This is a genomic window from Maribacter sp. Hel_I_7 (assembly GCF_000688315.1).
Classification (GTDB): domain Bacteria; phylum Bacteroidota; class Bacteroidia; order Flavobacteriales; family Flavobacteriaceae; genus Maribacter; species Maribacter stanieri.
The window spans coordinates 749,729-807,399 of the sequence record NZ_JHZW01000003.1 but is presented as its reverse complement, the minus strand read 5'-3'; the positions used below and the strand labels follow the sequence as shown (position 1 = coordinate 807,399).

The following is a 57,671-nucleotide window of genomic DNA, read 5'->3' as shown; positions in this document are numbered from 1 at the left end:
GTAATGGAGTATGATAATCTTCATATGGTCTTAGGGCAAGGAAACTTTGTATTAAGTGTTAGTGAAGGAAAATTTGGAAAAGGAGACCATACGGCATATTATGATTTGTTCAGACTAGAAAACGGATTAATAGTTGAGCACTGGGATGTGATAGCTACTATTCCTGCAAAATCTGATTGGAAGAATACAAATGGTAAATTTTAATTAACACTTACTTTATAAAGTAATAATAAAATAAACGATGAAAAATTATAAATATAATACGCTGTTTTTTGTTTTAACAATAGCAGCTATTTCGTTAGCATCATGTAGTAATGATGACGACAATCTTGACATTACGGCAAATTCAGTAATTGAAACAGGTACCGGTGTTGCTATAAAAAACACATTTCAAGGAGGAGTCGGACCAGCTTTTACTGATGGTGCTGAAGTTCCAATTGAAGTATTTTTTCCAGATGCGGACCCAACTGCATTATCCGCAACTGCCACAATTGAAGATGATGTAGAATTTCCATCTTATTTACTAGGACTGTATGACGTTGATATTGATGAAAATAGTATTAATTTTCAAATGACTGCACAAACAGGAGATGCCACATATGGTGGTTTTTTTAGAACAATTGAAGCAGGATCTTTTGACCGATACTATTTAACTTTTGACGAACCTCACAACGTAAAAAGTTTTACTTCTAGCGATGCTGCTGTAAATCTTAGAATTGATTCTGATAATGTTTTGGTGGTTCAAATTGGTGAAGGATTCGTATTTCAGCCAGGAGCTTCTTTTTCAATTACTGTAAGTGAAAAAGAGCCTATAACTCCTCAAGTTTTAAATGGCGAGACGGTTCATGTTAGAAACACGTTTCAGGGAACAGAAATAACGGATGGTATTGAAGAAAAGATAGAAGACCTTTTTGGCGCTCCAGCAGAATCACTAGAAGCTTCTACTACCATTGTAGAAGGTGTAGAATTCCCATCTTATTTATTAGGGTTGTATGATATTGATATTGACGGTAATAGTATTGAATATACCCTAGTTGCACAAGCAGATGATGCTAACTACGGTCCTCTTTTTAGAACTATTGAAGCAGGATCTTTTGATCGTTATTATTTAACTTTTGATGTAGATCATAATGTAAAAAGCTTTACCTCCAGTGATGCCGCAGTAAATCTTAGAATTGATTCTGATAACGTTTTAGTAGTAGAAATTGGAGAAGGATTTGTGTTTCAACCAGGAGCATCGTTCACAATCAATCTAGAGTAATTAATATACTGTAATAAAGATTAATTATGTATACCAAAAGACTCTTGAATCAAAAATTGTTTCGAGAGTTTTTTGAATTATACTGATTGGGAGCTATCCAGTTCCATTGATAATTAAATATCAAAAAATAATGTAGTTCTAAAAATAAAATTTAATTGATTTAATAAAAAAAATATGATTGTCCTACATCAAGAAAACATAAAAGCAACTTTAATCGAACTTTATAATGATGCTAAAAACGATAAAACTAGAATTATAAAAGGTTTGGTCAAGAGTATAATTAGACCAATGCAGCCTGAAGATTTTAAACATGCCTATCTTTCTATAACAGAAGAACAAGGATTGTTTTTAGTAGATTTAATAAAGAAAAATAAGCTTAAGAATATTGTAGAATTCGGAACATCATTTGGTATCTCTACCTTATTTTTAGCGCAAGGTGCCTTAGAAACGAAAGGCAGAATTATTACCGCCGAGTTAATTGCTTCAAAGGCTGAAAAGGCTATGGAGAATTTTAAGAAAGCGGAAGTATCCAATATCATCGATGTAAGAATTGGTGATGCCATGCAAACTTTACAAAATCATAAAGAGCCTATAGATTTATTGTTTTTAGATGGCTGGAAAGATTTATATCAACCCCTATTTAATATGCTAGAGTCAAACTTTCATACCAATACCATAATTTATGTTGATAATGCCAACATGAGTGAATCTCGTGCATTTTTAAAGGAAGTTGGTGAAAATGATAAGTATACGCTAGAAAGTATATTTGATGGTAAAGTAGTATTAATAAGAATTAAATAATAAGTTTATGAGTCAAGTAGCAAATTGCCCAACTTGTGGTAGCAAATCGAAAATAAAAGAGGTTGACGGTCAAAAGGTTTATACAGCGGTACAAGATGAAGAAGCCTTTAATAAAATAGTTCAATTAAAGAAAGCTATGGAAAAGTTCAAAGCAAAATCTGAAGCTTTGGAAAAAGAATTGAATGAATTAAAAGCTTCTTTATAATATGGCATTTTTAAAGAAAAATTATGGTTGGATGATTGTTGCTATTTTGGCAATACTTCCATTATTCATTTTAAGCAATATGTTTAAAATTGATATTACTAATGGCTTCCATTTATCATTGGTAGCTAACGGTGGTAAAGAAGGTTTGTCTACCCTAGAAATGTTATACCATATTACAGGTGAATTTGCTATTCGATGGATGACTGCTGTACTTACCTGTACTCCATTTTTCATACTATTCGGTGTCACCAATCTATTTGTTAGGCAAGCAATGGGTATTGCTACTGCAGTATGGAGTTTATTACACTTTATAATATTTATTTGGGCAGAAGGCTTTTTAGAGACGTTTACCCAAGTAAATTACGTAGCAGGTTTTATAGCTGTTTTAATTCTAATTCCATTGTTATTCACTTCTAATAGAAAATGGATGAAAAAGCTAAAAGCCACATGGAAAAAGCTTCAGAGTTGGGCATATGCCGCCATTGTACTTAGTCTTTTACATGTTGCCATATTAGAAAAAACTTGGATCATATATGCCGTAATTGTGGGGTTAGGTTTTATCATTAGAATACCCGTTATAAAAGATAAATTCATCAATAGAAGAAAAAACAAAGCTACTGTAGCTTAAGATAAATATTAAATCAAATGAAAATAGCAGTAACATCAGCCAGTGGAAAATTAGGTGCATCTATTGTAAAACACTTAATTAACTTAATAGGAAAAGAGAATGTAATAGGGATTGCTAGAACTGTAGAAAAGGCAACCTATTTAGGGGTAGAAATTAGAAAAGGAGATTATAATAGTCGTGAAGATTTTAATTCCGCTTTACAAGGCGTAGATGCCGTTCTTTTAGTTTCTGGAATGGACGAGCCTCAAAAAAGAATCCAACAACATAGAAATGTAATTGAAGCTGCAAAACAAAATGGCGTTAAAAAAATAGTATATACTAGCATAGTTGGTGATGAAGATAAGAATGCTTTTAGCCCTATAGTACAAAGCAATAGACAAACAGAAAAAGACGTCCAAGCATCTGGACTGCAATGGGTAATTGGTAGAAACGGAATCTATATTGAGCCAGATTTGGAGTATTTGGATACGTATATTAAAGAAGGCAGAATAGAGAACTGTGCCGGACAAGGAAAATGTACCTACACTAGTAGAGAAGAATTAGGATACGCCTACGCCAAATTATTAATAGAAGATAAGCACAATGGTCAAGTATACAACTTGGTTGGTGAACCTGTAACGCAAAGCGAGTTGGCAGAAAATATCAATAAGGTATATGGCACTAATCTTATCTACAATTCGGTAACGGTCGACAATTATGCTGCAGATAGAAAAGCTGCTTTAGGAGATTTCATGGGTACCGTTATTGCGGGTATATATGAAGGGATAAAAGCTGGAGCAAACGATTTGCCGTCCGACTATGAAAAAGCAACGGGCAGGGCTCCTAAATCTCTTTTCGAGATGATTTCTGAGTTTAAGGCTATTGAAAAAGAATAACAATATAAAGACTTGCTTTTCGGTGTAATCAAAATCAAAAAATGTTCTTTTGTTTTCAATCAATATGTTCATTTCAGGGTTATATTTATCTTCAAATTAAATTTCATATTTAAAAGCAATAATGAGAATAGCTGTCTTTAGTACAAAATCTTACGATCAAGAGTATTTTGAAAAATACAATAAAGAGTACAACTACTCTTTTTCATATTACGAAACGGCTTTAAATCCTGATACTGCTAAACTATCTGCAGACTGTGATGTGGTTTGTGTATTTGTAAATGATATAGTAGATGAGAATACAATTAAAATTCTTTCTAAAAATGGAATTAAATTAATTGCATTACGCTGTGCCGGCTATAATAATGTAGACTTAGATGCTGCCGCAAAGGAAAATATAAAAGTGGTAAGAGTACCTGCATATTCTCCAGAAGCAGTTGCCGAACATGCTTTGGCTTTAATTTTAACTTTAAATAGAAAAACACACAAAGCTTATAATCGAGTAAGAGAAGGTAATTTTTCGCTTAAAAATCTCATAGGTTTCAATTTAAGCAATAAAACTATTGGAGTCATTGGAACTGGTAAAATTGGGGAAACCTTCTGTAAGATTTTAAATGGATTCGGTTGTAAGATTATCGCATATGATATTGCAGAGAATGAAAATGTAACAGCACTTGGTGTGGAATATATGTCATTGGAAAAGGTTTTTGAACAATCAGATGTGCTATCGCTTCATTGCCCACTAAACAAGCATACCAAACATCTGGTAAATAAAACTTCAATAGAAACCATGAAAGACGGAGTTATGATTATTAATACCAGTCGCGGGGCATTGATTAAAACGGAAGATGCCATAGAAGGTCTTAAGAATAAGAAAATTGGATATTTAGGTATTGATGTGTATGAACAGGAAGAAAACCTGTTTTTTGAAGATTTGTCCGAAATCATTATAGAAGATGATATGATTTTAAGACTGTTAAGCTTCCCAAATGTTTTGATTACCTCTCATCAGGCATATTTTACTAAAGAAGCTATGGATCAAATTACCATTACCACGTTAGAGAATATTACCGCTTTTGACCAGAGTAAAGCATTAAAAAATGAGGTGAAACAATAATTAATTTATAATGGAAATTCACTTACACTAGGAGGAGAATATAGGATATGCCAAGAATAAGTAAGGATTAAGGCTCCTTAATTTCTTCTTATGATGACTACGGAGTACAAGAATAACAATTAACAGTAGTTTTTATAAATACTGTTTTACATCAAATTATAAGCAAATCATCGAGATATTAAATTCTTGATTATTTATTCATTACTTAAAGTAAACGAAATGGGTTTAGTTGAAACCATAATAAAGAAAGTACTTGAAAAAGGAATTATCCTTACAAAAACAAAAATATCAGATTCAGTCTATAAAATACGCATTCAGAGTGATGGCATTGCTGATTATGATTTTGTGCCTGGGCATTTTTTAAGGGTAGGCGTAGGAATCGATCAAGATGAAATTTCTTTAAAAGACAAAGTAAGAAGTTATAGCGTGTGGGATATTAATAAAGAAAATAGTACCATAGATATTGCCATCGCAACTCATAGTAATGGTATAGGGGCTAAATGGGTAGAAACTTGTAATCCCAATGACACGGTATATTTTAAGTGGAAAAAAGGGAAATTTCTTGCTGATGACTCCGCTGATAGTTATTTAATGATCGGCGATCTATCGGCACTTTCACATCTATATATTATTAATCGAAATCTATCGGATAATAAACAAATAGAGAGCATTATCTACAGTGAGAATATGGATGATTTTTTTCCAGATGTAAATGGTGCTAATCCGTTTGATTTTAATGTGATGAGTGAAAATCCATCCGTAGAGATCATCCAAAAATTGAATAGTATAATTCCCGAAATGAAAGGCGAGACAATCGTATACATTGCCGGTGATAGTAGGGTTTGTGTTACATTAACCAATTATTTCAGAAAGGAGTTGAATTGGAGTGCAAAACAAATAAAAACAAAACCATTCTGGAATCCCGATAAAAAGGGGTTGGAATAATTGTTAACTTACGGTGAATATTTGCCGTATACATGAAAGTAAAAGTCTGCCTAATTCAAGATAGTCCCGTTTTTTTTGACAAGGAAAAAACTATTCAAAAAATAGAAAGTCTTGTAAAAACCCATGCAAGGCAAGGTTGTGAATTAATTGTATTCCCAGAATCCTTTATTCCTGGGTATCCAAGAGGGTTCTCTTTTGGTGCTGTTGTTGGTAGCAGAACAGAAGAAGGTAGAAAAATCTATACCGAATATCACAAAAATAGTCTCGATTTAGAAGGTGAAGAACTCCAAAGATTAGTAAAACTTGCGAAGACGGAGAAAGTGTATTTAGTTGTTGGTATCACAGAAAAACAATCTAATAATGGCAGTTTATTCTGCTCAATGCTTTACATATCCCCTACTGACGGCTTTATGGGTGTTCACCGAAAAATAAAACCTACAGGCAGTGAGCGTATCATTTGGAGTGAAGACGATGGTAAGTCCCTAGTGAGTTTCGATACTAAAATTGGTAAGCTGGGCGGACTCATTTGCTGGGAGAATTATATGCCGTTGGCTAGAATGTCCATGTACCAAAAAGGTGTGGAAATCTATATTGCTCCTACTGCGGACTCAAGAGAAGAATGGACATCTATCATGAAACATATTGCTTTAGAAGGCAGGTGTTTTGTTTTAGGTTGCAATCAGTATTATACCAAATCTATGTATCCAGAGAAATATCAGCATTTGGTAGAAAATGAACCGGAAAATCTTTGTCGTGGCGGCAGTGTTATTGTTTCTCCATTGGGTAAAGTTATTGCAGGACCATTGTTTGATGAAGCAGGAGCTTTAATAGCAGAAATAGATTTAGATGAAATAGTACATGCAAAGTTAGATTTTGATGTCATTGGTCATTATTCTCGTAACGATATTTTTGAGTTTAAAGCCAACAATCAGCCAGATATAAAAATTGAAAAGAAAACTTTATAATCACATTGATAACTACATAAAATGAAAGCTTTTACTAAAAGAACCTATGGCGGACCGAAAGTACTTCAACTAGAAGAAGTTGAGATGCCTACAGTAAAAGACCATAGTATTTTGGTGAAGGTTATGGCGAACTCCGCTAATCCTGCTGATTGGCATATTCTTCGTGGGAAACCTTTTTTTGCTCGGTTATCTTTCGGCTTGTTCAAACCTAAGGAACCTATATTGGGGTCAGATTTTGCAGGTATAATCAAGGAAATAGGTAACGGTGTAAAAGACTTTAAAGTTGGGGATCACGTGTTTGGAGAAATGTTGGGCGGTGGTGCTTTTGCAGAATATGCTTGTGTACCAACAGAGGTATGTGCCAAAATACCTGAACATATAGATTTCCCTATTATGGCTAGTATTCCCGTTGCCGGACTAACAGCGTACCAAGCACTAATTACACATGGAAGAATAAAGGCAGGAGAATCGGTTTTAATCAATGGAGCTTCTGGTGGTGTAGGTCATTTTGCAGTGCAATTGGCAAAAGCATATGGAGCAAAAGTTACAGCAGTTTGTTCCTTAAGAAATACAGACTTTGTAAAATCGCTGGGAGCAGATAAAATCATTGCATATGATAAAACCAATATCCATCAGCATAAAGATAATTACGACTTGGTAATTGACACCCACGGTAACCTCACGCATTCAGATTACAAAAGAATGGGTAAAAGAGGTGTAATGGTCGGTTTTACTACTATGAAACATATGTTTTCTGTTTTAATGAGTAATGCAATTAGCAAATTTCCGTTGACTCAATTTACCGCACAAGCCAATTCAGACGACCTAAATATCTTGGCTTCCTTAGTACAAGAAGGTAAAATTAAAGTCCATTTAGAAAACACATATCCGTATACTAAAATTCCTGAAGCTATCACTTTTATTGAGCAAATGCGCACAAGAGGAAAAGTAGCTATGGTTTGGGAAATTAAATAGAATTAAACTAAACCAAAAACGACTTCAACACGCATAATGTACGACTTCCAAAAAAAGTAAATTAATTAGTTGTGTTCCATTTAAGTCAATTTCATTTTACAATAACTTATTTTATATATCGTTTAATGTGAGCTTACATTAAACCTAATACTATAATAATGAGTAAAATACTATTGTCCTGTTTATTTTTAATTGCCTTTAATATTCAAGCCCAAAAGTTACCTGAAGATGCTTTAGATAGTAATACCGTTTTCATTTTTCATCCTCAAGCCTCTATTGATAATAGCGAGGAAACCTTAGAACGGTTTAAAGAAAATATAATTGAGAAAGGATTTAATCTGGTTGGAAATTATTTACATACTAATAGTCAAATATCCTTGAAGGAAATTGAATTTGATATCCGAAATAAAGATGTAAAATATATTTTTCTGTTAACATATCATCATTTCAAAGGACCGGATTACGACTTATTCTATTTTGAAAATGATTCAAATAAAAACCCAGACATTTTAAATCCTAAAAAAGAGATTTTAAATTTAAAACCAGGATTCATTAATTCTTCATCGGATTATAGAGGTACGATTATAAAAAAATTAGAGAAAGAAGTAGTAAAATTAAAGTCTAATTATGAAGGTATAGATTCCAAAACTTATGATACTGAACTGGTGAATAAACTAAGTTTAACTCAAGAAGAGTCAAGCTATCTTCTTGAATTAAATAATATAAATACAATTATTGACGGAATCTCATTTAAAGAAGAGAATCATAGAATACCAGACGATTTAGAAACTAGTAAACTTGCCGTTGTAGGTGCAATCAAAGAGGAATACCATGCTCCTAAAATTTTGAATTTATATCTAAAATCCGCTATTAAAAAATATCCCTTTGAGTATACATATTTTAAGAACTACGATAGTTATAAAGCTGCTGGTGGAGATGAGAAATATGATTACAAACTCCAAATGACAAAAGGCAGTGCTTCTTTTATGAGTTCATCTAAATCTAAATTTACAGGAACAGAAACTTATAGAAAAAATATGGGTAATGACAATGTTAGCCCCTCGTTTAGTTCTGGAGGGTCTAATTATGAAAAGGATTTATTTACAATTGTTCTTAGAAAAAATAATACTAATGATAGATTTATAGTTTCAGAAAAAGATTTTGTGGGTAGAGCTATTAAAAATTTCATTAGTCAATTGAAGTAATCTATTTCTTCACAGTTGTTTACATGGAGTGAATTCTAATAATATATCAACTTTAATAAATTATATTATAAATATTTAATATTCGCTAATTTATTTAAACTATTCATAACTTATCCCCCTATATAATAAGAAAAATGAATAAAAATACAATCACATTAGTAGCTTCTCTTTTAGTGTTAGGTCTGTCATTTAATAGCTGTAAGAACACTAATAAAAAAGTAGATTCTGCAACTGAGAACGGTTCTGTTGAAGAACAAATGGATAAAACGGTTTATGCCAGCGATGTCATTCCCTTTTTTGATAATTGGAAGTTGATATTGGGTGATGGTACCAACGCAGGAATTGCCAATAATTTTGAGAACAAAGACTTCTTTTATACTGTAAATGAAGGTGGTGAGAATTGGGTGGTTTTTAAAGCTCCGAATGGAGGTGATACCCACGGTACATCTAATAATACGAGGACAGAATTAGCCCAGACTAAAAAATGGTTCCCAAAAACAGCAGATGATAAATTTACCGCTACTTTAAAAGTTATGAATGTATCTGCTACGGGCGATGCTCGCGTTGCAGCGACACATGCCGTTGTGGTTGGTCAAATTCATAGTGCAGATGCCTTTGAGAATGAGCCATTGAAAATATTCTACAAAAAATATCCAGGGCAGACAAAAGGTTCTGTGTTTTGGCATTACGAAATTAATACGGCTGGCGAGGATAATGCCAAAAGATGGGATTACTCTAGTGCTGTTTGGGGTAATGATTTTTCGGTTGTCGGTACTGGTGAAAACACTTATCCGGCGGAGCCTGAAGACGGTATTGCTTTAGGTGAAGAATTCAGCTATGAAGTTGTTGTAAAAGACGGAATCATGAGCTTGAAGTTTATGAGTGACGGACATGAGACCAAAACGTTTACAAAAAACTTATTGGAATCTGAATATGCTACGAAAGCTAGTATTCCAGAGCAAACCAGAAAATTATTTTTCCCTATTGGTCAAGATGGTGTAGAACGTAAAGAAGCGTACACTGGCGAAGGTTGTTTTTTTAAGCTGGGAGCTTACAACCAAACAAATGGTAAATCTCCAGAAATAAATAAAAACTGGTGCTCAGGTGCAGAAACCCATGGTGGAGATATTCAAAAACAATATGCAGATGGTAACTATGCAGAAGTTTGGTTTAAAACCGCGAGCATATCGGTTAGTGATGCAGCCGTATCTAACGAAGGCTATTTCACGAAAAATGATTAATTCAGTCACAAAACAGAAGCATTTTTTTACATGTTAACTATTTAAGGAGCTATAATTTCAAATTGTAGCTTCTCAATAGTACTTCTAAATTCGGTTCGGTTATTAGTTATAGTAAGTCCGCCAATTAGATAATATTCGTTGTTATAGGTAACTAATTGAGCATCTCTGCAACTTTCGTAAAAAGGGGTGTTCATAGTACCAAAGGTATCCGTAATTGTATTATAGTAATGAAAATTCAACGTTGAAGGGTCTCTTGTAATATTTCCATTAGCATCACCAGTGGGGACTCCTCCTAATCCAAAAATGATATAATCACCAAATTGGCAAGCAACACCTTCGTCTAAATAGTTTTCGGTTTCTAATACATTTATGGTTTCAAAAACCGTGTAATCTTCATTGAATTTAGATATTTCCATATCCTCCCAATCATTCAAATGAGCTACATATCGCGTGTCGTTTATTATAAATGCATTTTCAGATATGGGATACCAGCCGGCATTATTATCAAAAGTTGAGTGTTCCATTAATTCATTAGTTAAAAGATCATACTTGTAGATGATTTCCGCTCGGTTTATTTGGTCTAAGACATAAACAGCATTTTCAGCTTCTACGTAATACCCTTGTATAGAATATATTAAATCTGATAAAGGAAATGATTTAATGACCTCCCAATCATTTAATTCAAAATCAAATACAAAAAGTCCTTTCCTAATTAATCGATACCATTTTCCATCACGTATAAAATTTAAACCGATATCAAAAGTTGTCTTTGGAGTATCTGTATCTGTGGTTAATAGACTCCAAGTTTTTGATCCAATATCAAAAGCATAGGTCTCATCTTCAACTGTAGCATAAATTTTATCATCATATACAAAGCTCGTATTAAATTGAGATACAGGCATATCTGCAACAAACTCTGCATTTACAAAATCTAAGGTTTCTACAGGTGCAATCTCTTCAGGGATTGCTTCAACTGGAGCAGTTACAGTGGCATCATCACTAGATGAACACGCCATTGAGATTATCGCTAAAATGAAACAAACACTCTTTCCTATATTTTTCATACTAAATGCTATTCTAACTAGTCCGAATTTACGTGAACCATTCTGAAGAAGCTAACGGAATATCAATGGCTTTATTTTACTTGAATTTATTACACAACGTTAATAACTTATCACAATGGTAACAAGATATTGTTTTCTATTTTTTTGAAATTATCGAACTTAGTTGATTCAGTTTAAAATAAATCAACCAACATAAATTTAATTATTACAATGAGCAGTTTTGCCTCCGTATTAAACCAAATTAGAACCAAGAGCCCACTAGTTCATAATATTACCAATTACGTGGTAATGAACAACACAGCAAATGCATTGTTAGCCGTTGGCGCATCACCCGTAATGGCGCATGCTCTTGAAGAGGTTGAGGATATTGTAACCATTTCTTCCTCTCTTGTTATTAATATGGGAACGTTAAGCGAGAAATGGGTAAAAAGTATGCTCTTGGCTGCAGAGCAAGCAAAGAAAACTAATACGCCATTTGTATTTGATCCAGTTGGCGTAGGTGCATCTGCATATAGAACAGAAGTTGCCCAAATGATTATGAAAGCTGCCACGCCAAATGTAATTCGTGGTAATGCTTCTGAGATTATGGCATTGGCAAAATTGACCAATTCTACAAAAGGTGTAGATAGTACAATGGATACTCAAGATGCTATTGAAGGCGCTACACTTTTGGCTAAGAAATACAATAACACCGTTGTTGTTAGTGGTGAAACCGATTACATCATAACCGGAGATACCGTTAGTAAAATAGAAAATGGCAACCCTATGATGGCAAAAATTACAGGTATGGGCTGTACGGCAACCGCAATGGTAGGTGCATGTTTAGGTGTGGAAGAAAATGCGCATTTGGCAGCTACTGCGGCAATGGCAATTATGGGCGTAGCAGGAGATTTAGCAAATGAAAAATCTTCAGGCCCTGGTAGTTTTCAGATGAACTTTATTGATTGTTTATATGAAATTACTCCAGATGTTTTAGCAGCTAAAGTGAAAACAAATGCCTAAAGTAGACTACGCTTTAATGTATGTTACCGATGACAGCATAAAAGATGATAATAGCTTTTTCCATATTCTGGAAGCCAGCTTAAAAGGCGGAGCTACTATTATTCAGTTACGGGAGAAAACGTGCGATACACAGACTTTTTACCAGCGTGCAGTACGATGTAAAGAAATCTGTGAGAAATATAATGCTCCATTACTAATTAATGATCGATTGGATATTGCTTTGGCTATAGATGCAGACGGTGTACATATTGGTCAGACAGATATGCCTTATGCCGTTGCACGTAGATTATTAGGTAATAGTAAGATTATTGGACTATCGGTAAGTAATAAAGAACAAGCCGAGCAGCCTAATGCTCAGGCAGCAGATTATATTGGCATCTCCCCTATTTTTTCTACGAATACAAAAACAATCGATTTAGCAAAACCACTAGGTATTGCCGGATTGAAAGAAATACGCCAATTATATGCAAAACCAATTGTTTGTATTGGCGGAATTAACAAAAACAACACAAGAGATTTGATGGATCATGGAGCAGACGGAATCGCCATAGTATCGGCAATTTCTAAGGCAGATAATCCTGAAGAAGCATCAAGAGAACTTAAAAATATATTATGCAAGACTGGTACCAACTAGCAAGAGAAAAAACGGATCATATTCTGGAAGCCATCAAAGAACAACCCTTTATTACAGAGTTGATGAACGGTTCGCTCCCATCCGATGTTTTTCAGTTTTATATCAATCAAGATGCGATGTATCTGGCGGAATATAAAAAGGTATTGGCAACTGTGGGTATCAAATGCGAGCATGTAGACGATACCCAGTTTTTTCTAGATTCTGCTACAGGGATAATCAATGTTGAGAATGCCCTACATCAAATTTTTCTAAAAGATAATCAGTTAGCACATGAGCCCTCTCCTACTTGCGAACTGTATACAAGTTACTTAAGTCGTATCGTAACAAATCATTCGGTAGAAGAAGCATTGGCAGCTGTACTACCTTGTTTTACCATTTACAAAGAAATTGGAGATTATATATTAGAAAATCAGTCGAACAAAAATGATAATCGATATCAAGATTGGATTGATACTTACGGTGGCGAGGCGTTTGCTGCTTCGGTTAGCCAAGCTATAGCGATTACTAATACATACGCTGCAAATGCATCTGATGATGTATTGCAAAAGATGGAAGAAGCGTTCGTAAAAGCATCAAAATTAGAGTGGATGTTTTGGGATAGCGCCTATAATAAAGAAGCATGGAAGATATAAAAACACCTTACAACAGTGTCTTGTCTATTGCCGGTAGCGATTCTGGTGGTTGTGCAGGTATACAAGCAGATATTAAAAGTATTAGTGCCTGTGGTGCCTACGCGGCTACGGTAATTACAGCAACTACGGCACAGAATACAAAAGGCGTTACCGATATTCACGCCATACCCATTTCACATATCGAAAAACAATTAGATGCCGTACTTAGCGATATTCAATTCGGAGCGGTTAAAATTGGCATGCTGCATTCTTGTGAAGTGATAAAAGTAGTTCAGGTTAAATTAGGTGAATATGGACTTAATAACATAGTTCTAGATCCTGTGATGGTCACCACATCCGGACATAAATTAATTACCGATGATGCCATTACTTGTTTAAAGAATTTATTACCAAAAGTAAGTTTGATCACTCCTAATATTCCAGAAGCAGAACTGTTGATTGACAAAGCTATCACTCAAGATAATATGCAAGTCATGGCAAAGAGCATCGGAGAACAGTTTCAAACTTCTGTATTGTTAAAAGGCGGACATATAAATGACTATACCATCATAATGACCGATGTATTTTATGATAATAACACAGGAAAAGTAAGCATTATAACAAACCCAAGAGTGCATACAGACAATACTCACGGTACGGGTTGTAGCCTTTCTTCAAGCATTGCCGCTTATTTAAGTTTAGGAGAACCTATGCTTAGTGCTATTACAAAAGGTTGCAACTATGTCAATAAGGCAATTGTAGCTGGCAAACATAAAACCTTAGGTCAAGGCAACGGACCTATTAATCATTTTGGGTTATAATTAAATGAAAAACCCTTGCCTAAAAATAGCATTGTACCTGTTTACGATTTCAATTGTAATCGCTATTGTTTTAGACGCACGTAAAGTCTTGAATTATAAAATAGGCTCTGGTTATTTTATAGTACTATTTGTATTCATAATGTTATTGAACGTTTTCTCTTCCTATTCATTTTCCAATTTCATTAAACAATTAATTGTTGAAAGAAAGATATCGCAAAGTGTATTTATAATTTCTTATGTTTCATTATGTGGAATCTATTATGTTATGATAAAATCCATAGATTACTTTCTTAGTACAGTACATTATTTTACATTCTTTCTGTTCATGCTATTTTTAGGTATACTGCTATTTTCTATTCTGAGATTGTTTTTAGATATAATTACAATTACCTTGAAAAGTAAGAAGTGAACGTATCTCAAATAAATAGTTGCCAGTATTACAAACATCCAAAAGGTAAATTGCAATTAGATTTAATGAAAACAAGTTTAAATACGATATCAGGGAATTGAGCTATTAAATTTCCACAGAACAAAAACTAATGTCAAAAACACCCTTAAAAATTATCACCTGCCTACTTGTAATAGGGTTTAACTTAATAGCTTGTAATGCTCCTGCGGATATATCAGGAAGATTAGAAGGTATAGAAAAGGAAGACATAAAAGTTTATTTAATTGAACCTGAAACGTTACAACAGGTTGCAGCTTCTTACTTAGGGAAAGTCATAGATTCTGCTATAGTAGAAACTGATGGTAGCTTTGAGTTCCGCAACGTACCTAAAAATAAAGAAACTGTATTGTTAGAATTAGCCGTGCAGCCCACAGGAAAAGCTGGAAATTATTTACAAAATGATGATTCTAATAGGGCTAATTATATGCCTATTGTTTTAAAATCTAGAGAACCGCTTCATATTACAGCTAGGGTTGATGAATTTCAAAAGAGTTTTAAAATAGAAAACCCTTCAGAAATAAATAATGCTTTGTTAGCCTTAAGAGATATTAAAGCGAAAGCTTACCAAACTTATCTTGCAGAAAAGCATTGGCAAATAGAAGAAGGCAATGAATTAATGGAAAAAGAACATGCTATTTTACAATATAAGACAGCATTAATGAATTTTGCAGATACCACGCAACACCTTCTGCCTGCGGTGGTAGCGACAAGATGGGTAAGTCCAGAGAATGATTATGAACGTGTGCCTGAATTTTTAGTGAATCAATGTGAAAAGTGGAATAAAAAACAATCTAATAATCCTTGGGTGCAACAGCTTTGTAAATTAAGTGAGCCGGAAAACTTACCTGTTTTAATAGGAGACGAATTTCCTAATCTCATTCTTCCTATGTTAACACAAGAAACGCTACACTTGAAAGAAGTCTTGGGTAAAAAGCTCACAATTATAGACTTGTGGGCATCATGGTGTGCTCCTTGTAGGTTAGAGAACCGTAAAGTTTTAGTACCGCTATGGGATGAATATCACGACCAGGGTTTACAAATAGTTGCCTATGCATTAGAAAGTGATGAAGCAAGCTGGAAAGCAGCGGCAGAACGCGATGGCGCAGATCGTTGGTACCAAACATCGGATCTGCAGGGAGATGATGCACCTTTTTTGAAGAAAATTCGTGTTCGTACAATTCCAGCTAATTTTATTCTTGATGAAAATGGTGTCATCATAGCTAAGAATATTCACGGAGAAGATTTAATGGATTTGGTTAAAAATCATTTTAAAAAGTAAAAAGCATTTTACCCAAAAAACTTCTCAGACCATTTATATGGAAGCAATAAGTCCCATCGTTAATAACTAATTAGAAGTACGGCTATATGTGTTTGCTTTGAGATTTGTAAAAAACGAACTTCGTTTTCAACAATGGAAAATCTAATTAACTACATACGGTCAAGAGCAACCATTTCGCAAACGGATATTGATCTGATCAAAAAGTATTCCGTGTCGGAAAAAGTTCCTGCGCAAACCATTCTCTTAGAAGCAGGAAAAGTAGAACGGTATATTTATTTCTTAGATACCGGTATTGTAAAGGGATATCAGAATATTGACGGAAAAATAGTTGTTCAGCATCTCGTAGCAGAGCAAGATTTCTTTACATCGCTAGAGAGTTTTATGACAGAGACTCCGTCAATGGATTATTACGAAACTGTAACCGCTGCCACCCTTGTAAAAATAGCAAAGCCGGACTTTGATCTGTTACAAAGAGAGACCAGTTTCTGGGCAATATTTGTAAAAGAAGTCACCAATGAGCATTTAAATTGTAAACTAGAACGTGTAAAAGACTTTCAGATTTTAACTGCAAAAGAGCGGTACCAAAAATTTGTACATCAGTACCCAACATTAGCTTTAAATGTATCAATAGATAATATCGCTTCCTTTTTAGGAATGGAACCGCAATCGCTAAGTCGTATTAGAAAACAAATCGCTTTCTAACAAATGTTATTTCTTACCAATTAAAAGTCACGGAAATTTGCCTAAGCAAAATTCAAAAATAGTATGAGCAAAGAGATATCATTAGTAACAGGCGGTACCGGACATTTAGGAAACAACTTAATACGATTATTACTTGCCAATAATCAAAAGGTTAGAACAACCGTTAGAAATACGAATAATACCGCACCTTTTAAAGGGTTGGACTGTGAGATTGTACAGGCAGATATAACTGATAAAGCCTCTTTAAGAAAGGCATTTGAAGGGGTCACCAATGTATACGCAGTAGCGGCTAATTTTAGTATGTGGGCAAAAGACCCAAAATCTGAAATTTATGATAACAACATACAAGGAACCCAAAACGTTTTTGATGTCGCTAAGGAATGTGGCGTACAGAATATTGTATACGTTAGTTCTGTAGCCAGTTTAGATTTCACCAAGTTACCCGCCAATGTAGCTAATGGCTATAATAAAGATCGAAGAAACTGGTATTTTAATTCTAAGAATGATTCCGATAAACTAGCAATAGCTTTAGGTAAAAAATACGGTATTAGAACGGTTTTGGTTTTACCTTCTGCAATGGTTGGTTCAATAGCGTTTAAACTTAGTTATTCTAACAATTTGGTACTACAAGTATTAAATGGGGAAATACCTGTAGATACTAGTGTAACCTTAAATTGGGTAGATGTAAAAGATGTTGCATTAGGTATGTATAATGCCATGACAAAAGGCAGGGATGGCGAGCGCTATATTTTAGCGAATGAAACACATACTACCTTACAAGAGAGTGTAAAAATTGCAGCAGATCTATACCCAGAACTAAAGTTAAAAATGCCTAAAAAAGTACCTAAATGGCTTTTGTATGGTGTAGCTGGGTTAATGGAATTTAGCAGTAAGCTAACCGGTAAAGAACCCTTGTTGCAACGACATTACTTAGATATGTTTTATGGTTTAAAACAAGACTATGATATTAGTAACTCTAGAGAAGAATTAGGCTTTAACCCTAAATCTTCTATAAAGGCTTTGGAAGATGCGCTTACGTATTTAAAAAACGACTGGAAAGAACATAATGCAATCTAAATTGTATTAACCCATTCGTTAATAACTTCTTACAAGTCTGGTTGTAAGTGTTTGCGCACAATTTTACAAAAAGCGAACTTCGTTATCATCCGCTAAAAGGAATTGAAACTCCTCTTAGCTCCTCGTTGTAACAAATTTGAAAAAAGAAATTTACATACCATTTATTTTGATTTTAATCTCATCATTTACTTTCGGACAAAATCGAAAGCTAACTGATGAACAGCTAAATAATAGTACGGCTGTGCGCATAAATCTTGCTAATCAGAATACATGTGAAGAAATTGACGGATGGATTGAATCGGATTTTGCAAATGGAATAGTTTTCTTATTTCTGCAAGGCGGAGTTGCACCTATTTCTTACAAATCTGATAAGTCATTTGAACGCAAATACGGAATCTATTTTTACGACTTTGGTTGTATAATGGCTTCTGAAAAATGTACTATTAAATATAACTCTAAAGTATTCGATTATCTGACCGAAAAAAACGGAAGAAAATGGCTAAAAAAGATTCGCAAAGATGTAATTGGACTTAAAGAATGGAAAAGAGCATCACGTGAAAAATAAAACTTGTTACAACAAAAGTAACCGTTGCACTAGCCTATAATTAGAAATAATTACTATCGATATAAGCCTCTTCAAGGGGCTTTTTTTATGCTAAGCTAGAAGTTGAGCGTGAATTTTCGGTGCGCCGGAGAAGTGCTTTTCAGGTAATGAACCATGCTTTTTACGAAAACCGTAAAAGCAAGCCTTCCCGCCCCACTTTTGGAGCGTTTCTTTTCAAATTTCAGGTACTTTTTGAGGTTGTAGGCGATCGCCGAGAGGTGCATCACCTTGTTCGCCTGTGCGAGCCCGACGGTATTTATCTTCCTCAGTCCCATGAACTGGGTCAGGGTACCAAAAACGGGCTCTACCGTACTCTGTCGCTTGCCCTTCATATACCGCCCCAGTGGGCTCTCCACCCGTGCGATGTTACGAAAATATTCCGCCCGGTAATAGGTAACGCCGAACTTCTTCTCCTGTGCGCTTTTGCCCAGACAGCTACTGCGTATCGGGCACCCGGTGCAGATATGCTTTCTTGCCCGGTATTCCTTCTTTCTTGTTCCCGTGCGGTAATCCCTGAACTCCTTGGTGAACGGTATCGTTTTCCCTTGGGGACAGCGGTAGCTGTCCGTCCCCTGGTCATAAACGAAACCATCGGGACCTCCCTTGAACGTTCCGTGGGCGGGTATGAAGCTCTTCAGCCCCCTGCTTTCCAAAAAGGCATAGTTCTCGCCACTGCTATAGCCCGTATCGGCCACGCAGTTCTCAAAAACGAAGCCCTGCTGCCATAGGCGCCGCTGTAGGCGCTTTACGATATCCTGTAACTGCTGGTTGTCCTTGCCATCGGCATGGTACGCCCTGATATCGGTAATTACATGATGGGCGGTATCCACGCTCAACTGACTGAGGTAGTTCAGCTTTCTTGCCTTGCCCGGCTTTACGCTTATTCTGGCATCGGGGTCGGTAGGACTGTAATGGGTCTTGTTGCTCGTATACTTCGCTCCCTTGTTTCCGGCGCCAGGTCTTTGATCCTGGTCCTTCGCCCATTTTTTGTTCCTGCCCTTTATAGCACCAAGTTCCTTAGTGTTGGCACTGATGCTACGCTGCCCCTTATCCGACCTGTCGCCCTTGCTCTTGCGGTGTGGCACTTCCTTGTCCATGGCGCTGATAGCACGTACCTTCCGTAAATGCTCGTCAAGTTCCTCTTCGGGCACCTTCAGCTCCAATGTATCCATACTCGCATTAGCCTTTACCGGGGCAGAATCTATTGCTTGAGTATGACCGGAAACCATCCCTTTTTCTACACACATACTCAAGACATTGGTGAATACTTCTTCAAATACCGATTCAGGAAAAAGTTGACGGGTACGGCTTATGGTACTGTGCCAGGGAAGTTCCTCGTCAATGTCATAGCCTACGAAAAAAAGAATATCCAAGCGCATCGAACAATGGGCGATAAGCTTACGGTCGCTGATGATGTTCTCCAGGTAGCCCACAAGGCAAAGCTTGAAGAAGACCACGGGGTCTATGCTCTTTTGACCACTCTCACCGTAATAGCCTTTGGTCAGATTATAGAGTAAATCCAAGTCCAGAACCTCTTTTAAACGCCTGTAGAAATTGTTCTTAGGTATACGCTCGCTCAATTGGAAACGGGCGAACAATTTTTCCTGGTAATCCTTTTTTCCCTGCATAGCTAAAGTTAAGCAAAAACAGTATTTTTATCAAGGACTTGTGCAACAGGCACAAAACCTAAACGTAATGCGGACTTTAGGGCTAGTTCTGAAGGTCTGTGTATATTTATAAAGTCGCTAAATCTTATGGATTTAGCTTTGGACAAGTAAAAAATAAAACTAAACAATAAGCTTTAGCTTCGTGCGCAGACGGAAACGAAAAGTTTCCTTGCCTCCGCACTACGCTTAGCTCAAGCGATAACGAAACTCACCAACTGCCCTCTATTCTTTTCTTCTATCCATTTACCTATAAACTTTTTGGCACTGGTTGATGTAAATAAATATCTTAAAAGGCAAGCAATTAGATATATCTAGATGCTTGCCTATATACTGGTATAAAATTATTCTCTTTCTATTCTTGTGTAATAAGTCTAATGCTATTATTACCACTATCAGCAACATATAAATTCCCATTAGTATCTATAGATATACCTCTAGGTTGATTAAACATGGCCTGGCTACCTATCCCCGAAGTAAATCCGGAAATACCATTGCCCGCCAAAGTTGTTACAGATCCTAACATATCAATTTTTCTAATACTATGATTTCCTACATCAACTACATAAAGGTTGTCTTGGGAATCAATAGTTATCCCTTGAGGATAATTAAAGCTTGCAATAGCTCCAGTTCCGTTTGAAAAACCAGAAACTGTGCTACCAGCAAATGTGCTTACATCCCCAGAAGTACTTATTTTACGAATAACATTATTACCGTTATCGGTAACATAAAGATTTCCATTAGAATCTACAGCAATATCCTTCGGGTAAGAAAACTTTGCAGATGTTCCATTACCATCTACATATCCTGAAGTACCATCTCCGGCAATCCTACTAATTTCACCTGAAAAAGCAACCTTTAAAATACTGTGACTTGAACGTTCAGTTATATATAAATTATCTTCATCATCTATTGCTAAACCATCTGGGTTAAAAGAGAAATTTTGACCTAAAATGGGAATAAGTTCTGAGCTGTTTAAATCAAGTAATGTAGTTACTTCTCCAGAAGGCGTTATAGCTCTAATACTGTTATTAAATAAATCTGCTACATAAATATTTCCGTTACTATCTGATGTTATCCCCACTGGCGCATCAAACTGAGCATCTTGTCCAGAGCCGTTGGCAAATCCGTAATTGCCGTTGCCTGCTAGTGTAGTAACTGAAATGCCTGCTAATAAATTATCTATAAATTCATAAGTTACTTTTCTGACACTATTATTTCCTGTGTCCGATACATATAGATTACCATCTACACCTACGGTAATATCATTAGGTCTTGAAAACTGGGCAATACTAGCGCTTCCATTAACAAAGCCACTATCAATACTGCCAGTAATGATACTGACGTTTACATCAGAAATTTCATAATCAAAAACGAAACCATCAAATTCTTGTTCACCAATTATAATTTTGACTATTCCAGAATATGCCTTTGGTGGTAATACAGTTGTAATAGAGGTCTGATTAACTTGCTGTACTTCAGCTTCAATATCATCAAAAAAGACTTGTATATTTTCAATATTTGTTCCAAAGTTATCACCCGTAAATGTTACAATAGTATTTTTTGGTCCATTGGTTGGTTCCATAGAATCAATGGTAATTTCTTCATACAAAAATTTGGCTATATAATCTTTTGTAGTACTATCTTCAGCCGTTACTGTATAAGTAACATCAGAATTAAAATTTTGCACACCAGTTGGGTTAATTGAGGCAAATTCTGAAATTTCAATCGTTGGCACAAGCTCAGAAACGTCCAATCCGTTGGGTGCATTTATTGTTATAGTTCCTTCATTTTCATTCACAACAGCAAACAGGCTGCTATCTAGTACACTATTATTTGCTTTTTCAAAACTAAAACTGATTATAGACTTTTCATCACTTTTCAAAATTTCTGGATCACTAGAATCTTCTTCTTTACCACAACTCATTGGTAAAATGATTAAAATGATCAAGATTGTTCTAAATAGATTTTTCATGTAATATCAGTTTTTTAAAAGATATTATTTCAAACGACATCATTATTTAGATATTGTTATTAAAATAACTTAGTATTAGCCACTACCCTCAAATTATAATTTTCCATAAAATTATTATCCACTATTCTTCTCCTCTATCCATTTACCCATAAACTTGGTAGCGGTCATTGTTTGGTGCTATGGTAGAAAATAAGCTAATATTATATTACAAAAATGGCTAAATTCAGTTGAGATTTATAGCAAACCAATATATTTATAATAGTTCCGTTTGGTTATTATGAAAAAAATTATTCTAGTATTAATTCCAATTATATTTGTTGTCATTTCTTGTTCCTCAGATTCATCAGAACCTGTTGTGTCAAAACCGGAATCAGAAAATCCTACGGAAGAAGAACCTATTGAAAATGAAATTTATTTTACTTTAAACGTAGATAATAATTATTATTCTGAAAATAGCGAATCTTGGTTAGTTGTAAATGATGCCAATAACGGTGATGTTTTAGACTATATCCAAATAGACAATGGAGCTTCTGTACATTTTGAAAAACCTATGACAACCGCTATTCATGATAATAATATCAGTTTAATTAATGTTCGAAATTATGAAGGAAATACATATATAAGTATTTCAACATTTTCTTCTGTAAGTGACGGTTCTATATGGAATTTAGTATCTGGAACTCCAGTAAATTTTACATCAAGGGGAAATGCTATAGGTGCACTAAAAATTAATGCTAACAATTTGAATTCTCCAGCTTCCTATACTTTATCAAATAAATATGGATCTACTTTATCAGGCGGTTCTAGTGAAACTACAGTAAATCAGGTTACGAATATCGAATTTGAGAACATTCCTCTTTATCAAGAGAATCGTTATTTATTTTCTATTTATGATACTAATGGAGATGCAAAATATAAATTTTTGGATGACCTAACCGATGGTGAAACTATAACTTTTAATAGTTCAGAATTACAAAGTTATGACGAAATTGTACCGTTATACTTACCTGATGGGGGCGAATACTTCTGTAATATTGTTGGTTTTGAAGAAAATCAAGCTTACAATGAAGGAGGTGGTTATCTTTTAAATTTATTGTTACCCTTTGATAATAAAAAAATAACCTCAAACAATATCAATTTAGGATATTTAAATACTCTCGATAAATATATAACTACTTTAAATTACACAAATGGTAATTTCGATTATCTATATTTAAAATATGGTGATAGACCCGTTGGATTTCAATTAGCGGATATTGACTATTGGAATGTAGATGTAACTAATGATGCTATAAATAATTTTCAATATAATGGACCTTCATCTAATAGTTTCAACAGACAAAGTCACCACTTCCAATCTTCCGTAGGAACTAAAGATGTAGACTATGTAGAAGTTAACTGGAATTTAAACCAAGGAAAATATTATTACGGTTATAATTACGAATTACCTGAGGAAATTTTAAATAGATATCCTAATTTAGAAATTAATAATCTTAATTACCAAGGAAGTTCATTCTATTTACATGAATATAGTTATTTAGAATATATTGATGCCAAGTATGAAGAACATAACCCAGATTTTCTTTTAGATAAAGAAATAATTAGTGTAAAAAATTAGATTCAAATTTAAATATTATACCTTATTCTTCTCCTCTATCCATTTCCCCATAAACTTGGTAGCGGTCATAGTTTGGTGTTGTAATAAAGATCCGGTGAAGTTTTGTGCTCTATGATGGGTCAGGTTTTTTTGAAGTTGTATTACTTTCTCTAGAAATACACTTTCTAAACTTGTTTTAGCGTACAGCGTATTGATCAAAGTTTTTCCTTGGTTTTGTGATTGTTGCCAGGTATCTTTCACTGTATATAAACGAACTGCTGCTGCAACAAAAGCGGTGTGGTCATTTTCTATATAACCGTTCCAATCCAAAATGCCGGCCATGCCTTCTGCACCAAGGGTCGTAGTAACACTAGGCGTACCATTTTGCATTGCAGAAATCAATTTCCCTTTAATGCCGGCACCAAAACGTAAGGGAGCCAAGCATACCTTAGCGGTACTCATAACATCATCAACAGCTACTGCCCTGCCCTCTACTAGAAATCCGGTTACAGGATTATGCATTTCTAAAATTTGCTGAGGCAAGTAAGCACCATACACATGTAATTTGGCATCGGGCAATTGTTTATGAACTAATGGCCAAATAGTGGTTTTTAAGCATTTAACCGCATCTATATTGGGTGCATGTTTTCCGCCACCAATGAAAATGAAATCGGTTCGCTCATTAAATGAGTTCCATTTGGTGTCATCGGTAATCTCATCGACCATAAAAGGAAGTAACAACAATAGACTTTCATCTATTTTAATAACATCGGTCAATAATTCTAATTCATAGCTAGAGATAATTAAAGACAGATCACAACGGTAAATACTCGCAATTTCCCGTTTGGTTTTATCATTTATCAACCATGCATCTGTAGTAAACGGAATATCTTTTTTAAAACATTGTTCACGCACATGACGAAGGCTGTGTAAATCTTCGGTATCTAAAATCCGTAAAGCATTTGGGCAGTTTTCAGCCACACGCCACCCAAATTGTTCTTCGGTCAAAAAACGATCAAACAACACCACAGCAGGATTCAAATCTTTTACAAATACATCAAACGAAGCATCGTTCATTTTTATATCCTGCGAGTTGTAACTTAAAAGTTCAACATCCGCAGAATACTCCGACTTAGATGCGGCAGAAGTAATGGTTATGGAATAGCCTTGCTTTTTAAATACTTCTAACAATTGCATCATTCGCACTCCCGCGGCCGTAGAAGCAGGTTCTGGCCATACAAGTGCTATTACGAGAAGGGTTTGGGTATTTTTCTTTAAGTACAAAGTCCGAAGTATTAAGTACAAAGTACGGGAATTGGTTGTTGGTTGACAAGTTTTTAGTATCAGTAGGCAGTTTCAGTTAGCAGTACTCAGTTTTAATTCTGTCTTTGCGAGGAGTTTTTCGCGACGTAGCAATCTGTTGAATCCTTGTAAATAAGTACGTTTTAGTACCTCTGTCAGTTCGAGTGGCTTTTTAGTTGTAGCATAGCGAAAACCAAAAAGTTGTATCGAGAACCTTTGGTACACAAATAGGCTCTCGATACTAATTTCTAATACCTCGAAATTCACTTGAACCGACCATTCATTACATAGTATGTAGGTGTGTCCCGAAGAAACAAATAGCCGCGCTATGACGAACAACCAACAACTAACTTCCCGAAACCCCTATTTCATCAAGTACCACTACCCCATAATCCGTTTGATCAAAAATAAATTTAATGGATGCTACATCTTTCGCGGCAAACTCAGGGTTAGCGGTTATAAAGCGTTGCATTGGTAAATGGTAGGTCTGTAATTGCACTTCCCAATCTTCTCCAATCATATCTTTATCCAAGAATTTGAATTTGGTAAACCTTGTCTTTAACTGTTTGGTAATGCCTTTAATCTCATTAATTTTCATAGCACTTGTGTGTCCAGATGCATCGGTTAGTTGAATAGTGAAATCTAGCTGTGGCACTTCGCGTTTATCTTCATCTTTCTTTGCTTCTTTTTGCGCTTCGGTTAAATTGATATCTAACCATTCATGATTTCCTGCACCCAACGTAAATTGTAATGTTGAATTTGTTGTAAACGCACTAGCATCATTAGCCGAGAGCATCAATTCATAAACACCCATATCCGAAGAACTAGCAGAAGTTTCGGCATCCCATCCAAGAATAACAGCATTGTTTTCTTGGCTTCCTTTATCTCGAGTTGGTAGATTTTGCTCTTTCCAAAGTGCTAAATGGCTCGTTTGTATTTTTGTGTCATCTTTTGCTGTAGTAACATCTAAATCTTCTTCAAAATCAGCAATAGTATGAAAATTAGATGGCTGAAAAGAAGTTAAATAATGTTCTACGGGCAACCATTGCTTCGCTATAGAAACATCTTTAAATAGTGTACGGTATTCTTGATTGTTTTTTAAAGAGGCTTCCGCAAAAGCACTAATAAATACTTTAGCGGCTTCTTGTTGTTGTTCTTCTTTTAATAACGGATTTAAGTTCAATAACCATTTGGATGGGGCTCCAAAATCTGAATTTCCCCACGTGGAATTAAACTGACCATGATTGGCATGGTGAATATATACCCCAGATTTAAATCTGGAAATAGAATCTGTATACTGCAAACGACGATAGGGTCTCATACCCCAAAAACTCACTTCATCTGCATCATAAGAACCCTGTATACTCAAGAAATTGATGTTGTTCAATATAATTTTTCGGTCATATCTATAATCCGTTGGTGCAAGTGCAACCACCCCTTTGATATTAAAATTGAAATCGAATGTCTGTTTTGCTTGATCAGGAAAATAGGGCAACGGATTATAAGCTGCTGCAATAGAAACTGCTTCGCCACCACGAGAATGACCAACTAGCATAATATTTTCCATATCTACTTTTTTGGATAGCTCATGTCCTTCTTCTGTATTCCAATTTCTCCATTGTTCTAAATGCTTTAAAAGTAACCATGCACGAGCGGGCATTTCTTTACCCCTAAAATCTCCAGACCAATGTCCGTTTAAAAAATTCTCATCCACCGACACTGCTATAATACCTCTACTTGCCAATAATTCGCCGAGATATCCATAGCCATCATCAGAGTAATCTATCATGCTATGATTGCCATGCACGATTAAAGTTAACGGAAATGGACCGTCACCCTCGGGCATATAAACCCTACCATTTAATGGAAAGTTTTCTGCACCGAATCCCCAATAGCGTTCACGCCATTTCTTCTTTTTATCGATCCAGTCGGGAATCAACCATGTGGCATCTACAGTATTGGTTTTATAAGTAATTCCCGTAGCAAATTCTTCGCGTTGTTCATCGGTACCGCTACCATACGTAAATGTCTTAACGGTATAAGGACCTAAAGCAGCAGGGTTATCTAAAGTCGCTTCCGAGGGGAGAAAATTAGTATTAGTTGAAAAAGCTAGCGGGACTTCTTTTTCATAAGGATCAGCACCGGATCCAGCTAAAATTAATAATACATAGCCAACACCAATTCCCATTATGAGAAGAAAGGCGCTTGATCGAAATGATCTTTTTAATTGAAATCTATAAATGGCGATACAAAATAGAATCCCTAAAGTAATTATGCCACTATAGAATACTATTGGCCAGCCAAAACCAACATACTTTAAAATGATAAAAACTACAATACCGCTTAGAATTGCAGTAATAGATTTTAGCTGAATACTTTTTAGTCCTTTGCCAATGAGGTTAAGTAATGTGAATACACTTAAGTTAATTACCAGACCTAAAAAAATGGCAAAGATCATCATTATAATGGGGTGCCAACCGGTTAAAAAATGATAACCGACAATAGCATAAAAAACAAGAGTTAGAATTAAAATAAGGGTAAATAAGCGATTCTTCATTGGTAGGGAATGTTCTAGTGGTTCTAGCACATGAATTTAACCATGTTATGTGGTTATTAATCATGGTCTGGACATTTTTCAACATCCAATAATAAACACCGCCCTAGAATAAAGAATTGACAATTAGATCAACATTAATTTTCAATACCTAATCCCCGTAAAAATCACATCTTAGCTGCGAACATCTTAGAGATTTTAGAACGTAATTTTCGTTCGTAATCTTCCTCTAGCCATTCTTTGTAGTTCTTTGTATTGTTCATAATACAATATGAATATTGGCGTACACGGTATTTAATTTCCTCTTTTAGTTTTTTGGCCAGAATACGGGCATCAAAAACATCTTCAGAATTCTCTACACAAATTTTTGCGTGCTGGTCTATACTTTTTTCAAGCACCAGTTTAGATTTCTCTCCGTTAGCAAAACTCTTTTTGTATTCCGCTTTAATGTCAAAATCAATATCTGTAGAATTCGCAAATTCGGCGCGTAAATCTGCCGGCATTTCATAAACGAATTCACGTTCTATCTCTTCATCGTTCTTTATATTTTCCAAATAGAAATCTGGGAAGTGGAAAATCTCTTGCCAATCGATACCTGCATTCCACAGACCAAAACGGGCAACATTGTTCCCCATATCAATAACATTGAATTCCTCTTTATGTGGCAAATATCTAGACCCACGACCGATCATTTGAAAATATAGGGTAAGTGAGCGTGTTGCACGGTTTAGAATAATGGTTTCTACACTAGGCTCATCAAAACCAGTAGTTAAAATACTTACCGATGTTAATATGGCATCGGGCGTTTCTTTAAACCATTTTAAAATCTCTTTACGTTCACTTGCATTGTTCTTATTGTCGAGATGACGAATATTATACCCAGCCTTCTTAAACGTTTCGCATACGTACCTAGAGGTGTTTATACCATTATTAAATATAAGAGTCTTGGTTCCTTTTCCTATTTCATTATAGGCAGCCACCAGTTTATTCAGCATACTATGGTTACCGTATAATTCATCGGAAGATTTTACGGTATAATCTCCACTAATACCCAGTTTAAGGGTTTGCAGACTTACATCGTAATTATACATATTCGCTTTGGCCAAAAACTTCTTTTGAATCAAGGAATCTATAGACTCGCCCACAATCAACTTTTTATAGTTGTCTTTCATGGGTAGCTTAATATTTGAACTCAACGGTGTTGCGGTAACCCCAAGAATAACGGAATTTTCAAAAAACTTAAATAGTTTTCGAAAAGAGTTGTAATGTGCCTCATCTATAATAACAAGACCGATATTGTTTATTTCAATCTTCTCTTCTTGTAGACGGTTGTTCAGCGTTTCTACCATAGCTACAAAACACATGAACTCGTCTTGGTCTTGCCATTCTTTTACTTCGCTGTTTATAATCTTGTTCTTAACTCCAAAGCCGTTCAGCATTTTAGAAGTCTGCTGACTTAATTCTATACGGTGGGTAAGTACAATTACCTTCTTATTGGTCTTTGCAATATAGCGCTTGGCAATTTCAGAGAATACCACAGTTTTACCACCACCAGTAGGTAATTGGTATAGTAAGTTAGAATTATCCCCATTCTCATCTAGATACTTAAAAATAGCATGTAGATCTTCCTCTTGATAATCATATAAGGTTTTCTCAACGGTCTCTTTCTGTAATTTCAAAAGGTGGTAGGCTTAAATAGATTAATAATGCAAAAACCTTATAAAATTATGTGATTTTTATGGGTCTAGGAAATAAAAAACTTTAAAAACACAATATTAATATCCCTTGTCAGAATCTACCAGATGACGTAATTTCTTACCAGAAATTAACCTTTTATAGTTATCTACAATCTGTGGCATTACAGAATTGGTATCTGATACACTGGCATAATGGGGAGTCATGTGTACTTTTTTATGATTCCAAAAAGGATGTGTTGTAGGCAATGGCTCTGTATGATACACATCTAAACAAGCACCGGATAAGTGTCCGGAATCCAATAACTCCAACAGATCTTCATCCACTAAATGTCCGCCACGGGCTACGTTTATCACATAGGCGTTCTTTGGAAGTTGAGACATTAAAGATGTATTCAAAATACCCTGGGTAGCAGGTGTCAACGGTAACAAGCATACCAAAACATCTGTAGAAGCTAGAAATTTTTGCTGTTGGTCTTCACCAAAGAAAGTTTGCACCCCATCAATATTTTTTTTGCTTCTGCTCCACCCTTGCACATTAAAACCATATTTGCTAAGGTCGGTTGCGGTAAGTGAACCTAGTTCCCCAAGACCTAAAATACCAACAGTAACATCTTTAATTCGTAGATAATCTTTAGGTTCCCAAACATTGGCAACTTGATCTAATTTGTAAGCGTTTAAATTCTTTAGGTGTGCGAAGATTACGGCAAGCACATGTTCGGACATATCGCCGGCCAAAAACGGATCAACGATACGGGTGATAGGGATATTTTTTGGACGGGTATCATCTTCAAATATATAATCTACCCCTGCCCCGGCAGAAGCAATACATTTTAGATTGGGATAAACTGCCAGCGAACCAGCCGGATGTTTCCAAATGACCGCCATAGTAATCTCATCTTTTGGGTGGTCTTCTAAATAGCTATACACCTTTAAAGAGCTGTCCGCTTTTTGTAAAGCGTTTTTCCACAATTCAATCTTAGAATCTTGTCTTATAATAACTATTGCCATATTGCTAATCTATAATATCCAAAGCTTTAGAGAATTCATCTTCTAAAAGCCATTTTTGGTTTTGTGTTTCTGTATATATTTTTAAGATACGTTCTCTAAACTCAGGAAAAATACCTTGTACAGTGGTATACTGTATGACTTCGTTAAATGAGTTTAGCATACTACGGTAAAAAGAGTCTGCCACATTTTTCTCCATAGAAAAGGTCTGAGCAATTTCTAAATTGTAACACATAACATCTGCTACAAGATGAGGGTCTACGCCCAACTTTATAAAATGCTTCAAGAATTTCTGTGCCACAGAACGTCTTGCTTTAGGTCTTCTACGTTTTAAGGGAAAGTATTCGTTAGATATTTTTGCCTTGGCATCTTGTACCAATTTATCTTCCTTAGGGTTAAACGCAAAATCGTAATATGTTTTTACGGCAGGGAATTTTTCGTAAAGCTCCACTATTTGTTCTTCCAATGCCTTTTTAGGAAGTTTGGAGATATATGTTTTTAGGGCTCTTTTACTCATATTAAATAACTGTCTAAGTTCAAAAATAAGCTATCGAAATATAACGTCCTAAATGCTTAAAGCTTTGTTAAAGCTAATAAATACTGTACAACATTAGTGAAATACATTAGGATATTAGGATAAAAAGCGGTATACTGTAAACTTGTACAACTTCTAAATTCCATACACACATATGAGGCAACTAAAGATTATCAAGCAGGTAACGAATCGTGAGTCAAAATCACTGGATAAATACTTGCAAGATATCAGTAAAATTGATTTGATTACTGCGAATGAAGAGGTAGAACTAGCACAGAAGATTCGTGAAGGTAGTCAAGCAGCTTTGGAAAAGTTAACCACGGCCAACTTAAGATTTGTGGTTTCCGTAGCAAAACAATATCAGAATCAAGGTCTTAAATTACCAGATTTAATTAATGAAGGAAATTTAGGGTTAGTTAAAGCAGCAAAAAGATTTGATGAAACAAGAGGATTTAAGTTTATATCTTATGCCGTTTGGTGGATCAGACAATCTATATTACAAGCTTTAGCAGAACAATCTAGAGTAGTTCGTTTACCGTTGAACAAAATTGGTTCAATTAATAAAATCAAAAAGACATTTTCTTACTTAGAACAGGCACATGAGCGCCCACCTTCTCCAGAAGAAATTGCAAAAGAATTAGAAATGACGGTTTCTGAAGTGAAACAATCACTTAAGAATTCAGGTAGACATGTATCTATGGATGCACCTTTACGTGAAGGCGAAGATTCTAACCTATATGACGTATTACGTTCAGGTGAATCTCCAAGACCGGACAATGTTTTATTACAACAGTCATTAAATACAGAAATTAATAGAGCTTTAGATACATTATCTCCAAGAGAGGCAGATGTAGTTAAATTGTATTATGGTATTGGTGATCAGCAGTCAATGACTTTAGCAGAAATTGGACAAACGTTCGATTTAACAAGAGAGCGTGTGAGACAAATACGTGAAAAGGCTATACGTAAATTACGTCATGCCTCTAGAAGTAAGTTACTTAAGACCTATTTAGGCTAGATATAACAATTGTTTTAAAAAAAAGAAAGCGCCCGTTTGTACGGGCGCTTTCTTTTTTTCTAATGTTTAGAACATTACGAATGGGTCAATTTGTTGATATTAAAGTTTACTAGGATGCTATTAAGATCCTGGATAAAGTTTTGATAGGATGAGAAATCTTGATTTTGATGTGCCATGGGTTATTTGTTTTTGGTGATTGGTTTGGTAGACATTTACATATAGTCCAACTCAGCTAATTCGTTGATACTAAGAATTTCATTTAAATCTTGAAGAAACACAAGGTATTCTTCTCCGTAGGTGTCGTAAAGCATATTGTAGGTTTAAAAGTTAATCTTAATTTGGGTACACATATCTTGAAAGTAAATATATAATGATGTTAAGGCTGTGACAACAAATTGTGGTGAACCATTTTAAATTTGTTGTAAAACCCACTAAAAAGTGTTGTTTAGCATCTAAAAACTATGAAGCCTATATTTTACAAGGCTTTTGAGATGCGTAGTTCATCCTCTTTATTGGTATTTTACCGAGGTTTTAGAAACAAAACAATTAGATTTAAACGATACTAGACCTAAGAATACAGGATTATATGAGATGTAGATTTATTATGAGTCAAGAAATTTAAAAATACTAGACCCTTAATCAGCTATAAATTAGATGAATACAATTATCTATCTTATCACAATACCAGACTTTTAATTTCGTTTTCTTTATATCCATATCAATACAACATATACTTAATGGTAAACTAGTGTTGAAAAAATCCATTTATAATGATGAAATCCCCCTATAGTACTATAAACTTCAAAATCTGTTTGCTATTCGTTACCCTGTTCATAGGAAACCATTTAGTAGCAGCTACAACATATACTATAAGTTCTTTTGATGAAAGTGTAATTTACGGAGAAGTGGTGCTTAATAGTCATAGCTTTAATACACATGAGCGAAGTACGTTTATGTATGACTCGCAATTAGAAGCCATAGAACGCGGTCTCACCATAGTTCATTTTCAAGCGGGTAATAATTTTGAATTTAAAACTTTTGATACCTACGGTAGTAAAGAAGATGTGCTAGAACTTATAGATGTTCTTACTAATATGATACAATCAAAAGTCACATTCTCCATATTGGCACATGATTCGGCCGCAGCACAATTAACCGGGTATGAAAAACAAATTAGTGCATTAGGACTCATTCAATTAAGTACCTTAAAAGGAAGGCAAGCATATGTTATGCATAATACCAAAGGGGTTATCTCTGAACAAGTGAACGACAATTCCATTACAGAAACCATTCAAGTAAATATACAATTAGGTGGCAAAGAAATTTTCTTTCCAAAAGAGGTGTATGAGTTTGAACCTAGCAGCGATAGATACATTGCGCATGCAGGTGGTGAAGTAAATGGTGTAAAATCAACAAACTCCAAACATGCCTTAGATGAGAATTATAAAAAGGGATTCCGAATTTTTGAGTTGGATATTATTGAAACATCTGACGGAAAATTAGTGGCTGCCCATGATTGGAACATGTGGGCTCGTTTTACCCATTATACAGGAACCTTACCTCCTACCCACTCTCAATTCATGAAACAGAAAATTTATGGTGATTATACGACCTTAGATATGGATGGCATAAATACCTGGTTTAAAAATCATCCTGACGCTACATTGATTACAGATAAAGTTAATGACCCTATTGCATTTGCCGATGCCTTTATAGATAAGGACCGTCTAATAATGGAACTATTTAGTGTTATGGCAGTAGAAAAAGCATCTGAACATGGAATAAACACTATGATTTCTCAAGAACCTTTATTAGGTATAAAAGGTGATAAAGTGAACTTTTTAAAAGTAAACAATGTAAAGCATGTGGCGGTTTCAAGAAGGATAATCGCAAGTCAGAAGAAATTGATGCTACAGCTAAGAGATGCCGGAATTAAAGTGTATGTATTCAATGTGAATTTTGACGCCGGAAAAGACGAACGATATGTGTATGATAATGAGTTAGGCTTAGTATATGGAATGTATGCCGATAAATGGATACCTGCTATGAAGTCTAAAAATTAAACTCATACGTTAATCCTGCAGAGATAGAGTAAAAATAACTGCCAGGATCAAAAGATTGCTCTTGACGCAAGACTCCTACATTGGTTCTATAAGCACTAAGATTATTTTTACTGGTAAATTGATATTCAAAACTTAAACGTTGCGATTCAATATACAGTAGGGTTTCTGCCAACAGTTGATCTCCTGATGTAAATTGCCTCAATTCAGGTGAAAATCCGTAACCGACATTAAAACCCGTATAATTTTCAGCATCCTTCAAGTATTTACGTACCAATAGATTTCCAGAAACATTGGTTAAGTTGTTAGATTCTGGAGTAATGTAAGATCGCAAAGAAAAATAATAATTGCCCTTATAATACCCCAGTGAGTTGGTGATCGACTTTACATCTCTAGTTGCAAAATTTATTAGTCTACCACCACCAGAAAATTCAAATCCGCTTTTGTGGTTGTAATATATGTCTCCACCAACTTTATGGTTAGGATACAAATCTGATTCTGAATAGCCGTAGTTTACATAAGCATAAAAACCCTTTGCAATTTTAGGATACAAATCAATATCTAATTGAATTCCGTTTTTACCTACCCTATTGCTATTGTTTATTCTTGGAATAATAGAACCATAAGGTGTCTGTCTTTTAAAAGCAATACTAGATGTAGTTATAGGATCAAAACGCTGGTCATAGAAAGTTACAGAACTATTTACCATAACAGAATTCTTTAACTTCTCTTCCGTAACCGGTGTTTTTCTTTCCAATTCTAAGTTCTTATCTTCAATGCTCTTCGCTACTGTTGGTTTTTGTTTTTTAGCTACTACCAATTTTGTTTTGACAGCACTATCTACATTATACCAACCATCTTCAGCATACGACAAACCATTAACTCCGTCAGTTGCTATTGCTTGAAGTCTTATAATTTCCTCATCATTTTCTATATGTACCAATGCTTTGTTGGACAGTCCCAAAGCGGTTGCATAGTTTTTAGCGTACAACTCATTTTTAATAGCTGAGATCCATGCATCTCTATTGTTCTTAGTTTTGGATAAAATGGTATTAAACGATGACCGAGCTAAATCATAATCACCTCGCCAACTTAGTGTGCTTGCCCATAATAAAGAAGTTTCCACATCTGTAGCAGGCTTATTAACTAATACGTACAGCATATTATGCGCAGTATTCGTTTTGCCTTCATAAGCCAATGCATATGCCGTGTCAAAATTATCATCAGTATCCTGACCTGTACCTTGATAGATACCGGCAAATAGGACCAAAAGGATGATATGTACGTACGTATTACTCATTATTTAACTGACGCTACTGTATTTAAAGGTTCTTTCTTTTCTAGCTGGTGCACTTTAATTCCTGCATTTCTAGCAATTGTACGTGCCCTTGAAATTTTATCTGTTATTTCATTGGCACTAGAACTATTTTCTTGAACCTTATCTATTAATTCTAAACCTTCTCTCAACTTATCTGACCAATAATACACATCAAATAGCGCGGCATAAGAATCTATATAATTGGGATTAATAGCAATGCATTCTTGTAAAATCTCCGCAGCCTTTTCATGGTTTCCTTGCCAAGAGTTTACCCTGCCCATTAATATTTTAGTATCTATATGACTAGGTGCTCCAGAAAGGTTGTAGCGACATAATAATAACGCTTTGTCCCATTTTTTATTCCATGCTAAATCCCTAGCCTTAAAATAGCCCTTATCAGAATCTTTACCATCATAAACACTGTTCAACCAAACCGTTTCACTATCGGTAAATTTTTCTTTTTGAATGGTAAAAATTGCCAAACTATCAGGTATTATCTTGTTCTCTGTAGTAACGTAATGGTTTACGGACTTAAAACGTTCTAAAGTAGATTCAATAGCACCACCTCCAAAAGCAGAGCTGATATCCATATTCTCATCTATTTGCATAATATCGCCATCTGTATATAGTTTTTCTCCACTTATATATTCCTTTAATTCATTCTTATTTCTCATAAGAGGAATGTTTTTTGTGGATCTAAAGGCAGTTTGCATATCTATAGCGCCCCCCATCCAAGCGACTTTCTTAGGCATTTTTAATTCGTAAGAACCATTTAATAGCGCCAAAATAGACGGAGTAACATCAAAATGAGAAGAAACAGAACTCATTTTTCGTGTAGATTTCAGCATTGGGCTGTACATAATTAATGGCACATGAAAACGACTGATGTTATTTCGCTGTGGAATTGGAATTAACCTATGGTCACCAGTTATTATGAAAATAGTATTATCATAATTTGGTTGAGACTTATATGATTCCATGAACCATTTTATAGAATTATCGGTATATAAAAGTGTGGCAAAGACATTATCATTCTTTTCAATCACTTTTTCAACCCTAGAATCGAAGCCTCCTTTTGACAGTATATTTTTTACTTTACCTTCATACAAATCTTGACTAGGCGGAATAAAAGGCTCGTGTGTACTAATAGTCATATAAACCTCTAACCTTGGCTGATTTTCTCCTCTTTCTAAACTGATACTTTTCTTGAATAATTCTAAATCTGGAAAACCCCAAGATGAACCTGCAGCATCTTCTGCCTGTTGTTGGTATTTATTTCCGAATCCTGATTTATCCAAAACAAAATCAACATTTTCACTTTTTAGAAATCTATCTACCTTATCAAAAGAGCTATTGGTTCCTTGATAAAATGAAGTATGGTAACCGTTGTTTTTAAGTACACTGAATAGCGTCAACTTATTAGGATATTCCTCTAACTCCATGAAACCGCTTTTACCAAATGGCAACGACCCTAACAATGAAGGTAGTACGCCAAAAGTTCTACCGGTATTACTTAGAAAATTCTCCCAGTATAAAGATTTAGTGGTCAATGAATCTAGATAAGGAGTGAATCCGCCATATTCAGCACCTTCACCAACAAAATCCCTACCTAAACCTTCAACCATTATAAAAACGATATTAGGTTTCTCCTCTTTTAATTCGAAGTAATCTCCAAGAACATTTTCAATATTTGAACTTTCTACTAATGGATATTCTTCCGTAGAAGTATACGAATTGTCTTCAGTAGAAGAATTGTAAAGATTTACAGCTAGGTATTGTACTTTATTTTGGTTAATAGGTTTACCATCTGTAAATAACGAGGCAACGAACAAACTAAATAAAACTATGGTAAACGGGTACATTTTACTAATTCTGTTATAGAATTTAGAAGTGATCCTGTACAGTATTAAAAATAGACCGATTAAAATAGCAGAGGCAATTAGCAAGTACACTGAGATTATGTATCCACCAGAATTGGCTATGGTGATTTTCATGTCAGAATAGCTATACCCCAATAAATCTGACCCTAATGGCACCAACGTTGTACAGTAGTATGCAGTTAGCATAGCTTCTATGATTAAAACAATACTTAGCAACACAAATACCAGATTGAAGCCATATTTGGAACGTAGATTTTCCCAAAAGTTAAACGGGAAAACCATTATAATACCCATAAGCGCGGTAAAGCCAATTTGGTGTACAATTGCTTTTAATAAACTAGTGGACAAAATAGAATCTAGAACTCCTTTATAGTATAGAATACCATATTGAAAAAGCGTCAATACCAGCAAACATCCAAAAAAGGACATCATAAGCCGCGTATACTGCTTTAAAGAATATCTATCTATACTACTTGTGTTCATTGCTTTTAAGTTGCTTTTGCAAAACCTTTTCTAACCTGGGATCCCCAACCAGATTTTATCTTGAATAATTTTTTATAGTTACCCCTTACTGCAGCATATACTACAATAGGGTGAAAAATGAAAGGCTCTAAAATCGCTAAGCCCATTAATATTAATATGTCTTTTGTTTTTCGGTATTGATTGTATGAATACACATCCCACAGAATAGCATAAAACGAAATCATGATTGAAAACAGGAATATGGCTAGCGTTATCATTAAAAAGAACTCCCAATTAAGAATACCTAAATAGGCAAAAAGTAGAATGGTAAAAAAGCCAAAAAACTCCAATAACGGAGAAAGCCATTCATAGAAAAACCAATATGGATAACTTAACAAACCTAACCTACCATACTTTGAATTGAACAGCATGTCTTTATGCTTGAACAAAGTTTCTAAATTTCCACGAGCCCAACGATCTCGTTGATTTACGAGTATATTAAGGTCTTCCGGCACTTCTGTCCAACAAAGTGGATCAGGTATATATTCTATAGTATATGGTTCTTTTCTATCATGCATATACCTACGCATTTTAAAAACGATTTCCATATCCTCACCAACCGTATCCGTATCATAACCACCAACAGCCAAGGCAATTTCGCGTTCAAAAAAACCGAATGCCCCTGAAATGATCAATAAACTATCTATTCTACCCCATGCCATTCTACCTAGAATGAAAGATCGAGTATATTCTAAAAGTTGAAACCGAGCCAGCCAATTGGTTGGCAATCTAATTTCTTCTAACTGTCCGCCTTGTATAATACATGAGTTGGCAACACGTATAACTCCGCCAACCGCAATAACCCTTTTTTTAGAACGTTGAAAAAAGGACTTCACTACATGTAATAAGGCATCAGGCTGCAAAAGACAATCAACATCTATACAACCAACATATTTACTTGTAGATAAAGAAACACCTGCATTTAAAGCATCAGACTTACCACCGTTCATTTTATCGACTACGGTTAGCTTTTCAAAAGCTCTATTTTTTGATTTGTAAATACCCCTCACCGTTTTAGATTTCCAGTCTGGGTCCATTTCAACATCAATTTTCTCTAAATCGTATGAATCTATTAATTTCTGTAAGGTATCATCCTTACTACCATCGTTTACAACCATTACATCATAATTGACATATTGTAAGGATAATAAGGAACGTATATTTTCTACAATGGTTAAACCTTCATTATAAGCAGGCGCAATAATAGTAATTGTTGGCGCCAATGGTGAAGCCATTATTTTAGATATATCAGTAAAACTGTTTTTATTTCTATAATGAAGAGAATTTCGAGTAGAGAAATACGCCATCGCAGAAAAAAGCACGAATAGAATTAACGTAAATACAAAGAATACAAAATTGATGTATTCCAATACTATTCCAAATAACTCACTATCCATTTTTCTTTTTGTATAAAGAGTTGGACATAGAGCACAATTGATCGAATAAGGTAGAACCGTTATCATTCGATGCGATATTCCTCTTAATTGACTCGCTTAGTTCTAATTCAAAATCAACGTCAAAAATAGTATCATTATTTATTTCTTTAGGAGTAACATCTATTTCAAGAGATAATTGAGATTTTATATTCTCTAATGCATCTTTTGCTGCTTTTGCCAGTGATTTAGATTCTGATTTAATGACACTTTCTAACAACTGAATTTCTTTTTCATCACCAATACTTTTAATCTCACTTAAAAGCATAAGCTTGGTTTCTTTGTCTGCCAGGTTATATATTTCCGTAAATACACTTTCAGAAAGATTATTATCTGCTGAAAACAGCTCCGTTGGTCTTGGAGATTGATATAAGAATTTTTGAATTAATTCATTAGCACGTTCTTTTACAAGAACAGAGCTATTTTCTTCTGCTATATTTTGTAACAAGTCAAGCTCTCGACTATCACCTAATTCCGCAATATTTTCCAGAATTACCATAGCATCCAACTCTTCTTGAGGCATAAAATTTGCAGAGAATGAAATTTCGTCACTCTCAAAAGAAATTAATGGTTCTTCAATAACGGCCGGCTCTTCACTATCATTTTCTGTTAAAGTCTCTGTAGAAACCGTAGACCAATCAATATCTTCAAATTCATTTGATGTGCTTTCATCCAAGGTTATAGATACTACCTCTTCTTGGTCATTATTAAAATTCTCATCTAATACAAATAATGGTTCAAAATCATCTTCTACAAAAGCTGAAACTTCTTCTTTATATGCATTTTCTTCAACCACGAATGGCAGAAAATTAAAAGTAAATTCTTCTTCTAATACTATTTCTTCTATCGTTTTAACTTCCTCAACTTTTTCAATTTCTACGTCGTTCTCTGCCTGTACATTTTCATCATTAACATGCGGTAAAAAAGTTAAATCTATTTCAAGCTGTTCGCTACGAGTATTTTCAATTTCTATATCCAACGCAACTTCATTCTCTAACTCCTCAGAACTGGTTTCATTTACAATTTCGGTTTCAGTTTCTTCTTTTGGTGAGCTATTTATAGTAGATGATTCTAATTCAATAATCTCTTCTGAGATTTCTGGCTCATTCTCTAATTCCATTGTAATATTCAAATCAGGCTGTGTGATAGAAAGCTCTGGCTCTTTTTTAATTTCGTCAACTGTAGTCAGTGTATCTTCTAAATCCATTTCAGCTTCATAAAAATCTTCAGTTGAGATGTTCTTTGTAGGTAATACACTTTCCGGATTAATTTTATTCAACGTACTATTGACTTTTCCTTTAATGTTAAAATGGCGTTCCGTTGATGCTAAGTATTCTAAAAATGCTACTTCGTTTTTAGAACCAATTTCACCTATAGCATCCAAAATGGCTATTTTAATATCGTGACTGGCTTTTGGATACACCAGTTTTAAGGTAGGTAAGGCACTTACAAAATGAAAATCTTTAATACATTCAATGGCTTCTGCCTGTATATCGCGATTTTTATGTTTTAATAATGTGATGATAGATTGTTCAGCTTCATTTTGATTGTAATATTTTATCAATCTCAAAGAAAACAATACAACATGTGTATTTGTTGCAGTCAGCCAAAGTCCAAATTGAGGAGCATTAAAATTAGGCTTGTGTCTTAGTACATCTAACAACTTTAATTGTTGCCATTCTGCAATTTTATATTTAGTATTATCCAGGAAATATTTAATTCCTTCTTCTTTCAAATTAACCACGGCTATTTCTGCCTGTTTGCGAATAGTACTTTGTCTATGATTTATGAATTTTATGATTAAACCATAAGCTTCTTCAACTTCCATGGTAGTTAACTCTAAAATTCCACTGGAAACAACTTGCCATTTTCTGCTACCTAACTTGTTATAAGCATCATTATGCAATCCTAAATCTTTATAAAGATCAATTAAAACTGCTTGTGATTGCCCAGATAAATCTTTTCGTAAATCTAGCAATACCTCGGTAAGAACTTGTCTATCGAAATCGTTTTTAATTAATTCCCGTATCTGAATTTTAAGGTTTAAGTAGTTCATTTTTTCCTCCTTAGTATTTGAATCCTCATAGAATAGAAATTCATTGATCATGGGGGAAAATTCAATCTTTTTATCTTTTGTACGGCTGTTAGTAGAAGTGATTCTATTTCTAATCAGAAAAACTCCAATGAAATAAATAATAGACAAAACAAAAAACAATATGGTCAGCCACCACAGATATTCTAAATTGAATTCTGGTGCTGTTATTAATAATATGTTTATTTGATTTGGGGGAATCAATAAATGGTGTTTTGGGTTACTTATTTATCTCTCTTGCTATGCGTACTAATAATTCTGTTGGACTTACTGGTTTGGTAATAAAATCATTAGCACCTAATTCAAAAGCTGTAAGAACATTTTGTTCATTACCTGCAGATGAAATAATTATAATAGGCGTTTTTGATTTTAGTTCGTTTCTGACATAGTCAATGAGCTCAATACCAGAAAAATATGGCATCATAATGTCACTGACAATAATATCTGGCATTTCTTTTTGTAAATACTCTTTTACCTCTTTACCATCAACAGAATGATGTACAGAGTACCCACCTTTCTTTAACCTAAAGTTTAATAAGGAAGCCAAAAGTTGGTCGTCATCTGCTAGTAGTACACGTTTGCTCATATTACTTCTTGTTCAATGATTTCAACGCATCGGTCAGATTTTCTTCCAATAGTGGATAATCGTTTAAAAAAGCTTGATACAACTCTCTTACCTTATTAGGCTTATTCGATTTGCAGCTAGCTTCAAGTTCAACAATTAAATTACGCATGCCATCAGCTTTTATCATCGCAAACCCAGCCTTTAGCTTATGGGCAGATAATGCAATCTGATTTAAATCCTCGGTCTGTAAATGCACTTTTACATTACCAATGAACTCAATGGCATTAAGCTTAAAAAGCTTTACAAGCTCATTTAACATATCAATCTCTCCAAAACAATCTTTTAAAAGACTTGTAAGATCAACTACCGTGGTTTCTTTTGGTTCTATCATTGGTTTCTGCAATATTGAGGCAAACTCTAAAGGTTCAACTTTCTTTCTCTTATTCTTTACTATGGTCGTCATTAAATCTTCTAAGGTGTATGGTTTAAGGAGAAAATCATTTATCCCTATTTCTTTACATTCTTTACTGTCCCTTTCAGTGAAATCTGCACTAAAGGCAACAATAGGTATTGAATTTATATTGGAGTTGTCGTTACCTCTAATTACTTTAGAAACCTCAAATCCGTTTAGATGGGGCATTTTCAAATCCATTAGGATAAGGTCAATATTATTGGTAGCTAAAATTTCCAGTCCTTTATCAAGTGTAATATTTGTGTGTACTTTGCAACCCCATTTGGTCAATTGTTCAACTATTAAAAGCTGATTCATTTGATTGTCTTCAAACACCATTATCTCGGTACCAGCTAATAATTTACCGTTCTTTAATTTATTATTTTCGTTTATTGATTTATTTACAACACCAGCTGTACTGCCGTAAGGGTAAGGCAATCTAAAAGTTACTGTAGTACCTTTATCTAGAACACTTTCAATTTCTATCTCTCCATTAAGTTTCTCTATAATCTCTTTTGTAATGGTTAAACCTAGTCCGGTACCACCATATTTACTAGAAGTGTCATTTTCTGCCTGCGTATATTGATTGAAAATTGTATTAACCTTTTCAGGTGAAATACCAATACCAGTATCGGCAACAGAAAATTGTAACATACAATCGTTAACTGAAGATTCTTTAGAAAAAACTTCAAGCTTTATAAAACCATTTTCTACAAATTTCACAGAATTACCTAAGAGGTTTAAAAGTACTTGAGAAAGTTTAGATGGATCTCCTTTTACTATTTTAGGCACATTTTCATCAATATCAATAAGCAATTCTATTTTTCTATCTAAAACCAAAGTTTCACATAAAAACATCACATCTTTGAGTAAACTATGCAGATTAAAATCTACAGTTTCAAAATTGGTATTACCAGAAGAAATTTTAGAATATTCTAGAACTTCATTAATAAGTTTCAAAAGTGTATTAGATGCAAATTTTATGGCATCCACCTTTTTATGCTGTCCTTGAGTTAATTTTTCATCATTCAAAAGATTCGCATAGCCAATAATACTGTTTAGAGGCGTTCTTATTTCATGACTTATATGCGCTATGAATTTTTTTTGAGAAATATCTTGGCCATTTACAGCAACAGACTCTTTTTTCTGCGGAATACTGTTCGCTTCCTTAGATTCATAAATATGTTTTTCCAAACTAGATCTAAACGTATTAAAAGAGTCTTTTAACACCTTAGCTTCATCGGTACATAATTCCTCGAAAGAGAATTCACTAACAGTTCTTTCTAGTTGAGATAATTGACCAAGTAAATCCTTAGTTTTTGAAATTGGCATAAATAAGTATTCTTTAGTTTAAGGGGGCTTTTATTTATAATTATCTAAAAATGCATCATAACCTCTGTGTGAACAATAAAATGTTCTCTAAGAGTGGTTATTTGTTGTGAATACCCCTAAATTGTAGGTCTAAACATACTCTATGAAGCAGCTTATCTATTTTATGTGTTTTGTAACTGCAATTTCTTGTGCAGAAAAAAAAGAAAAAATTGTAGAAACTACGCTTGAAAAAGCACAGCGAATACATGAAGATGTTATTACGATTGATACCCATAATGACATTAATATCAAGAACTTTACAGACAGTATAAATTACACCCAGAAACTAGAAACCCAGGTGAATATACCTAAGATGAAAGAAGGTGGTTTAGACGTCTCTTGGTTAATAGTATATACTGGGCAAGACACACTTACAGATGAAGGTTATGCAAAAGCGAAAGAAAATGCAATTCAAAAATTTGAAGCAATTCATAAGCTTTGTGACGAAATTGCTCCAGACCAAATAGAATTGGCCTTAACTTCTAAAGATGTAAAACGTATAGTTGGTTCTGGTAAAAAAGCTGCTATGATCGGTGTAGAAAACGCTTACCCTATTGGAACTGATATGGGTGAGTTTGAAAACTATTACAATTTGGGCGCACGCTATATTTCATTGGCACATAATGGCCATAGTCAATTTTCAGATTCCAATACCGGTGAAGCCGATGATACATGGTTACATAATGGATTAAGTGATTTAGGAAAAGACGCTGTAAAAGAGATGAATAGATTGGGAATTATGATTGATGTATCTCACCCATCTAAAGAAGCTATGAAACAAATGATTTCATTATCAAAAGCGCCTATTATAGCTTCTCATTCATCGGCAAGGGCTTTATGTGGTCATAGCAGAAACTTAGATGACGAGCAATTAATGATGATGAAAGAAAATGGCGGAGTCGTACAAACTGTTGCGTTTAGTTCATATCTAAACACCGAAAAGCATGAAGAAAGAGCAGCTTTCATGAAATCTATTTATCAGCAAGTAGCAGATTCATTAGATATAGCTTGGTACGAGCGTTCTCAGATTTCTAGTTTATCAGATTCCGATAAAGAAACTTTTATGGAAAACTATCCAAAGGTTCTTAAAATAGGTAAGGAATTGGCAGCAAATAAAGAAGATGCACCAGAAGCAGTTAATGTAGCCGATTTTGTTAACCACATAGATTATATGGTAAAACTTATAGGTATAGACTTTGTAGGTATTAGTTCAGATTTTGATGGTGGTGGCGGTATAGAAGGTTGGAACGATGCTTCTGAAACATTCAATGTAACATTAGAACTTGTAGAACGCGGTTATACAGAAGAAGAAATAGCAAAATTATGGGGCGGAAACCTTATGAGAGTACTTGACAAGGTGCAAGCCGTTGCAAAAGAAATGGGTGAAAGTTAATCTTCACCCATTGCTGCTAAACGATCTTTTACGAATTCAATTTTTGTTTTACCATGTGGCTTAGGTTTTCCATTTTCGCCAAGGTTTACCATTATAATATTGTCTACGGTAACAATTGTTTCGTGGTTCATTTTATTACGAACCTCGCAGTTTAAGGTTAACGATGTTTTACCAAATTTTACAACTTCAATACCAATTTCAATAACGTCACCTTTAACAGCGGCGCTCATGAAATTTATTTCGGACATATATTTAGTTACAATTTTTCCGTTTTCCAGTTGAATAATGGCGTAAAGTGCGGCTTCCTCATCTATCCATGCCAGTAACTGACCTCCAAATAAAGTACCATTAGAGTTAAGGTCACCAGGTTTTACTAATTTTCTAGTATGAAATCTCATAGTCTTATCTTTTGAAAATTTACTTTGCAAAGTTAGTTCGTAAATAAAGAAAAATACAATTTTGTCTCAGTTAGTGTAACGATTTACTAATCGAAGCAATTGAACAATTAATAACTTATAAATTAATAATTGTCCCTTGACAGAATTATTATACCCTTAATTTTACTCCTCTTTTTTTGATGCAAACTTCATTGTTTATAACAGGTTTAAAACTTATTAATGCCTTAACAAATGGGTTTTATCTAATACGTACCTTTAAGTAAAATCAAAATATAATGGACAGGACACAAAAATTGCAATCGATACGCCCTTTAATTGCCTCTGCCAAAATAATGCCTGAAATGAGTGATGATGAACGTTTTCAGAACCAAACCTTAAGGCCTATTATTAAACTTCAAAACGACTTATTATTAGCCTCTTTTAAGAATTACATCAATAAAATGAAGAATACGTTTTATGAGTTAAAGCTAGAAAAACGTATGGAATATATTACCAAAGCCATTCAAAAGGATGTAAAACTAAGAAACTCCTTGAAGGGTATGATTATAGGTCAACTTACTGTTGATGAGTATGAAATATATATTCAAAATTCTTCAGCGCTAAATAAACGTATGATGAATATGGTTATAAAAAGATTAGAAGATCAAATTCAATATTTTGATAAGTATGAGTTAGTCTAGTAACGACTCGCCATTTAAATTAGTGGTAAGTATATTACTCATTAAATCAAAATATGGGCGAATAGTCACAAAACAGTCATTTACTTGTTTTGCAAAATCATTTGTCAAAACTTCTTTATCCGTAAAGCTTTTTACAAAAATAAATTGCTTTTTACGAATGAATTCAATGTTAGGGTCTTCTTTATCAAAACCTTTTGGTGCTGTTTTTAGTTCATCGCCAACCAAGGGTCCCCAAACTTTTTTAAACTTTTCATTATCAATGATATCTACAAGGTCACTGGTATCTATTTCCCATTCTTTTCTTATACGTAACAAATCATTTTTTTCAGGATTCCAAAATCCTGTTACTATAAAACTATTGCCAGGTTCTATTTGTAAATAGTACCCACCACGTCTATGTTGACCTGCTCTAGAGAAAGATGCCGAAAAATTATGCTTATAAGGTGTCTTATTTTTAGAAAAACGAACATCTCTATAAATTCTAAATACTTTTAGTTTTTCAATTTCATCATGGGTTCGTAGCAATTCTAGCACATGGTTAAAAAAGCTTTTTACCTTTACTTCTTCTACTTTAAAATCAGATTTATGCTCAGCAAACCAATCTCTATTATTGTTTTTCTTTAAGGTATTTAAAAATTGAAGTGTACTTTTTGTAATATTCGATTCTAACATACGACCTAACTCTTGTTATTTTAAGCTAAAGTTAACCATAACATGAGAACTACTTTTAGTTATTTGGTTAATTTTGATGAACACAATCAATATACATGGACCATCGATCGATAATCGAAAAAATTAATACGCACAAGAAACAGCCTAATCTTAGATTTCGTTTAAAAAAGAATACGGAAAAATTTACCGACCTTCTTTTTTATATGCTGTTTGATATTGAAACCCCTGTAGCGGAAAGTCTTGAAAAACTAGAAAAACAGTTTGATGAGCTTGTAGATATGGCTTGCTGGGAAAGTGAAAAGCCATGCAAAAAAGTATGGGAGAATTATGTAGAGAAATTGCCTTCAGTTCTAGAGAGTTTAAATCTTGATGCTGAGGCAACCGTAAACTGTGATCCCGCTTCATTGTCTATTGAAGAGGTTTATATGGCTTATCCTGGTTTCTATGCTATATCTGTATATAGATTGGCACATGAACTTTATAAAACCGGATTTCCTCTTGTACCACGTTTGATGACGGAGTACGCACATAGGCAAACTGGCGTTGATATTAACCCTGGAGCACAAATAGGAAAATCTTTTCATATTGATCACGGTACGGGTGTTGTTATTGGTGAAACTGCCATTATTAAAAATGATGTCAAGATTTACCAAGGTGTAACCCTAGGCGGCTTATTTGTTGCTAAAAATTTACAGAAGACTAAACGTCATCCAACAATTGAAAATAATGTAACCATATATGCTAATGCTACTATATTAGGTGGAGACACTATAATTGGTGCAAATAGTGTCATTGGCGGCAACGCTTGGATTACATCAACGGTTCCACCTCATTCTACAGTTTTTCATACCCCAGAAATTAAAATTAAAACATTACCCCATGTCTAAATCATTACTATCGCTTATTGGCAATACACCATTGGTAAAGTCAAGAGTTCTGAATACAAATCCTAATGTCTCTTTATATTTTAAAATGGAAGGTCATAATCCTGGCGGTAGCGTAAAAGATCGTGCAGCTTACAATATGATCAAAACCGGATTTGACAATGGAGATTTTACGGTTAATGATAAATTAATTGAAGCAACAAGTGGTAATACAGGTATTGCTTTAGCAATGATAGCCGGAGTATACGGACTTGATATTGAATTAGTGATGCCAGAAAACGCGACTAAAGAACGTGTGCAAACGATGAGGGCGTATGGTGCAAAAGTTACGTTGACCTCTTCTGATGTAGGTATTGAAGGTGCGCGAGATTATGCGGAAAGTAAAGTTGCAAATGAGGGTTACATAATGATGAACCAATTTGGAAATCCAAATAACTGGAAGGCCCATTACAAAACTACCGGTCCAGAAATATGGAACGACACAGAAGGCAAGGTTACTCACTTTGTTTCCTCAATGGGTACTACAGGGACTATTATGGGTACTTCTACCTATTTGAAAGAAAAGAATCATGATGTGCAAATTGTAGGTGTACAACCAAGTGATAATGCAAGCATACCAGGTATACGCAAATGGCCTCAAGAATATTTGCCAAAAATATTTGATGCTAAAAAGGTAGACCGCATTATGGAGGTCAATGAAATTGAAGCTAAAACCATGGCTAGAAGATTAGCTAAGGAAGAGGGTATCTTTTCTGGTATGAGCAGTGGTGGTGCCGCCACAGTAGCATTACGTTTGGCAGAAGAGATAGAACATGGTGTTATTGTATCTATTGTTTGTGATCGAGGAGATAGATACCTTTCTTCTGACTTGTTTGATTAGGATACAATTTAGATTTCACATAAAAAAGAGCCGTGAATACGGCTCTTTTCAATTCTATAAATGAAAGAAAAATTATTTTTCTAACATAGCAGTTTCATTGGGCTTGCTATATTCTTGAACTAAAAATTCTAAATTCTCTCCATGCTCATTGGTAAAAACATAAGTTGTTTTATCATTCGTAGTTTCTTTGCTTGTTAAACTCACATTTTCTACGATTTTTAAATTTTCTCCTTCGTTCATGGCTACAACCAATTCGTCATTTTTTGAAACGAGTACAAAATCTTCTGGCGTTTTAGATTCATAGCTAAAAACTATTTTCTCATCGAATTCATCATCGTCATCATTATCAATTTGTACTGTCTTAATAATAGTGGAAACACTGTCCACTACCCTATCTTGATCAATTTTTGCTGCATCTACTTTTGCACTTTCTACAGTATTAAGTCTTTGAGTCGTAATTTCTACTGTATTCTTCACCAATTTCTTACCATCATTAATGGTATAGGATTTTGAAATTTTGGTATCTAAAAGTTCTTGATTTTCCTCTTGTGCCATTAGACTTCCTGTTACCAAGAGCATTCCGACAAGCGACATATAAACAGATTTCATTTTCATATATATTATTTTTAAATTTAAATTAGATTTAAAAGTAGTTTTAAACTGTACTTTTAAATCACTCACGTCTAGTATTTTAGACATCAGCAAGATATATGAAATGTTAATTTATGAGTGACCCATATAAATTAATATTTAATTGGATTCCTTTTAATAGCAGGCGTTAAAGTTTGTTTTGGGTAATTTGAAATATGGTATTACAACCATTTTTTCTTTTTAAAATAAATCATCATACCTATAAATAAAACGATCATAACTACCCATACTACTTGGTAACCATATTCATAATGAAGTTCTGGCATGTGGTCAAAGTTCATTCCGTAGATACCGGCTATGAATGTCAACGGAATAAAAATAGAAGCCATAATGGTTAATACCTTCATTACCTCGTTCATTTTATTACTCATATTACTCATGTACATCTCCATTAAACTCATGGACATTTCGCGGTATATTTGTAAACTTTCATTGATTTCAACGGTATGGTCATGAACATCACGTAAAAATAATTTTGTGTCTTTGGTTATTAGTGGATTATCAGTATCTATTAGTCTGCTTATTAATTCCTTTACGGGGAATATCCACCTTCTAATTTTTAGCACTTCTTTTTTTAATTGTTGTATGTTTTTTGCAACAATAGGTTCTGGATTATTATAGACTTCTTCCTCTAAAATTTCAATTCTATTGTTTAAGTTTTCTACGGCTAAAAAATAATTATCTACGATTGCATCTAATAAGGCGAAGAATAAGTAATCTGCACCTCTACTTCTAATACGACCAAGCTTACCTGTAATACGTCCTCTTAAACCATCAAACACATCTTCCTTTACCTCTTGGAAAACCAAAACAGTATTCTCATGTAAAACAATTGCTACATGTTCACCCACTATTTCATCTTCTTCAGTTATATAAAGCATACGAAAAACCGCAAAAATATAATCGTCATACTCATCTATCTTAGGTCGCTGCTCAGTATTTACAATATCTTCGAGTACTAACGGGTTTAAATTAAAATGCTTTCCTAGCTTTTCTATAAAGGGTTCGTCTGAAATGCCCACTATATTGATCCAAGATATTTTTTCGGCACGTTCTTCTTTAATAAAAACTTCTAAGTCTTTAAATTCTTTAGTTTCAAATCCGTCGGCATTATATGTAGTACTATAAATAAGACTATCTCCACGTTCCTTATCGCCCATGTAACTAATGGTTCCAGGAGCTTTACCCATTTTATTTTGCTGGCGAGATTTTTTCTTTTTACGCTTAGGGAAATTGAGCTTCTTATTTGTAGCCATGTAGTATTTTTTATAAATATATTAAATCTAAAACCTATTTATTAAAGTGAAGTTGATTCAACATCAATCCTGATCCAGGAGCTATGGTATTTAATTTTAGTTCAGAACCTGTTAGTAAAGATGCTTTAATATCTTCAAGTGAAAGTTCACTTTTACCTAGTTGAACAAGAACACCCATTATCATTCGAATTTGATACCTCATAAATCCGCTTCCTTTAATTTTTAAGATATAACTATGTTCGGGAAAGAAATTTGCTGTCAAAATATCATTTTCAACAATGCTACAAGATTCAATTTTACGTACAGTTTTTGTATTTGGTTTTAAAGATGCGGTATACACGGTAAAATCGTGTGTACCTTCAAATAACTCGGCGCCTTCCATCATAAGTTCTATATTTAATGGATCAATGTAATTAGTGATGAAAGGAGCACTAAACGGGTGATTTTTAGATCCAAAGGAAAAAAAATAATGATACTCTTTTGTTTTACTATCCTTAATAACATTAAAGTCTTGATCAATAGGTTTTACGGAAAGCAACCGTATATCTGACGGTAAATTCTTATTGAAATCTAAAATAAAATTGTCAAGATCATCAAGCTCTTTCTCTACAAAAAGTTCAAAAGCACCATCTAATGAAGATACTTTTGCATCTGTTCTACCAGCTCCTAATATCTTAAAAGCTTCATCTGGATATAAAAATGTAAACGTTTTATTAAGCATCCCGGCAATTGTGCGTAGCTTGGGTTGAACCTGCCATCCATTAAATCTAAAGCCCAAATATTGTAAACGTACTAAATAGCAAAAGCGCTCTTTCTTCATATATGTAAAAGTAATTACAATAAATATAGATGCATATATTTAGCGTAATTAGTCTTAGTAAGTTTTTTTTGTAAATTGATATTCATAAATACCTTCTTATTAATAGTTTATGACAATTCTTACAAACGAACCGCCAAAGTGGTTTTGGGCAGTTTCTGTTTTTACGTTGTTTTTTAGTTTCTGTGGTATTATGACGTTTGTTAGCGAGTTATTTATGTCTAACGAAGTTTTCAAAAGTCTTACAGCTGAAGAAAGGTATTTTCAAACCCATAGACCTTTTTGGGTTTTAATTGTATTTGGCATAAATGTTATTTGCGGTAGCATTGCGGCAGTGCTAATTTTGCTTAGAAATAAGTTGGCTTTCAAATTTGGTATTATAGCAATGCTATGTACCTGTATTCAAATTCTGTATTATAATTTGTTTACTTCTATAATGGATGTAATCGGGATTATAAATATGCAATATCCACTCATTATATTAATTACCAGTGTCTTATTGTTATTGTTTGTAAAATATAGTATTATTAAGAAGTGGTTATCTTAGAATTAATTACTTGAACAACAAACTTTACCGTTCATCGAATTGTTTAAAATAATCGAAAAACATACCCGTTCTTGAATCGAAATTATGGTTCCCCTAAGGCCATATAAACTTTTTTTTATGAATTCTATTAAAGGAATATTTACTTGGAAGCGTACATTAATTGTCTCAATTGCCGTACTATTTTTATTGAACATTTTTAGTTTCTACGGTCTGTACACTAATAAGTTTTATTTCTTTAAAATTGATAACTATATCTTTCCATTGCTATCAATAGTACATTTCGTATTTCTTTATGTGCTATGGTTTAAAATTAGCGAGAAAGAGTTGAGTGATCCACCTATGAGAACTTTAGAGTACGTTCTTTATATTATTTCATTGGTATATATCTACAAATTAGTTGAAACTATCATAACAGTATCAAGCTATTCAGATTTCGAAAATCATCTTATTCCTAGTACATTTTTACCATTAGGTTTTTTAATGATGGTTTTATACGCTATGCTACTACTAGTAACATTTTTAGCAGTACTTTATAGAAAAGAAATTGTAGGTACCTATTTATTTGACGATATGAACCAACATGTAGATCACTGGAAATAAAGGTTATCTAAAATATATTGAAACCCTCACAAGCAATTGTTGAGGGTTTTTTAATTAAAATAAGATATTAATCCGCTATTTAAGGACTCTAATTACACGACCTGCATAATAAAAGATATTTACCCGCTGTAATTATCATTATAAACTTCGACTTACTAATAGGTTAAATTACATAGTATTAGCTATTTTCTTTTAGATGTGATTTTTCTGTGATACTTTTTTTCTTTATTCGTACTTGATTATGAAACGTATACTTATTATTGAAGATGATTCTGAAATCATTAAACTTTTAGAACTGCATCTATCTGATGTTAGTTATGAAACCACCATGGCAATGGATGGTATTGAAGGGTTAAAATTAGCCCTTGAAAATGATTATGATCTCATATTATTAGACCTAACATTACCAGGTTTAGATGGAGTAGAAATTTGTAGAAAATTACGAGCTACCAAAAACACTCCTGTAATTATGTTAACCGCAAAATCTGAAGAGATAGATAGGGTTTTAGGACTTGAGATTGGTGCTGATGATTACATGACCAAACCTTTTAGTATAAGAGAACTTTTGGCTAGGATAAAAGCCGTACTTAGACGCACAAATGAACCTAGCAAAAAGCAAGAAGATACTTCAATCATTTTTGCTGAAGGACTATCAATTGATATAGATAAGAGAAAAGTAGTACTTGATGATTATAAGATAGAGCTGTCCCCTAAAGAATTTGAACTACTGGTATTAATGGCTTCTAACCCAGGTAGAAACTATACTAGAACAGAACTGCTTAACATTATTTGGGGTTATAATTTTGAAGGGTACGAACATACGGTAAACTCTCACATCAATAGATTACGTGCCAAAATTGAATCAGACATGGCCAATCCTAATTATATATTAACAACTTGGGGTGTTGGTTATAAGTTTAATGAAGAGATAATAGCATAATGAATAAGGAAAAAACGCTAACACCAAAACTTATTAAAAAATTGTGGCTCGCATTTGCCTTGCTAATAATTTTAATGGGTGCATCATATATATTTATAACGGGATACCTTACCTTAAACTACAACGAAGCAATAACACAGCGTATGAATGCTGATGTTGCCAATCATGTAATTCAAGAAAAATTTGAAAATGCGGCTCCATTTTTAGAAGATGGTACTGTCAACAAAGAACTTTTTGGAGACTTAATGCACGATATGATGGCCGTTAACCGTGGCATAGAAGTTTATTTATTAAATAAGTCCGGAGACATCCTTTACTCGGTCGTTTTAAAACATAACGAAAACGAACCTATGAAATCTGTGACTTTAGCGCCAATAGAAAAATTCATTAATACTGAAGGGGAAGAATTTGTTTTAGGTGACGATCCATTGAATCCTGAAAAGCAGAACATATTCTCGGCAGCTCCTTTTTCCATAGATGGTCATGAGGGGTATATCTATATTATTGTTGCCGGAAAACAGTTAGAGCTTATTAGTGATAGCCTATTTGGTACTTACTTTACCAAATTAAGTATTGGTGCAATGGTCTTAACTATGCTCTTTGCGGCACTAATTGGCATATTAAGTATTTGGTTCTTGACCAAGAATCTTAGATTGATTACACATACCGTACGTAAATTTCAAGAAGGCGATCTTGATATAAGAATAGCGAATCCAGAAGAATCTGATATAGAAGTTGTGGCGTTGTCTTTTAATAAGATGGCAGATACAATTGTAGAGAATATGGATAAGATGAAATCTGTAGATAATCTACGTAGAGAATTAATTGCTAATGTTTCTCACGATCTAAGAACACCATTAGCAGTTTTAAAGGGCTATATAGAGACCCTTCAAATAAAGAAAGACACGCTAACAGAGCTTCAAAAAGAAGAATATTTACAGATTACCCATGACAACATTGATAAGTTATCTAGTCTGATTAATCAGTTGTTCGAGTATTCTAAATTAGAAGCAGAGCAGGTAACGCCCATAAAGGAACCTTTTTCAATTACAGAGCTTTCTCATGATCTTATTGCCAAATTCAAAATCTTGGCAGAGCAAAAGCAAGTACAGCTACAATTAGATAATCCAGAGGAGAACTATATGGTTTATGCCGATATAGGTTTAGTTGAAAGGGCATTACAGAACCTAATTGAAAATGCTATAAAATATACCGAACCTAAAGGAAAGGTAACGTTGAGCCTTATAAAAATGGGCAAACAGATAGAAATAAATATTACAGACACCGGTAATGGTATTCCTGTAAGTGATCAACCATTTATTTTTGATAGATATAAGCAAGTCGACAACACTACCGAAAAACAAGGATTGGGACTTGGTTTGGCTATTGTTAAGAAGATTATGGATTTACACGACACTACAATTATAGTTTTGAGTAAACCTTATGAAGGAAGTTCTTTCATTTTTAAACTGCCAGCTCACCAATTACAGTAATAACAATTTTGCTATGAAGAAGAAAAAGCCCTATCTCTGTTGGATAGGGCTTTTTTTTAAAATTTAGATGTCTTTTAAGAAACTACTATAGAGGTCTTTAAATTCAAATCCATCGGTAAATCGTTGTTTATTCAATTTCTTGTAAGAGACCAATCCCCACAAAAGAAGCTCTTTTAAGAAGTAAGTATCTTTTGCATCATAATCTGGTTGATGCTCTTTCAATAATTGATTCAATGCAGGTATACTATCTAAAGCACGTTTGTACTCTTCGTCAGTAAAATCGTCCATCAATTCAAAACCTTCACCTTGAAAAAACCAATGTAACAATTCATCATAAACCGTTTCTTCATCTTTACGTTCCAGCTTATTGATTTTCGGGAAATATGTTGGGAATAATGTTTTAACAGCGTCATCTATTAAAATTGCCGCTACTCCGTCTGCCCCCTCCTGCTCTCCTTCATAAACCAACTCTATTTTACCAGTAATAGAAGGAATAATCCCAAGGAAATCACTTAATCGTACCATGGTGTGATTACCGCCATTTAACAATGACCTACGCTCTGCTGTACTTAATAAGTTTTCAAAAGCTGTAATACTTGTACGTGCACTTACACCACTTTTTGCATCTACATATTCACTTTCTCTAGCTTCAAAAATAATCTGCTCCAGTAAATCTTTAGCCAAGTCTGGTACATAAACAGCATCGGTTTGTCTAGAATCTAATTTTGCTTCTTGCTCGGTAATTTTTCTTGCAGTTTCAACATCATCAGGATAATGTGTTAATATCTGAGACCCAATTCTATCTTTTAGCGGCGTAACAATACTACCTCTATTGGTATAATCTTCTGGGTTTGCCGTAAATACAAACTGAATATCTAAAGGCAATCGTAATTTAAAACCACGAATTTGAATATCACCTTCTTCCAAAATATTGAATAATGAAACCTGAATGCGTGCCTGTAAATCTGGCAATTCGTTGATAACAAAAATACAACGGTTAGCACGTGGTATCATTCCGAAGTGAATTACTCTATCATCTGCGTAAGATAACTTTAAGTTAGCTGCTTTTATAGGATCTACATCTCCGATTAAATCTGCTACCGTAACATCGGGAGTAGCCAATTTCTCAGCAAAACGCTCGTCTTTATGCATCCAAGTTATAGCCGTATCGTCACCTTTTTCTTTAATAAGCTCCATGGCATATCTAGACATCGGTTTCATAGGGTCATCATTAATTTCTGAACCTTCTACTACCGGAATGTACTCATCTAATAGATTCACCATTAAATGCGCCAAACGTGTCTTTGCCTGACCACGAAGTCCCAATAAATTTATATTATGACGAGAAAGAATGGCACGTTCCAATTCTGGAATAACAGAATCTTCATACCCCCAAACACCTGGAAACGCATCTTCTCCTTTTTTGATCTTTACAATAAGGTTATCTCGCAACTCATCCTTAACGCTTTTTGTTTGGTAACCGGCAGCTTTTAACTCCCCTAGTGTATGTATGTTTTTATAATCTAATTTCATAAAATATATTCTCTTAGTCTTATTTCAATCTTTTTTTTCTGTTCGCTTCATAATCTTCAAATATCATTTCACCCAACCCTTTTAATCCGGTAAAAAATGCCTTGCCTTTATTAGCTTCGGTAAAATGGCGAATAAACTGCATTAAATACGGGTCTTGGGCAATCATGAAGGTAGTAATTGGTATATGTAATTTACGTGCCTGCCGTGCCATATTGTAGCATTTCTCCACAATAAAATCATCTAAACCAACACTGTTCTTATAATACGTACCATCTGGCATGCGCAAGCAACTTGGCTTGCCATCGGTAATCATAAAAATCTGCTTATTGGTATTTCGCTTTCTACGCAACATATCCATTGCCAATTGTAAACCAGCCACAGTATTGGTATGGTAGGGACCTACTTTTAAATACGGAAGGTCTTTAATAGGTATTGGCCAGGCATCATTACCAAAAACCAAAATATCTAAAGTATCCTTTGGGTATCTGGTCGTAATTAATTCTGCAAGTGCCATTGCCACTTTTTTTGCTGGTGTAATACGATCTTCGCCATACAAAATCATACTATGGCTAATGTCTATCATTAGTATAGTACTCATTTGAGCTTTATGTTGTGTATCCTCTACAACAAGATCATCTTCGCTTAATTGAAAACTACCCACACCATGATTAATTTGGGCATTTTTCAGACTCTCGGTCATAGATATGTTTTCTAGACCATCACCATATCTGTACTCTCTCAAATCTCCAGTATGTTCATCACCCTGTCCAGATTTACCAGTTTTATGATTACCGGCACCACTACGTTTTAACTTCCCGAATATTTGATCTAGCGCACGCTGGCGAATAATACGTTCCATTTTTGCGGTTATGGAAATATCTCCACCGCCAGAACCCTCTTCACCATCTTGTCCGTCTCCTCCACCATCTTTAAACTCCTCTCGTATATACCCTTTAGCCTTTAAATCTTCAATAAAATCCTCTATGGTATAGTCTTCTGTGGTAAGTTCATATTCCTTATCCAATTCGCGTAACCAATCTATAGCCTCGTCAAAATCCCCAGATGTATGTGTAATAAGCTCTTGAAAAATATCAAATAGCTTGTCAAAAATCGATTGTTCGGGAGCTTCGTAAGTTTCAAAGCGGAATCCTTTTCTTTCATTCATAGCCATAGTATAAAATTAACGCTTTTAGGCTGGATGCCCCTGCTATTTAAGAAATGTTAACGTTGTTGTTTAATATTCGCTTTTCGCTAGACGCTAAGCGCATGACACAATTCTCTATTTCCTATGCGTTTAGCGAATGGAGCATCGCGTTCTCAAGTTCGTCATTGCGAGGAGCATTTTAGCGACGAAGCAATCTGTTTGTTTCGTGTACTTAAGATTCATATTGCAATGCATAAATGCGATATGCGCGTGGCGCAAAGCGTTCA

Annotated in this window: 51 protein-coding genes (1 of these 51 cut by a window edge); 30 read left to right on the top strand and 21 right to left on the bottom strand. The window is 34.3% G+C overall.

Translation table 11 applies throughout. The features are described from left to right. From P178_RS23590 to P178_RS0115050, 12 genes are all read left to right on the top strand, one after another. Positions 1-204, top strand: partial view of a nuclear transport factor 2 family protein gene (locus P178_RS23590; protein ID WP_231500554.1) — the final stretch only. 1,251 nt of this gene lie to the left of the window's left edge; 204 of the gene's 1,455 nt are visible here — the last part of the coding sequence; its start codon lies off the left edge, out of view; it ends in the stop codon at positions 202-204. 37 nt (positions 205-241) lie between these two features. Next, entirely contained in the window at positions 242-1,261 is a 1,020-nt protein-coding gene (locus P178_RS0115100) for a hypothetical protein (RefSeq protein ID WP_027066998.1), read from the top strand. A gap of 174 nt (positions 1,262-1,435) precedes the next feature. Continuing rightward, positions 1,436-2,062 carry an O-methyltransferase gene (locus tag P178_RS0115095; protein WP_027066997.1) on the top strand — a complete coding sequence of 209 codons (627 nt, stop codon included), beginning with the start codon at positions 1,436-1,438 and terminating at the stop codon, positions 2,060-2,062. A 7-nt stretch (positions 2,063-2,069) separates the two neighbouring features. Continuing rightward, the gene (locus P178_RS0115090) at positions 2,070-2,267 is read left to right on the top strand and encodes a hypothetical protein (RefSeq protein ID WP_027066996.1); all 198 of its coding nucleotides are present in this window, start codon (positions 2,070-2,072) and stop codon (positions 2,265-2,267) included. 1 nt (position 2,268) lies between these two features. Beyond that, complete coding sequence (locus P178_RS0115085; RefSeq protein WP_027066995.1) at positions 2,269-2,895, top strand: ferric reductase-like transmembrane domain-containing protein; 627 nt, start codon at positions 2,269-2,271, stop codon at positions 2,893-2,895. Positions 2,896-2,912: 17 nt separating this feature from the next. Next, entirely contained in the window at positions 2,913-3,770 is an 858-nt protein-coding gene (locus P178_RS0115080) for an SDR family oxidoreductase (protein ID WP_027066994.1), read from the top strand. A gap of 121 nt (positions 3,771-3,891) precedes the next feature. Beyond that, the gene (locus tag P178_RS0115075; RefSeq protein WP_027066993.1) at positions 3,892-4,884 is read left to right on the top strand and encodes a 2-hydroxyacid dehydrogenase; all 993 of its coding nucleotides are present in this window, start codon (positions 3,892-3,894) and stop codon (positions 4,882-4,884) included. A 219-nt stretch (positions 4,885-5,103) separates the two neighbouring features. Then, entirely contained in the window at positions 5,104-5,829 is a 726-nt protein-coding gene (locus P178_RS0115070) for a siderophore-interacting protein (protein ID WP_027066992.1), read from the top strand. A 32-nt stretch (positions 5,830-5,861) separates the two neighbouring features. Next, positions 5,862-6,794 carry a carbon-nitrogen hydrolase family protein gene (locus P178_RS0115065; protein WP_027066991.1) on the top strand — a complete coding sequence of 311 codons (933 nt, stop codon included), beginning with the start codon at positions 5,862-5,864 and terminating at the stop codon, positions 6,792-6,794. Positions 6,795-6,815: 21 nt separating this feature from the next. Continuing rightward, complete coding sequence (locus tag P178_RS0115060) at positions 6,816-7,769, top strand: NAD(P)-dependent alcohol dehydrogenase (protein ID WP_027066990.1); 954 nt, start codon at positions 6,816-6,818, stop codon at positions 7,767-7,769. Positions 7,770-7,927: 158 nt separating this feature from the next. Continuing rightward, positions 7,928-8,974, top strand: a complete 1,047-nt coding sequence (locus P178_RS0115055; RefSeq protein ID WP_027066989.1) for a hypothetical protein — start codon at positions 7,928-7,930, stop codon at positions 8,972-8,974. Between the two features lie 134 nt (positions 8,975-9,108). Continuing rightward, a complete protein-coding gene (locus P178_RS0115050) occupies positions 9,109-10,215 on the top strand; it encodes a polysaccharide lyase family 7 protein (protein WP_027066988.1) in 1,107 nt (368 codons plus the stop codon). 41 nt (positions 10,216-10,256) lie between these two features. Here P178_RS0115050 and P178_RS0115045 read toward each other — a convergent pair whose 3' ends face one another. Then, a complete protein-coding gene (locus P178_RS0115045; RefSeq protein ID WP_155941657.1) occupies positions 10,257-11,279 on the bottom strand; it encodes a hypothetical protein in 1,023 nt (340 codons plus the stop codon). Positions 11,280-11,489: 210 nt separating this feature from the next. On the opposite strand from P178_RS0115045, the gene thiM reads away from it, so the two are divergent. The 8 genes from thiM (at position 11,490) to P178_RS0115005 (ending at position 18,418) form a co-directional block, all read left to right on the top strand. Then, on the top strand, positions 11,490-12,281 hold the full coding sequence (thiM, locus tag P178_RS0115040; protein ID WP_027066986.1) for a hydroxyethylthiazole kinase: 792 nt from the start codon (positions 11,490-11,492) through the stop codon (positions 12,279-12,281). After that, positions 12,274-12,915, top strand: a complete 642-nt coding sequence (gene thiE / locus P178_RS0115035; RefSeq protein WP_027066985.1) for a thiamine phosphate synthase — start codon at positions 12,274-12,276, stop codon at positions 12,913-12,915. Before thiM ends, thiE begins: the two co-directional genes overlap by 8 nt. Then, positions 12,894-13,547, top strand: a complete 654-nt coding sequence (gene tenA, locus P178_RS0115030) for a thiaminase II (RefSeq protein ID WP_027066984.1) — start codon at positions 12,894-12,896, stop codon at positions 13,545-13,547. The genes thiE and tenA overlap by 22 nt, the downstream gene beginning before the upstream one ends. Continuing rightward, positions 13,535-14,347, top strand: a complete 813-nt coding sequence (gene thiD / locus P178_RS0115025; RefSeq protein WP_027066983.1) for a bifunctional hydroxymethylpyrimidine kinase/phosphomethylpyrimidine kinase — start codon at positions 13,535-13,537, stop codon at positions 14,345-14,347. Before tenA ends, thiD begins: the two co-directional genes overlap by 13 nt. Before the next feature lie 539 nt (positions 14,348-14,886). After that, positions 14,887-16,074 (top strand): TlpA family protein disulfide reductase, encoded by a 1,188-nt coding sequence (locus P178_RS22725; RefSeq protein WP_027066982.1) that lies wholly within the window; start codon positions 14,887-14,889, stop codon positions 16,072-16,074. Between the two features lie 132 nt (positions 16,075-16,206). After that, complete coding sequence (locus P178_RS0115015) at positions 16,207-16,776, top strand: Crp/Fnr family transcriptional regulator (protein ID WP_027066981.1); 570 nt, start codon at positions 16,207-16,209, stop codon at positions 16,774-16,776. Positions 16,777-16,839: 63 nt separating this feature from the next. Continuing rightward, positions 16,840-17,853 carry an NAD-dependent epimerase/dehydratase family protein gene (locus P178_RS0115010; RefSeq protein ID WP_027066980.1) on the top strand — a complete coding sequence of 338 codons (1,014 nt, stop codon included), beginning with the start codon at positions 16,840-16,842 and terminating at the stop codon, positions 17,851-17,853. A gap of 136 nt (positions 17,854-17,989) precedes the next feature. Continuing rightward, a complete protein-coding gene (locus tag P178_RS0115005; protein ID WP_027066979.1) occupies positions 17,990-18,418 on the top strand; it encodes a hypothetical protein in 429 nt (142 codons plus the stop codon). Between the two features lie 95 nt (positions 18,419-18,513). Here P178_RS0115005 and P178_RS22185 read toward each other — a convergent pair whose 3' ends face one another. Together P178_RS22185 and P178_RS22720 are read right to left on the bottom strand one after the other, a co-directional pair. Continuing rightward, a complete protein-coding gene (locus tag P178_RS22185) occupies positions 18,514-20,085 on the bottom strand; it encodes an IS1182 family transposase (protein ID WP_036145646.1) in 1,572 nt (523 codons plus the stop codon). A 391-nt stretch (positions 20,086-20,476) separates the two neighbouring features. Then, a complete protein-coding gene (locus tag P178_RS22720; protein WP_051638328.1) occupies positions 20,477-22,096 on the bottom strand; it encodes an IPT/TIG domain-containing protein in 1,620 nt (539 codons plus the stop codon). Between the two features lie 277 nt (positions 22,097-22,373). On the opposite strand from P178_RS22720, the gene P178_RS0114990 reads away from it, so the two are divergent. Further along, on the top strand, positions 22,374-23,714 hold the full coding sequence (locus tag P178_RS0114990) for a hypothetical protein (protein ID WP_027066978.1): 1,341 nt from the start codon (positions 22,374-22,376) through the stop codon (positions 23,712-23,714). Positions 23,715-23,729: 15 nt separating this feature from the next. Here the strand turns inward: P178_RS0114990 and P178_RS0114985 are convergent, their stop codons facing one another. From P178_RS0114985 to P178_RS0114965, 5 genes are all read right to left on the bottom strand, one after another. Continuing rightward, positions 23,730-24,977, bottom strand: coding sequence for a glycosyltransferase (locus tag P178_RS0114985; protein WP_027066977.1), 1,248 nt, complete (start codon positions 24,975-24,977; stop codon positions 23,730-23,732). Between the two features lie 364 nt (positions 24,978-25,341). Then, positions 25,342-27,552: a hypothetical protein gene (locus tag P178_RS22175; protein ID WP_155941656.1), complete on the bottom strand. Its 2,211-nt coding sequence runs from the start codon at positions 27,550-27,552 to the stop codon at positions 25,342-25,344. A 164-nt stretch (positions 27,553-27,716) separates the two neighbouring features. Then, positions 27,717-29,228 (bottom strand): DEAD/DEAH box helicase, encoded by a 1,512-nt coding sequence (locus P178_RS0114975; RefSeq protein WP_027066976.1) that lies wholly within the window; start codon positions 29,226-29,228, stop codon positions 27,717-27,719. Positions 29,229-29,324: 96 nt separating this feature from the next. Next, the gene (locus P178_RS0114970; protein WP_027066975.1) at positions 29,325-30,254 is read right to left on the bottom strand and encodes a 2-hydroxyacid dehydrogenase; all 930 of its coding nucleotides are present in this window, start codon (positions 30,252-30,254) and stop codon (positions 29,325-29,327) included. A 4-nt stretch (positions 30,255-30,258) separates the two neighbouring features. Continuing rightward, positions 30,259-30,768: a DUF6155 family protein gene (locus tag P178_RS0114965; protein WP_027066974.1), complete on the bottom strand. Its 510-nt coding sequence runs from the start codon at positions 30,766-30,768 to the stop codon at positions 30,259-30,261. A gap of 172 nt (positions 30,769-30,940) precedes the next feature. Between P178_RS0114965 and P178_RS0114960 the strand changes: the two genes are divergently transcribed. Next, positions 30,941-31,804 (top strand): RNA polymerase sigma factor RpoD/SigA, encoded by an 864-nt coding sequence (locus P178_RS0114960; RefSeq protein ID WP_027066973.1) that lies wholly within the window; start codon positions 30,941-30,943, stop codon positions 31,802-31,804. 770 nt (positions 31,805-32,574) lie between these two features. Next, positions 32,575-33,867 (top strand): hypothetical protein, encoded by a 1,293-nt coding sequence (locus P178_RS0114955; protein ID WP_155941655.1) that lies wholly within the window; start codon positions 32,575-32,577, stop codon positions 33,865-33,867. On the opposite strand, the gene P178_RS0114950 is transcribed toward P178_RS0114955, so the two are convergent. From P178_RS0114950 to P178_RS0114925, 6 genes are all read right to left on the bottom strand, one after another. Beyond that, complete coding sequence (locus tag P178_RS0114950; RefSeq protein WP_027066971.1) at positions 33,857-35,164, bottom strand: YaiO family outer membrane beta-barrel protein; 1,308 nt, start codon at positions 35,162-35,164, stop codon at positions 33,857-33,859. The two genes, P178_RS0114955 and P178_RS0114950, sit on opposite strands and share 11 nt — an antisense overlap. Continuing rightward, positions 35,164-37,545: a sulfatase-like hydrolase/transferase gene (locus P178_RS0114945; protein ID WP_027066970.1), complete on the bottom strand. Its 2,382-nt coding sequence runs from the start codon at positions 37,543-37,545 to the stop codon at positions 35,164-35,166. Before P178_RS0114945 ends, P178_RS0114950 begins: the two co-directional genes overlap by 1 nt. Positions 37,546-37,550: 5 nt before the next feature. Continuing rightward, a complete protein-coding gene (locus P178_RS0114940) occupies positions 37,551-38,981 on the bottom strand; it encodes a glycosyltransferase family 2 protein (protein ID WP_027066969.1) in 1,431 nt (476 codons plus the stop codon). After that, complete coding sequence (locus P178_RS0114935) at positions 38,974-41,124, bottom strand: HEAT repeat domain-containing protein (RefSeq protein WP_155941654.1); 2,151 nt, start codon at positions 41,122-41,124, stop codon at positions 38,974-38,976. The genes P178_RS0114940 and P178_RS0114935 overlap by 8 nt, the downstream gene beginning before the upstream one ends. A gap of 205 nt (positions 41,125-41,329) precedes the next feature. After that, entirely contained in the window at positions 41,330-41,695 is a 366-nt protein-coding gene (locus tag P178_RS0114930; RefSeq protein ID WP_027066967.1) for a response regulator transcription factor, read from the bottom strand. A gap of 1 nt (position 41,696) precedes the next feature. Further along, entirely contained in the window at positions 41,697-43,457 is a 1,761-nt protein-coding gene (locus tag P178_RS0114925; protein WP_027066966.1) for an ATP-binding protein, read from the bottom strand. A gap of 142 nt (positions 43,458-43,599) precedes the next feature. Between P178_RS0114925 and P178_RS0114920 the strand changes: the two genes are divergently transcribed. Continuing rightward, positions 43,600-44,889 (top strand): dipeptidase, encoded by a 1,290-nt coding sequence (locus P178_RS0114920; protein WP_027066965.1) that lies wholly within the window; start codon positions 43,600-43,602, stop codon positions 44,887-44,889. On the opposite strand, the gene P178_RS0114915 is transcribed toward P178_RS0114920, so the two are convergent. Beyond that, entirely contained in the window at positions 44,886-45,287 is a 402-nt protein-coding gene (locus P178_RS0114915; protein ID WP_027066964.1) for an acyl-CoA thioesterase, read from the bottom strand. The two genes, P178_RS0114920 and P178_RS0114915, sit on opposite strands and share 4 nt — an antisense overlap. 272 nt (positions 45,288-45,559) lie before the next feature. On the opposite strand from P178_RS0114915, the gene P178_RS0114910 reads away from it, so the two are divergent. Further along, complete coding sequence (locus P178_RS0114910; protein WP_027066963.1) at positions 45,560-45,967, top strand: hypothetical protein; 408 nt, start codon at positions 45,560-45,562, stop codon at positions 45,965-45,967. Here P178_RS0114910 and P178_RS0114905 read toward each other — a convergent pair. Then, a complete protein-coding gene (locus P178_RS0114905) occupies positions 45,959-46,639 on the bottom strand; it encodes a DUF2461 domain-containing protein (RefSeq protein ID WP_027066962.1) in 681 nt (226 codons plus the stop codon). The genes P178_RS0114910 and P178_RS0114905 overlap by 9 nt on opposite strands. 95 nt (positions 46,640-46,734) lie before the next feature. Between P178_RS0114905 and epsC the strand changes: the two genes are divergently transcribed. Together epsC and cysM are read left to right on the top strand one after the other, a co-directional pair. Beyond that, positions 46,735-47,526, top strand: coding sequence for a serine O-acetyltransferase EpsC (gene epsC, locus P178_RS0114900; protein WP_027066961.1), 792 nt, complete (start codon positions 46,735-46,737; stop codon positions 47,524-47,526). Continuing rightward, positions 47,519-48,403 carry a cysteine synthase CysM gene (gene cysM, locus P178_RS0114895; protein WP_027066960.1) on the top strand — a complete coding sequence of 295 codons (885 nt, stop codon included), beginning with the start codon at positions 47,519-47,521 and terminating at the stop codon, positions 48,401-48,403. Before epsC ends, cysM begins: the two co-directional genes overlap by 8 nt. A gap of 72 nt (positions 48,404-48,475) precedes the next feature. Here cysM and P178_RS0114890 read toward each other — a convergent pair whose 3' ends face one another. The 3 genes from P178_RS0114890 to P178_RS0114880 form a co-directional block, all read right to left on the bottom strand. After that, the gene (locus P178_RS0114890) at positions 48,476-49,018 is read right to left on the bottom strand and encodes a hypothetical protein (RefSeq protein ID WP_155941653.1); all 543 of its coding nucleotides are present in this window, start codon (positions 49,016-49,018) and stop codon (positions 48,476-48,478) included. Between the two features lie 197 nt (positions 49,019-49,215). After that, positions 49,216-50,310 (bottom strand): magnesium/cobalt transporter CorA, encoded by a 1,095-nt coding sequence (corA, locus tag P178_RS0114885; RefSeq protein WP_027066958.1) that lies wholly within the window; start codon positions 50,308-50,310, stop codon positions 49,216-49,218. A 34-nt stretch (positions 50,311-50,344) separates the two neighbouring features. Continuing rightward, complete coding sequence (locus tag P178_RS0114880; RefSeq protein ID WP_027066957.1) at positions 50,345-51,130, bottom strand: tRNA pseudouridine synthase A; 786 nt, start codon at positions 51,128-51,130, stop codon at positions 50,345-50,347. Positions 51,131-51,791: 661 nt separating this feature from the next. Here P178_RS0114880 and P178_RS0114870 point away from each other — a divergent pair. The 3 genes from P178_RS0114870 to P178_RS0114860 all read left to right on the top strand — a co-directional run bounded on the left by P178_RS0114870 (position 51,792) and on the right by P178_RS0114860 (position 54,707). Beyond that, positions 51,792-52,274, top strand: a complete 483-nt coding sequence (locus P178_RS0114870; RefSeq protein WP_027066955.1) for a hypothetical protein — start codon at positions 51,792-51,794, stop codon at positions 52,272-52,274. 241 nt (positions 52,275-52,515) lie between these two features. Further along, on the top strand, positions 52,516-53,214 hold the full coding sequence (locus P178_RS0114865) for a response regulator transcription factor (protein ID WP_027066954.1): 699 nt from the start codon (positions 52,516-52,518) through the stop codon (positions 53,212-53,214). Next, on the top strand, positions 53,214-54,707 hold the full coding sequence (locus P178_RS0114860; protein WP_027066953.1) for a sensor histidine kinase: 1,494 nt from the start codon (positions 53,214-53,216) through the stop codon (positions 54,705-54,707). The genes P178_RS0114865 and P178_RS0114860 overlap by 1 nt, the downstream gene beginning before the upstream one ends. A 63-nt stretch (positions 54,708-54,770) precedes the next feature. On the opposite strand, the gene P178_RS0114855 is transcribed toward P178_RS0114860, so the two are convergent. Continuing rightward, complete coding sequence (locus P178_RS0114855) at positions 54,771-56,240, bottom strand: magnesium chelatase (protein WP_027066952.1); 1,470 nt, start codon at positions 56,238-56,240, stop codon at positions 54,771-54,773. Between the two features lie 19 nt (positions 56,241-56,259). Next, a complete protein-coding gene (locus P178_RS0114850; RefSeq protein ID WP_027066951.1) occupies positions 56,260-57,411 on the bottom strand; it encodes a vWA domain-containing protein in 1,152 nt (383 codons plus the stop codon). Positions 57,412-57,671: the final 260 nt, after the last annotated feature.

Bases quoted from the DNA above. Each gene is read 5' to 3' on its own strand.
- P178_RS0115100 (WP_027066998.1), top strand. From the start codon at position 242: ATGAAAAATTATAAATATAATACGCTGTTTTTTGTTTTAACAATAGCA.
- P178_RS0115095 (WP_027066997.1), top strand. From the start codon at position 1,436: ATGATTGTCCTACATCAAGAAAACATAAAAGCAACTTTAATCGAACTT.
- P178_RS0115090 (WP_027066996.1), top strand. From the start codon at position 2,070: ATGAGTCAAGTAGCAAATTGCCCAACTTGTGGTAGCAAATCGAAAATA.
- P178_RS0115085 (WP_027066995.1), top strand. From the start codon at position 2,269: ATGGCATTTTTAAAGAAAAATTATGGTTGGATGATTGTTGCTATTTTG.
- P178_RS0115080 (WP_027066994.1), top strand. From the start codon at position 2,913: ATGAAAATAGCAGTAACATCAGCCAGTGGAAAATTAGGTGCATCTATT.
- P178_RS0115075 (WP_027066993.1), top strand. From the start codon at position 3,892: ATGAGAATAGCTGTCTTTAGTACAAAATCTTACGATCAAGAGTATTTT.
- P178_RS0115070 (WP_027066992.1), top strand. From the start codon at position 5,104: ATGGGTTTAGTTGAAACCATAATAAAGAAAGTACTTGAAAAAGGAATT.
- P178_RS0115065 (WP_027066991.1), top strand. From the start codon at position 5,862: ATGAAAGTAAAAGTCTGCCTAATTCAAGATAGTCCCGTTTTTTTTGAC.
- P178_RS0115060 (WP_027066990.1), top strand. From the start codon at position 6,816: ATGAAAGCTTTTACTAAAAGAACCTATGGCGGACCGAAAGTACTTCAA.
- P178_RS0115055 (WP_027066989.1), top strand. From the start codon at position 7,928: ATGAGTAAAATACTATTGTCCTGTTTATTTTTAATTGCCTTTAATATT.
- P178_RS0115050 (WP_027066988.1), top strand. From the start codon at position 9,109: ATGAATAAAAATACAATCACATTAGTAGCTTCTCTTTTAGTGTTAGGT.
- P178_RS0115045 (WP_155941657.1), bottom strand. From the start codon at position 11,279: ATGAAAAATATAGGAAAGAGTGTTTGTTTCATTTTAGCGATAATCTCA.
- thiM (WP_027066986.1), top strand. From the start codon at position 11,490: ATGAGCAGTTTTGCCTCCGTATTAAACCAAATTAGAACCAAGAGCCCA.
- thiE (WP_027066985.1), top strand. From the start codon at position 12,274: ATGCCTAAAGTAGACTACGCTTTAATGTATGTTACCGATGACAGCATA.
- tenA (WP_027066984.1), top strand. From the start codon at position 12,894: ATGCAAGACTGGTACCAACTAGCAAGAGAAAAAACGGATCATATTCTG.
- thiD (WP_027066983.1), top strand. From the start codon at position 13,535: ATGGAAGATATAAAAACACCTTACAACAGTGTCTTGTCTATTGCCGGT.
- P178_RS22725 (WP_027066982.1), top strand. From the start codon at position 14,887: ATGTCAAAAACACCCTTAAAAATTATCACCTGCCTACTTGTAATAGGG.
- P178_RS0115015 (WP_027066981.1), top strand. From the start codon at position 16,207: ATGGAAAATCTAATTAACTACATACGGTCAAGAGCAACCATTTCGCAA.
- P178_RS0115010 (WP_027066980.1), top strand. From the start codon at position 16,840: ATGAGCAAAGAGATATCATTAGTAACAGGCGGTACCGGACATTTAGGA.
- P178_RS22185 (WP_036145646.1), bottom strand. From the start codon at position 20,085: ATGCAGGGAAAAAAGGATTACCAGGAAAAATTGTTCGCCCGTTTCCAA.
- P178_RS22720 (WP_051638328.1), bottom strand. From the start codon at position 22,096: ATGAAAAATCTATTTAGAACAATCTTGATCATTTTAATCATTTTACCA.
- P178_RS0114990 (WP_027066978.1), top strand. From the start codon at position 22,374: ATGAAAAAAATTATTCTAGTATTAATTCCAATTATATTTGTTGTCATT.
- P178_RS22175 (WP_155941656.1), bottom strand. From the start codon at position 27,552: ATGAAGAATCGCTTATTTACCCTTATTTTAATTCTAACTCTTGTTTTT.
- P178_RS0114970 (WP_027066975.1), bottom strand. From the start codon at position 30,254: ATGGCAATAGTTATTATAAGACAAGATTCTAAGATTGAATTGTGGAAA.
- P178_RS0114965 (WP_027066974.1), bottom strand. From the start codon at position 30,768: ATGAGTAAAAGAGCCCTAAAAACATATATCTCCAAACTTCCTAAAAAG.
- P178_RS0114960 (WP_027066973.1), top strand. From the start codon at position 30,941: ATGAGGCAACTAAAGATTATCAAGCAGGTAACGAATCGTGAGTCAAAA.
- P178_RS0114955 (WP_155941655.1), top strand. From the start codon at position 32,575: ATGATGAAATCCCCCTATAGTACTATAAACTTCAAAATCTGTTTGCTA.
- P178_RS0114950 (WP_027066971.1), bottom strand. From the start codon at position 35,164: ATGAGTAATACGTACGTACATATCATCCTTTTGGTCCTATTTGCCGGT.
- P178_RS0114945 (WP_027066970.1), bottom strand. From the start codon at position 37,545: ATGAACACAAGTAGTATAGATAGATATTCTTTAAAGCAGTATACGCGG.
- P178_RS0114940 (WP_027066969.1), bottom strand. From the start codon at position 38,981: ATGGATAGTGAGTTATTTGGAATAGTATTGGAATACATCAATTTTGTA.
- P178_RS0114935 (WP_155941654.1), bottom strand. From the start codon at position 41,124: ATGATCAATGAATTTCTATTCTATGAGGATTCAAATACTAAGGAGGAA.
- P178_RS0114930 (WP_027066967.1), bottom strand. From the start codon at position 41,695: ATGAGCAAACGTGTACTACTAGCAGATGACGACCAACTTTTGGCTTCC.
- P178_RS0114925 (WP_027066966.1), bottom strand. From the start codon at position 43,457: ATGCCAATTTCAAAAACTAAGGATTTACTTGGTCAATTATCTCAACTA.
- P178_RS0114920 (WP_027066965.1), top strand. From the start codon at position 43,600: ATGAAGCAGCTTATCTATTTTATGTGTTTTGTAACTGCAATTTCTTGT.
- P178_RS0114915 (WP_027066964.1), bottom strand. From the start codon at position 45,287: ATGAGATTTCATACTAGAAAATTAGTAAAACCTGGTGACCTTAACTCT.
- P178_RS0114905 (WP_027066962.1), bottom strand. From the start codon at position 46,639: ATGTTAGAATCGAATATTACAAAAAGTACACTTCAATTTTTAAATACC.
- epsC (WP_027066961.1), top strand. From the start codon at position 46,735: ATGGACCATCGATCGATAATCGAAAAAATTAATACGCACAAGAAACAG.
- cysM (WP_027066960.1), top strand. From the start codon at position 47,519: ATGTCTAAATCATTACTATCGCTTATTGGCAATACACCATTGGTAAAG.
- P178_RS0114890 (WP_155941653.1), bottom strand. From the start codon at position 49,018: ATGAAAATGAAATCTGTTTATATGTCGCTTGTCGGAATGCTCTTGGTA.
- corA (WP_027066958.1), bottom strand. From the start codon at position 50,310: ATGGCTACAAATAAGAAGCTCAATTTCCCTAAGCGTAAAAAGAAAAAA.
- P178_RS0114880 (WP_027066957.1), bottom strand. From the start codon at position 51,130: ATGAAGAAAGAGCGCTTTTGCTATTTAGTACGTTTACAATATTTGGGC.
- P178_RS0114870 (WP_027066955.1), top strand. From the start codon at position 51,792: ATGAATTCTATTAAAGGAATATTTACTTGGAAGCGTACATTAATTGTC.
- P178_RS0114865 (WP_027066954.1), top strand. From the start codon at position 52,516: ATGAAACGTATACTTATTATTGAAGATGATTCTGAAATCATTAAACTT.
- P178_RS0114860 (WP_027066953.1), top strand. From the start codon at position 53,214: ATGAATAAGGAAAAAACGCTAACACCAAAACTTATTAAAAAATTGTGG.
- P178_RS0114855 (WP_027066952.1), bottom strand. From the start codon at position 56,240: ATGAAATTAGATTATAAAAACATACATACACTAGGGGAGTTAAAAGCT.
- P178_RS0114850 (WP_027066951.1), bottom strand. From the start codon at position 57,411: ATGGCTATGAATGAAAGAAAAGGATTCCGCTTTGAAACTTACGAAGCT.